This is a genomic window from Anoxybacillus sp. B2M1, from assembly GCF_001634265.1.
Classification (GTDB): Bacteria; Bacillota; Bacilli; order Bacillales; family Anoxybacillaceae; genus Anoxybacteroides; species Anoxybacteroides rupiense.
On the sequence record NZ_CP015435.1, the window covers coordinates 228,970 to 286,640 of the forward strand.

Below are 57,671 nucleotides of genomic sequence, written 5' to 3' on the forward strand. Positions count from 1 at the left end.
ACTTATCATTTAGAAAACTACTAAATATAATTGGTTTATGTAAACGCTATCAAAAGAAACAAGGGGAGGAATGATGGTGCGAAAGCGGTTGTGTAGCATGGTTTCGGGATTGATGATTTTTCTTTTAGCGGCTTGCGGTGGACATATGACGACAAAAGAAAGCGGTCAATCATCCAATTATCCAGAGAAGCCGCTTGTGTTTGTCGCTCCTTCGGGGGCCGGGGGAGGCTGGGATTTAACGGCACGTGCCATTACAAAAATATTGGCAGAAACAGGAATAGTCAACGAAACTATGACGGTCGAAAATAGACCGGGGGGTGGCGGCGTCGTATTTATGGCCGAATATGCGACACAAGACCGAAAGAATGATTATAGATTGTTTGTAAACTCTCCACCGATTATTATTAACCATTTAAAAGCAGAAGGAAACAGTCCATTTGGTTATAAAGACACGACACCGCTCGCACAACTTACGAAAGATTTCGGAGCGATTGTTGTGAAAGCGGATTCAAATATTCGATCGCTCTCACAGTTGATGAATATGGTGAAAAAAGACCCGAAATCGGTCACGGTAGCGGGCGGATCGGCACCAGGTTCGATGGATCATTTAATAGCCATTCTTCCAATCTATAAATCCGGCATCGATCCGAAAGTAGTCAAATATGTGTCGTATGACGGCGGAGGAGAGGCGATGGCCGCGCTCCTTGGCGGGAATGCGGATGTGATCGCAACTGATGTTTCCTCGGTCGGAGAATATGTGAAGGCAGGAAAAGTAAGAGTGCTCGCCGTGTCTGCACCAGCAAGGCTTGATGGGGAATTTCAGCATGTGCCAACGATGAAAGAGCTCGGCATTGATGCGGAGTTTACGATCTGGCGCGGCGTCTTTGGACCAAAAGATATGTCGCCAGCTGCCAAAGCATTTTGGGAAGAGGCGTTGAAAAAGCTATCTGAACACGAAAAATGGAAAGAAGAATTAACGAAGCAAGGCTGGATTTTCGACTATAAAAATTCGGAACAGTTTACAAAGTTCTTGGAGGAACAAGAACAGCTGGTTAGCGATATGTTGAAATCATTAGGAATGCATAAATAAGGAGTCTATCATATAGAAATCTCGCATTTGCCGTTTGGAATGTATTTTTGTTTAAAGAAACGGAGGGATGCGCGTGAGCAAAACGTTTGATCGTGTGGCAGCGATAGTGTTTTTAGCGATTGGGGTCCTATTTATGATGGAAAGCTTGCGAATTTCTAAAAGCGCCTACGGGAGTTCGGTCGGCCCTAACGTGTTTCCGTTTTTGCTAGGGATGGTGCTGACATTGTTGAGTATTAAGTTGTTGCTGGAAACGAGGCGATACGTTGCCTCTGGTAAAGAGAAGGAAAAAATACAGTATAAGCCGTTTTTAATCATCTTGCTTTCAGCGATTTTATACGTTGCTTTGCTTGAGAAAATCGGTTATGTCATTACGACTTTTCTGTTTCTTGTGGTCGGGTTTCAGACAATGGAGAAGGGAGCTTTATGGAAATCGATCATCATTGCTGTATGCTTTTCGATCGGCGTGTATGGGCTATATGTGAAATTATTGCAAGGAACATTGCCAAGTTGGCCCGTTTGGTTTCAGTAAGGGAGGGAGAGCATGGAGGCACTTTCGTTTCTCCTTAATGGATTTGAGACAGCTTTACAGCCATATAACCTCTTTTTCGCTTTTTTAGGTGTGCTGATTGGAACGGCGGTCGGCGTATTGCCGGGAATTGGACCGATGAGCGGGGTGGCGCTGTTAATTCCAGTCACAGCCTCAATGACATCGGGACTTGATCCAGCGCAAGCAGCGACAAGTTCAATTATTTTGTTGGCTGGGGTGTATTACGGGGCAATGTATGGCGGATCGACGACATCGATCTTATTAAATACACCGGGAGAATCCTCCTCAGTCGTAACGACATTGGATGGATATCAAATGGCGAAGCAAGGAAGAGCGGGGGCGGCGCTGGCGATTGCTGCGATTGGCTCGTTTGTAGCTGGAATTGTGTCTCTCATCGGGCTCGTACTCGTGGCGGAGCCGCTTTCTGATTTGGCTTTGAAATTTGGGCCGGCAGAATATTTTTCCTTAATGATTCTTGGTCTTGCTGCTGTGAGCGGGTTAGCAGGGAGATCGATTACAAAAGCATGGATAATGACTTTGTTGGGCTTATTGCTCTCAACGATCGGGATTGATAATGTATCCGGTGTTGCTCGTTTTACGTATAATATTTCATTTTTATACGGAGGTTTAGAATTTTTAACTGTTGCAGTGGGTTTATTTGCCCTTGGTGAAGTGTTTAAATCGATTCTCCACCGGGAACAAAATGGCGGGAAGATCGTTAAAATAGGACAGGTTATGTTGTCAAAAAATGAACTGAAAGAAAGTGCCGGCCCGATTGCTAGAGGTTCGTTGCTCGGTTTTTTGGTAGGAGTGCTACCAGGGGCCGGCGCGACGATCGCGTCATTTTTTTCTTATATTATGGAAAAGAAACTCAGCAAAATGCCAGAAAAATTCGGCAAAGGAACGATCGCCGGCGTGGCGGCGCCCGAATCAGCCAATAATGCAGCTTCTGGCGGGGCGATGATTCCGCTTTTAACGCTTGGCATTCCCGGCTCCGGAACAACGGCGATTTTAATGGGAGCGCTGATGATGTATAACGTGCAGCCTGGTCCACTTCTTTTTGATGAACATCCAGATGTGGCATGGGGCTTAATTGCCAGCATGTTCATTGGCAATGTCATGTTACTGATTTTAAATATGCCGCTTGTCAAAGTGTTTACGAAAATTATTGAAACACCGACGAAATATTTGTTGCCGCTCATTATTGCCATCTCCATTTTTGGTGTTTATGCGGTTCAAGTCACTACATTTGACGTGTTTCTACTCATTGCTTTTGGGGTGTTGGGCTATTTGCTGTCTTCGTACGATTTCCCGCTTGCCCCGCTTGTATTGGGGCTTGTGCTTGGGCCGATGATTGAAAACAACATGCGGCGGGCGCTCACGTCTTCCAACGGCGATTTTATGGTCTTTGTTGAAAAACCAATTTCGCTTGTTTTATTAATGATTGCGCTTTTATGGATTGTTGTTCCATTTGTGATGAAATTAAAAGGAAAATCAGTTATCGTTAACGAAGATATGTAGGAAAAGAAAGGCTTTCTGTCTTTGGGCAGTGAGTCTTTCTCTATGTTTCCAAACTTTTGGAGGAAAACGATGAAACTGCAAACCAAGCTGATTGCCGTTATTTGTTCGCTGCTTCTTGTTGTGATTGTGCTTTTGTCGTTTTTATTTCAACATATGCTAGCTCGGACGCTGAAGGAGCAAATAGGGATGCGCGCGCTAAACGTCGCAGAAACGGTAGCCGCTTCTCCAGCAGTTAAATCCGCTTTTCAAAAAGCAGAGCCAGAGAGGCATCTTCAACCGCTGGCAGAGATGATTCGCCGGAAGACGGGAGCCGAATATGTCGTCATTGGCAATAAAGCTGGCATTCGTTATTCGCACCCGATTCCGGAACGAATCGGGAAAAAGATGGTCGGGGGAGATAACAGAAAAGTACTGCAAGGAAAATCGATCATTTCAGAAGCGGTTGGCTCCCTCGGTCCCGCGATTCGCGGAAAAGCCCCCGTTTTCGCTGAAAATGGAGAGACAATCGGTGTGGTGTCAGTAGGATTTTTGATCAAAGATATTGAAGAGATCGTTTGGTCATACAACGTTAAAATTTTTTTCTTCTCTATTCTTGCTCTTTTGCTTGGTGTCATAGGAGCGATCGTGATTGCTCAAACGGTTAAACGTTCGATTCATGGATTAGAGCCAAAAGAAATTGGGCTGTTGTATCAGGAAAAGCAGGCGATTTTGGAAGCGATTCGAGAAGGAATCATTGCCGTCAATCAAGATGGAATAGTGACGATGGTCAATAAAGCAGCCATGGCCATTCTTGATTGCCAGACGGAACACAGTGTGTTAGGTCAACCGATTTTGCACATTATTCCTCATTCCCGCTTGTTAGAGGTGATCCAGACAGGCAAAGCGGAGTACGATGTGGAAATGGTGATAGGAGGGCAATCGGTGATTGTGAATCGAATTCCAATTATGGATAAAAAGGGAGTGGTTATTGGAGCGGTATCGACATTTCGTAATAAATCAGAGCTATACCGCCTCACCAAAGAGTTATCGCAAATTAAAAGCTATGCGGAGGCGCTTCGAGCACAGACGCACGAATTTTCAAATAAATTATATGTCATCTCCGGGCTTATTCAGCTTGAATCGTACGAAGAAGCACTGGAGTTAATCACAAAGGAAACGAATCTACAACAGGACCTCGTTCATTTTGTCATGAAAGAAATCCCCGACCCGATGCTCGGTGGCTTGTTAATTGGCAAGTTTAACCGTGCCAACGAGCTAAAAATTCAATTGGCCATTGACCGACAAAGCAGCTTCCGAGATATTCCACTACATATGGATCGCGATCATTTGATTACAATTATCGGAAACGTGATTGATAACGCCATGGAAGCGGTCATCGAAAATGAGCGCCCAGAAAAGCGGATAACGGTGTTTTTAACCGATCTTGGTGACGATTTAATTATTGAAATTGAAGATACGGGAGTAGGAATGACAGAAGACGTGCGAGAGAAAATGTTTGAAAGAGGTTTTTCGACGAAGGCGGCCGCCCATCGCGGCTACGGCCTTGATTTAGTACAGCGTTCTTTGAAGCTGTTGCACGGCTATATGACGATTCAAACAGAAGCAGGAAAAGGCACGTTGTGTACAATTGTGATTCCGAAAAGGGGAGAAGCGAGGGATGTTGATGAGGACTCCAATTCGCGTATTAATTGTCGAAGATGATGAACGAATTGCAGAAATTAACCGTCGGTTTACTGAAAAGGTGGAAGACTATGAAGTGATCGGCATGGCGACGAATGAACGGGAAGGAAAGGAACTTGTTGAGGTGATGCAGCCTGATTTGGTGCTGCTCGATATTTATTTCCCTGATATGAACGGGCTTCAATTTTTAAAATGGATTCGCAACAGTTTTACGAATATCGATGTTATTGCGATCACAGCGGCACGAGAGATTGATACTCTAAAGCAAGCGATGCACGGAGGGGTATTTGATTATATCATAAAACCCATTATGCTGAGCCGTTTTACAGACACGTTGGTCAGATATAAGGAATATTACAAAAACATGAGCCAATTCATGAATGAGAAAGAACTTATTGAACAAGAGGATGTGGATAAATTGATCCGGCGTGAACAAACCGTCTTTTCTAGAGAAAAGGAACTTCCAAAAGGAATCCACCAGCTCACATTAGAGAAAGTGCTGGCAGTCATAAAGCGGTATCCGCATGGAATTACAGCGGAAGAGATGGGGAGGCTGATCGGAGCGAGTCGAACGACGACACGGCGTTATTTAGAATATCTTGTGTCTATTTCACAAGTAGTAGCGGATATTGCATACGGTTCGGTCGGACGACCGGAGCGCACTTACCGCTTGAAAAAGTGAATAGCTATTATAGATAGTGATCACTCAGACCATTAGTTATTACGTCCTTTTGATGGGAAATTAAGGTGATTGAAAAATATTAGTTTGCACGCTTCTTTTCGCAATTAGCTTTTTTCTCTTCGGCAAAAATGTGCAAACCCACGCCATTATTGCTATTCACATTCCTTGATAAAAACCCCTGTTCAGCTCTATCACATAATGGAACAGGGGAGTTTATGAATCTTTGCTGAAAGGTCTGTATCCATTGTTTCTCTCCATTTCAGTTATTTAACATATGTTCTATTTGCTCTGGGTTAAGCTACGGATAAATCAATCAGGTCAATCGATTTAATTCCAAATTCTTCACATTTTTCTACGTATCGTTGGTAAGCTTGTGTGTACATTTATATTTACCCCTTGTTACGCCGTCTTTGTTGTTTGTTCGGTGCAAGCCTTTTGGAATGGACCTGTAAGATTGCGTTTATTATTCTTCATGACGCCCCATACATTTTTCGCACTCGTATAAATAGGATTCATGCTGTTCTACAATTTCTTCTCCACACTCCCGGCATTGCTTTGGCGGCAAGTTGCGATAAAACTCTAAAGATAACATGTTCGTGACCTCCTAATATAGTGAATGTTAAGTGTATTGTATTATAACAAAATATAAAAATCAATATCTGTTATATAATTATTTTTAGAATTTATTTGAAAAGGTACCTAGATTACCAATGTATAATGGTTGTGATATTACGTATCAAACGAAATAGATCAAAAATCTAGTATTTGCTCGAAATCGTGTTTTCACAAACTCCATTTTCAGGAAGGAAAATCGGAAAGCGATTAAATAGGATGGAAAAGCGATTGAAAAGTGTGGAAAGCGGGCGAGGGGAACTAGTAATAACTATTTACTAAGAAAATCGGCTTAAGGAGAGAAATTAATGTCGTCGACCTCCAATCGTGCAAAAATCCCGGGGGATCGACGACACTCTCCCATCACCAGCGACCATGTCCATCAAAGGATTGAAAACACATAGCCCTTGAGCCAAAATAACCTAGTAACCATTTTAAACCAAATACTTATGTAACAACGATTTTTTTGGGTTTTTATCTTAACTATGAGGGATTGAAACTCTTTTTGCCGTCTCAAATACCCTCGAACCTTTTCAGTTTTTATCTTAACTATGAGGGATTGAAACCTCGATGAATGGACAAACCATCTTTACCATATACACGGTTTTTATCTTAACTATGAGGGATTGAAACAGATGACAAAAGAGTGGATACAAGAACAGATTTTGAGTTTTTATCTTAACTATGAGGGATTGAAACAGATGACAAAAGAGTGGATACAAGAACAGATTTTGAGTTTTTATCTTAACTATGAGGGATTGAAACTCAGTATGCGAAATTTGCGCCACTTCCGTGATATCCGTTTTTATCTTAACTATGAGGGATTGAAACTGGTCACACGATACATCGAAAGTGCTAGGGAGCACGGTTTTTATCTTAACTATGAGGGATTGAAACGCAATGGCGGGATACGTACTCTCGGCAGTGTGAGTGCGGTTTTTATCTTAACTATGAGGGATTGAAACCCGTCTAATCCTGTGTCACTCACCTCAAGAACGATCTCGTTTTTATCTTAACTATACGGAATTAAAACAAAATAAGGAGGGGAGAATGTGGTTCCGGAGATCATCGTTGCGTTGTTTTGTACGCTATATATTGTGATTTTTTTAAACCTTTTGATTCGCTTTGTAGAAACCGAGCGAAAAAAAGAAAGGTTCTCTTGCCTACGATGGAAGATACCGCTTCAAGAAATCGGTATCGCATCAGAACTTTAAGTTTTGCTCAAAAAAATATGAAGGGCCTATTTTTTATGTTAGGAATCGTCCTTCCTTTGGTCATCATGACACTCATCTTTCATACGGGAAATGTTTCCTCCGTTTTCCCATTTTTATATTGGGCATTGATGCCTTTTATTTATTTGAACTTATTTGATTCTTTTGAGATTTGTGAGAATGGAATTTGTGGAGATAAGCTGTACCGTTGGGATGGAATTAAACAAGTTTCATTTGAACCTATCGATATTTTTCATCGTTATTACGGTTTGTTAGAGACGAATGAAACCACTTATGCGATGTGGCTGTACGATAGGGAAGGGAAAAAATTGATGCATCGTGTTACGATCGTGAATGGCCAAGAAAAGCAAGATGTCACTGAGTTATTGGAAGCTCGTTCTGTTGAAGTAACATGCTTGCAAAAATCATAATCATAAAGAGCTCTCTCGTCGCCTGTGCGCCCCTTTGCTCTCGAAAAACATCGTACATGTCTCAAAAATTTTTAATATGCTATCATTTTGTTTTTAAGGAAATATATGGAGATGAAAATACAGACAATGCGTGTTAGCCCCCCTATTTGCTCAAAACAATGGTTTTTGTGAACTCGGTAAAGTCTGCTAAATGATGATCGAGTACTCGTGATGCTAGTTAAGTGTTAAAACTCAACTAGCACCACGGGTGAAATATAATGCTATAAAAGGAGGTCCTTGATGAGCGACTTATTTGACAAGGATCGTTCTATCATAGCAATATGCGTTTCGCTTATTGCTGCATTTAAAGAACGTCATTTCCGCTTCCCAACAAGTGGCAGCGGAAGATGAATTAATGAAAGAAGTATATCGAGATTCAATCGTAAAAAATATGAAATTCTCGAAGATCAGCTTTGGAAGCTGTTGTCGAAGATTTTCAAGGCGTCCGGTTTGGAGTTACACAGCCCAAGAGCGTGCTATCGGCAAGCTTTCAAGGAAGGGCTGGATTGAAATATCGATATATGGAACGATATATTAAGTTCGCACAATGCAACGGCTCATGTATATAATGAAGAGGATGATGAACAGATCAAACAAAAAATTGTTGATGAGTACGTTCAGCAAATCGAAGCATTGTTGCAAAACATTAAAGAAGAAGTGATCGATCGTGACGCACGGAATTAACAAAAATGTTTTTGAGCGTCTGATCGCGTATTTTCAAAGCGAGAAAGAGATTCAAAAAGTCATTTTATTTGGCTCGCGCGCAAAAAATACGGCGCGGCATCATTCCGATATCGATCTGTGCATTGATTATACGGGAAAGCAAAAATAGTGGAAAGTGATCATTGATATTGACGACATTGTTGGCATATATTCGTGCGACGTGCTGTTTTGTGATTCATTGAACCAAGAAATCGAGCGGCAAATCGAACGCGATGGAATGGTGATTTATGAAAAATGAAAGGTGTGTTAAGCAGACGGATTGCCACCGGCTGCCCATTCTCTTTTTACCGCCAATGGCATCGGTGTCGGCAAGCCGCTTCCAACCGTTCACATGCCTGACGCACTGTTGAGCGAGCACAAGACAAACTTTTGTCCGCGATCGGCTTTCATAAAGGAGAGTGGCGACAACGAGTGCCCGCCGTATTTGGCGGATTCCGCTTTAAATCTCGATAGGTTTCACCATCTCCAGACCAATTCGCTAAAAGCGGGTTACAACTAATTTTACAGCCAGCGTACTTTCATAAAGGATGGCTGTTTTCTAAGAAATCTATAACATGTCTAATAGCTATGTGCTGATCACCTGCTAAGTATGATACCGAATTGAGTTCTTTCCAATAATAATTGAACTGTAACCCTTTGTCCTCTCCTGATGACTGGACAGTATGTGACCCTTTGTCTTTTTTAACATTCTTCAGTCGAGAAGTCTCCCACTTCTAAATCTTGCGAAGCTTGATGAAAGTGGGAGATGAATCGACTTCGGACAAGGACAGGCTTTTGCCTGTTCAATTGTCTGACCCTGTGGTAAAATAAACCTATGTCGTTCTTTCATAACTGGATATAGGAGGTTGCATGGAGAAAATAAAATGCGAAAACCAAGCTGATCCTTCCATGCGTAAAATATCCAAGGTACAAAAGAACTCCGAATTGTCGGACATCTAGGGTTGGAACGACCTGAAGTCACGCTCAGGGAGACGAAAGGCGGCTTTCGTCGTGGAACTGAGAAGCTCCCACTTCAAGCTTTAGCTAAGTGGTGAGTAGTTCACTCTTATGGTAATATATCTCGCATAAAATCTCTGTAATTCAGGTTGCTTTATCTAATATCCGCTTCCTCTTTCATTTCTCGTAATACAGCACTAGATCAATCACGGTCACAAGATTCAAATATTCCTCCAGGTATTTGAATCCCTGCCTCAGGAATATTTTGATGTTCAAATACTAAAAGCTCCCAAGTATGATGAACATTTCGGATGATATAAGCCAAAACCTCTTTTACATGGATATTGATGTATGATTCCCCTTTATTTAGGCAATCTAGCTTTGCTTGGATCTTTTTTACGATAAAGCAGCCAATGCAAAACCCAAGAATGGCCACAAAGGCCGCCAGAGCCACTAGGAGCGTAAATACGTAAGCGATCTTTGTCCATCCCGCTAAAAATGACACATAACCGATCGATAAGCAAATGACCGCAATGGTTTGATTAAATTGCTGCTGTGCATCATCCTCAGGAATGTATTCGCTTGGTTCCTTTCGTAAAAAGAACTTTGCGGCTCTCATCACGGGATGGAAATGAAAGAGTAATCCTAAAAGGCCGGAGATCAATGGAAATAGCAGCAGCCATTCTTGATGGGTCATCCAAGTGAACAGAACCGAAAGAACGATAAACCATTGATTTACACGTACGAATGGACGAGGAACGGAGGAAGGGGCTTTTGGTCTCCTAATGCCAGTATTTCTTATATGTTTAATTATATTTATGATATTTTACAGTAGACGTCATGATTTGTGAAGAAAATTTGCAGAGGAGGAGTTTTAGATTGCTTATGGGCTGACGTAAGCGATGATACGGATAATCATTTTGTGTTCTATCCCCAGCATTCAGTATAGGAATAAAAACGAGTCTCAGCCAGCCGCTAACAAATTGTGCATAAAAATCCTAAAAAGCTTTCATCCCGCGTCACGATCCTCACCCGCCCGTCTGTACATCACATCTTCACTTGTCTGTCCAGCGTTTTCGGTCTTTCGTGCTTCAGATGGTTGAGCATTAGCTTTACCTCCAACTTCGAAGCCCTTAAAAGGCTTTTTGGTTTCGCGTAGAACAAAAGACAAATAAAATATCATTAATTTTTAGAATATAATAAAAAATAAAATTTTATATAGTATTATTTTTTGATAAAAACCTATTATACAAAGGATTTTAGATAAGATACGAATGAGAAGTATTGAAAAAATAATAATAAAATAATTCGGAAAAATTATTTTGTGCTGTTTAGTATGATATAATCCTTGCAACTATATAATTATACATTTGTACTTCTGAGGGGGACAGGAGAAATGGAAAAGGAAATGAAATTAAAGCGCAACATCGGTTTTTTTGTTTCTACGTCTTTAGTGATTGGAACTGTAATAGGTTCCGGAATCTTTATGAAGCCGGGGGTCGTCCTGTCTGCGACCGGTAATTCCAATATGGCGCTTTTGGCGTGGATTATCGGCGGCATTATTACATTGGCAAGCGGCCTAACCATTGCTGAAGTCAGTGTGAAGATTCCTAAAACTGGCGGATTATACGCTTATATTGAAGAAGTTTATGGGAAAACATGGGGGTTTTTGTGCGGCTGGGTGCAAACAATTGTCTATGGACCGGCTGTTATTGGTGCTCTTGCTCTATATTTCGGTACATTAATGGCTGACTTTTTTCATTTTCCAAAAGGAAGCAGCCTGATCATCGGAATTGTAACGACGATTTTACTTGCAGGTTTGAATTTATTGGGAACAAAGTTTGGCGGATTTATTCAAACGGCTTCTACAATCGGAAAGCTGATTCCGATTATCTTGATTGCCGTATTTGGAATGTTTAAAGGCGATGCCGCTGTTTTTAATGTAGAAAGTGGAAATATTCAAAATTTAAGTATGGGGGCTGCTATTTTAGCCACGCTCTGGGCCTACGATGGCTGGATGAATGTCGGATTTATGGCGGGAGAAATGAAAAACCCTGCAAAAGATCTTCCAAGAGCCATCATTTCTGGACTTTTAGTTGTTATTATTGCTTATTTATCGGTTAATATTGCTATGCTGCACGTGCTTCCTGCTGATCAGATTGTTGAGTTAGGACCAAATGCGGCATCAACAGCAGCAACATTATTGTTTGGCGAAATCGGCGGAAAAATTTTAGCGATCGGTATTTTAATCTCGATTTTTGGATGCTTAAATGGAAAAATTCTTACATTCCCGCGAATTCCTTACGCTATGGCAGTAAGAGGGCTTCTTCCAGGATCGAAATTCCTTTCCGGCATTCACCCTAAATTTAATACGCCGGTAGGGGCCACTGTTGTACAAGCTGTGATTGCGATCGTGATGATGATCTTTTGGAATCCTGACAGGCTGACGGATATGGCGATTTTCGCTGTCTTGCTATTTTATGGATTGTCTTTTAATGCGGTTTTCTTGCTTCGCAAAAAAGATAAAAATGAATCGCATTTATATAAAGTTCCGTTCTATCCGATTACGCCGCTTGTGGCGATTGGGGGTACGGCATACATTATTATTAGTACATTGATGAATGCTCCTGCTGACACGCTTTTCTCGATTGGTATTACGTTAATTGGTTTGCCGGTCTATTGGAAACTGAAAGAAAAAAATAACAGCACTTCAAATTTAAAAGCAAGCTAATGTAAACAAACGCGAACAGTGATTATGCTGTTCGCGTTTTTAATTAAATCGGATTTTTTAATGGGGATGTCCTGCCATTCAGATTTTGAAAGCCGATGCTTCGATCATTGTCACCGATTTGCCGAGATGACGCATCTGACTGATTCAGGAGGAGAAATATGGAGTCATCTTGCTCTGTATTGTAAAATATAACATATAAAGATAAAAATGAAAGGAGGGTTAAGTTGGTCTTTTACTCGAAAAAAGGACCCATTAGTTCCATCGTGACATGGCTATTAATCGTTGGAAGTATTGTGTTGCCAACAGCTGTCCACTTAGAGTTAGGTACTATAGCGGAGGGTCTAACTGTTAATGACAAAATTTTATTAATCGTCATTTGCAGTTTGTTTACGCTATTTTTGTTTTCAGGATGGTTTCATACATTTTACATTTTAACTGACAAAGTCTTAAAAGTAAGAGGAGGAATTTTTAGTTGGACAATTCCTCTTGAAGAAATTGAAGCGATCACCGAGTCTAAAAATCCCCTGTCAGCATCGGCTTTATCACTTGACCGCTTGCAAATCACATATGGAAAGTCGAAGTTCATCTTAATTTCTCCTAAAGACAAATCGTTATTTTTAAAACAAATAAAGAAAATAAGACCGGACGTCCTTATTGAGGGGTAATTTTCCTATCTGCCGAAATGTGGTCGGGAGCGGTTCTTTTTCGTTCATTAAAAGCGCTAGACATCGCCAAAGGTGTCTAGCGCTTTTGAATGGATTACGCGTTTGTCGGACCATTTTCAACATGTGTCAGCTTCCTATCATTTTTTTGTAAAAAAACATATTATATGGATTTAAACAAACAAAAATTTTTTTGTGTTAAATCTATTGACTTCTGAATATTTCGACAAGTATAATAGCAACTAAGGAAAGCGTTTACCTTTAAAAATGATCAAGTTTGATTTCTTGAACATTTTTATTTTTTTATGCATCTAAAGGAAAGCGCTTAACTAAACCGTGTGATATTGAAAGGGCAGGGGTGAATGGAAACGGATGGAGAAAGTAAAAGTAGGGATTGTCGGACTTGGAAGGTTAGGCAGGCAGCATGCGGAAAATTTAGCCTTTCGCATTTCGGGCTGCGAGTTATTGGCTGTTTGCAGTGTAGCAGCAGAGGAAGTCGAGCAGGTTCAGAAGGATTGGGGCATCAAATACGGTTATACCCAATTTGACGAGATGTTACAGAATCAAGAGCTGGATGCTATTTTCATTTCGTCGCCTTCCAATTTCCATTGCGAACAAATCGTAAAAGCATTAAATGCAGGGTTTCATGTGTTTTGCGAAAAACCGCTTGGGCTATATTTAGAAGAAGCTTTGCGTGTTCAAGAGGCCGTGAATCAACAGAAGGATAAGATTTTTATGCTCGGTTTTATGAGAAGATATGACAAGTCTTACCAATATGCCAAAAAGAAAATCGAGGAAGGAAAAATAGGCGAGCCGATTTTCATCCGCTGCTATGGTCTTGATCCTGCGAAAGCAATGGATGAATTTATACAATTTGCCAAAAGCAATTACAGCGGAGGATTGTTCTTGGACATGGCGATCCATGATTTTGATTTGGCACGCTGGTATTTGGGTGTCGAGGCGAAACAAGTATGGGCGATCGGAGGAGCCTATGCTTATCCGGAATTTAGCGAAATGAATGATGCGGAAACAGGGGCGGCGTTAGTCAAGTTTGAGAATAACAAAATCGGAATTTTTGTTGCCGGACGAAATTGTGCACACGGATATCATATTGAAACAGAAATTATCGGGACGAAGGGGACATTAAGAATTGGCACCATTCCTGAAAAGAATAGGGTGACGGTCTTTGATGAAAAAGGGGCCATTAAAGAATGTTCAGATGGATTTTTAGAAAGGTTTGAACAAGCCTACTTAAGTGAAGCGGAAGAATTCATTGCGTGTATAAGAGAAAATAGACAGCCAGCCGTTACTGTCAAAGATGGAGTGATTTCAACGGCCCTTGGCTATGCATGCAGAGAATCGTTTGAAACAGGAAAGCTTGTTACGGTGCAGTCGCCTATTCAAACGCCGGCCTCACTGATATAAAAGCCAGTTTGAAAATGGAATCGCCCATCCATTATGAAAGCACGGCGGCTTGCGAATGGCCGAGGTCAGAATACGAACTGCCCAACTGGCCAACGAGCCTGTTCGATCATCTGAAGAATCCATAAAAAGGTAATGGCGGATGCTAAGGAGTCATCATCCTGCATGAATATCTGATTGATTAGGAATTCAATCACATAGTGCCCCTTTATCTATAGAAACTTGATTCCAATATTATCTCCACCATCATAAATGGTGATAAGGTCTATATAGATCTAATTTTAAAAAGTTAAAGTGCGGTGTGCTTAATAACCAATTAGAAAGGGGTCCTTAGATGGTAGGGCATGCTGAAAATCTCTTGGAAATGAAAGGTATTAAAAAAAGCTTTAATCAAAACCATGTGCTTAAAGGAATTGATCTTGATATTAAAGCTGGTGAGGTTCATGTGTTGCTTGGTGAAAATGGAGCGGGGAAGTCGACCCTTATCAAAATTTTAACAGGTGCTTATCAAAAGGATGCCGGTGAAATCTATTGGGAAGGGAGGGCTGTTCATCTCCAAACGCCAGCTGATGCTATGAGATTAGGGATTGCCACCATTTATCAAGAATTAAATGTAATTCCCCAGCTCAAGGTTTATGAAAATATTTTCTTGGGCAGGGAATTAAAGCGAGGTGGCAAGATGTCGATGCTTGACCATAAAACCATGCGCGAAGAGGCAAAGCGATGTTTAGAAATGCTTGGTCAAAGCCCAGATCTTGCTGATATGCAGCTTGGGAAGCTCGGCATAGGACAGCAGCAACTCGTCGAAATAGCGAAAGCGCTTACCCTTGATGCGAAGTTGATTATTATGGATGAACCTACCTCCAGCCTAAGTGTACAGGAAGTCCATCAGCTCTATAAGTGTGTCGAGCAATTAAAAGAGAAAGGAATAGCCATTTTATTTATTTCTCATAAGCTTGAAGAGATTAAGAGATTAGGAGATCGGATTACGATTCTACGGGATGGGTTCAAAATTGAAACCTTGCCTGTTAAAACGACAGACACCGATGATTGGATTGAATTAATGGTTGGACGATCTTTGGATGAGAAGTTTCCAAAGCAAACCTTTACACTTGGCCGAGAAGGTTTTAGAGTAGAAAATTTAGAAGTGGCAGGCGCCTCAGAGCCGGTTAGCTTTCGTGTGAGATATGGGGAGATCGTTGGTATTTCCGGGCTGGTTGGCGCTGGGCGCACCGAGCTTGCTAGGGCTATATTTGGAGCCGATCCGCGCCGAAATGGAAAAATTTTTATTGATGGCAAGGAAGTAAAGATCAAGTCTCCGCGAGATGCCATTGATGCTGGAATTGCTTTCATCACCGAGGACCGAAAAGGCGAGGGGCTTTTGCTTGATCAAAAGCTAGATTTTAATATTACGATGGCCAATATGAAAAAATTTACGAAGAAATCACGGCTTATTCATTTAAATGAGATCCGGGAAGAAGCCAAGCGATTTATTCGAGAATTAAAGATTCGTCCTGATCATATCGAGCTTAAAGCTCGCAATTTGAGCGGTGGGAATCAGCAGAAAGTAGTGATCGCCAAGTGGTTATGCACAAAGGCAAAGGTGTTTATTTTTGACGAACCGACAAGAGGAATTGATGTCGGAGCGAAAGTAGAGGTTTATCGCTTGATGAATCAATTAGTTGAAAATGGCGCCATTGTCATTATGATCTCTTCAGAGCTTCCGGAAATTCTCGGGATGTGTGACAGAGTTCTTGTGATGAGAGAAGGAAGAATAACAGCGGATTTGCCAATTAAGGAAGCGACACAAGAACGAATTATGAGAGCGGCTACAGGAGGGTGAAAATCAATATGAGTCAAGTAGCGGTGCAAACGAAAAACGAGGCAGTGGAAAAGAATCGCGCATTTAAACGGATTATCAGCAAGTTCGGGCCTCTAATCGGTCTTATTCTATTAACAGCAGTCCTGACGATTCTGTCGCCTAAGTTTTTAACGATCAATAATGTCATGAATATCGCTCGGCAATCTTCGATCAACGCCTTGCTGGCAATCGGGATGCTTTTGCCGATTCTAACGGCAGGAATCGATTTGTCTGTCGGTTCATTGTTGGCGCTTTCGATTATGATGATGGGAATTGTGACGGTCAATATGGGAATGCATCCGCTTTTGGGTATCCTCGTATGTCTCTCGGTAGGAGCGGCATTTGGTTGGTTAAACGGGATTTTATTAACGAAGCTGCGTTTGCCGCATCCATTTATCTCCACTCTCGGTACGATGAACATTGCCCGCGGCATCGCTTTAATCGTTACAGGTGCGGCTCCGATTGCCGGCTTTCCTTACATGATTCAATTTTTAGGACGTGAATTTGTGGGGCCGATCCCGGTAAGTTTTTTGCTTGTCATTGTGGTATATGTCTTTTTCCATATTTTCTTAACACGAACACAGACAGGGCGTTATATTTATGCGATTGGCGGCAATCCTGAAACTGCGCGCTTATCGGGAATTAATGTCGACCGAGTGCTGATTATTGTTTATACGATTAGCGGTTTCATGGCGGGGCTTGCTGGTCTTGTTATGGTCGGCCGCGTGAATTCAGCTTTTCCTCTTGCTGGACTTTCTTATGAGCTTGATGCGATTGCGGCGGTCATTATCGGTGGTGCCAGCTTTCTGGGGGGAGTTGGTACTGTATGGGGAACATTAATCGGGGCGCTGATTATCGCTGTTTTAAGAAATGGGCTGAATCTCTTGAATGTTTCCGCTGATTTCCAAATGACGGTGATTGGAGCGGTCATTATTGCCGCCGTATTTGTTGATGTGCTTCGCCAGCGCAAAAGCAAAAAAGCTTAATTGTTTGCTAATTGGAATGTTGATAAAGGATCATGCTTTCACAAGATTGCAAGTAAAGGGAAATGGGGGAATGTTGGATGAAAAAGAAAATTCGGTTATTCAGCGTAGCCGCTGCGTTCATGGGTATGGTTCTTTTAGCTGGATGCAATAGTGGTCAAGAAGCGAGTGGAGGTGAAAACACAGAGCGAGTCGCTGTTGTTTTGAAAACGTTATCAAGCCCTTACTGGAAGTACGTTGAGGCTGGAGCGAAAGCGGCTGGCAAAGAGCTTGGGATCGATGTGACCGTTGTTGGACCCAATTCAGAATCTGAAGTGATGCAGCAAGTGAATATGATTGAGGATCAGTTAAGCCAATCGCCTGGTGCCCTTGTCGTTTCGCCGACTCAGCCTGATACAGTCGTCCCGGTGTTAGAGGGAGCCAATGTTCCCGTTCTTCTTATTGACACAGATGCCGATCTTAAAAATAAAACAAGCTTTATAGGTACGGAAAATTATGAGGCTGGATATGAAGGAGGAAAATTGCTTGCCTCCATGCTGCAAAAAGGGGACAAAGCCGCGATCGTTTCAGGTGCGCTTGGAAATACGGCGACAGATGAACGCGTGAAAGGAGCCAAAGCCGCTCTTAAAGAAGCAGGGATCGAGGTTGTTGCTGAACAGCCTGCCGATAGCGATAAAACAAAAGCGATGTCCGTTATGGAAAATATCCTGCAGAAAAATAATGATATCAAAGGTGTATTTGCGGCCAATGATGATATGGCGCTTGGCGTGTTGCGCGCTGTTGAGGCAAAAGGGTTAGATGTTAAAGTGATTGGTACTGACGGAACGCTAGAAGCGGTCGAATCGATTTTAGCCGGAAAGCTTGCCGGTACGATTGCGCAAAGTCCATATGACATGGGCTACGAAGGAGTGAAAAACGCATTAGCCGCCATCAAAGGCAAAAAAGTTGAAAAACGCATGAAGAGCCCTGTTGAGGTGATTACAAAAGAAAATGCACAAGAAAAGCTAGAATTTCTTAAAAAGATAGTAGAGTAGTCCATACGAATGATTTAACCGGTGGTATTCCTTCATGGTAAAATGAAGAAAAAGGACTATCTAAGGAGTTTGAACTAAATGAAGCCGACGATTTATGATGTAGCGAAAAAAGCAGGTGTCTCGATAGCGACAGTATCGAAAGTCGTGAATAACACAGGAAATATTAGTGACCGAACGAGAAAAAAAGTCATGAAGGTCATGCAAGAGCTTGAATACCAGCCGAGCAGCTTAGCGGCGGCATTAACAGGCAAAAGGACATTTACTATTGGTGTCCTTGTCCCGGATATTGCCAACCCGTTCTTTGCTGAAGTAGCGAGAGCTTTAGAAAATTATGCTCGGGAAACGGGATATGCGATGATTTTATGCAGTACCGATTACCAAAGAAAACGAGAGCAAGATTATCTTGAATTGCTTATGAAAAAACAAGTAGACGGCATTATTATTGCGACAGAGCCAAAAGATCTGAGCGCTTTTCGAAAGCTTCAGTCCAGACATATCCCGTTTTTAATGTTTTCGATCGACCATCTTGCTTTATCTTCGCATGTTGTCACGACGGACGATATTAGAGGAGGATACCTTGCCGGGCGTTATCTGCTGGATAAAGGACATCGCCGTTTGGCGATCATTGCCGAATTAAGCCGTCCGAGCGGACGGTTGAGATTGGAAGGCTTTAAACAAGCTCTTTCCGATCAGGGAATTGAATTAGAAAGCCCATTCATTATTGATGCCATCTCTAAAGTGGAAGATGCCAAGCTGGCATCGCAAAAGCTGCTTCATTTACCAGAAAAGCCTACTGGTGTTTTTGCGACTACCGATTTAATCGCAGTGGTTTTTATGAACGAAGCTCGAAAGCTTCACGTGCAGGTTCCGGGAGACATTTCCGTTATTGGCTTTGATAATACGATACATGCCGAAATTGCTGATCCTGGTCTAACAACCATTGCACAGCCAATCGATGATCTGGCCCGCTATGCGGTCTATAAGCTGCTTGAGTCGATTGAAAAACCAGAAATGCCTGGACATCGGATTATGCTGGCTCCTGCTTTAGTAGAACGGCAATCGGTAAAAGACCTAAAGGATCAATATTCGTGACTTCTTGTGCTTCTCTAAGCATGAATGTTAGAAGAGCAAGGAATCAATAGTGAATAGGAAAGCTGCTTTTTGGTTCAGACCCATTTTGCAAAGCAAACATGTGGAGTTCGTTTGGTGCGATAGACATGGTCTTCTTGTTCGATAGACAAACAGAAAAGCTCCCATCCAAACGGACTCTCTTATCGATGCTTTCTACAATGGATTAGGGATGAAGAACCAGCTTGAAAGAAAGAAGAGATATTCTTAGGAAGGACGGTCCAAGCAAGGCGGTTTCTGATGTTTTTTAGGCGAGTGCCTAAATGGTAGGCGCACAACCTTGCTTTCAGACTGCTTCATAGTTTCGCGCAGAAAGTAAAGCGCTTAACTAAAAAAGTGAAAAAATCTAGAAAGTGAATGTTAAAAAAATTTAAAATTAACTTGAGATTAGGCGAAAAAGTCGTATAATAATGGTAAGTAAAGCGCTTAACTTTATTTCGGGTTAGATGTCCGTATCTTTACTAAGAGAAAGGAAGATTCAGGCGATGGGATTGACGGTAGGAATCATTGGCGCAGGGAGAATCGGCAGATTGCACGCAGATCATTTGCGCTTCATTTCACAAGTTCGAGTCAAGAGTGTTTCAGATGTTGCAATTCATCATCTGGAATCGTGGGCGAAAGAGAGACAAATCGAGGTGCTAACAGCGGATTATCGCCAAATATTAATGGATCCAGACATTGATGCGGTGTTGATTTGCTCTCCAACGAATACACATGCCACGATGATTAAAGAAGCGGCTTTAGCAGGAAAGCATATTTTTTGTGAAAAACCGATCAGTTTTACATTAAGAGAAACAGAAGAGGCACTGGAAGCTGTTGAAAAAGCTCAAGTGAAGTTTCAAGTTGGGTTTAACCGCCGATTTGATCCGAATTTTCGGAAAGTCAGGGATCTTGTGCAAAATGGAACGATTGGCGTTCCGCACATTTTACGTATTACATCAAGGGATCCTAAGCCGCCCAGCATGGACTACATCAAGTCGTCAGGTGGGCTTTTTATGGATATGATGATTCATGATTTTGATATGGCGCGCTACATTATGGAAAGTGAAGTGGTGGAGGTGTCTGCTTACGGGGCCGTGCTGGTTGATCCCGCCATCGAAGAAGCGGGAGATATTGATACAGCTGTCGTCACTTTAAAATTTGCCAACGGCGCTCTTGGTGTGATTGATAACAGCCGCCAAGCTGTCTATGGATACGATCAGCGACTTGAGATATTTGGAAGTAAAGGATCGGCATTGGCTGATAACCATCGCCCTACGACCGTTGAAGTCTCTACTTCTGAGCACGTGTCCAAGGATAAACCGCTGTATTTTTTCCTTGAGCGCTATACCCAAGCCTATATGAATGAAGTATCAGAATTTGTAAGAGCTATTCTTACCAACCAGCCTGTTATTTGCAGCGGCTTTGATGGCTTACAAGCCCAACGGATTGCCGAAGCGGCAAAAAAATCGTTGGAAGCTGGTATCCCTGTGAAGCTGGAAGCGGTAAATTCCGCTGCCTCTGTCTAATCGTTTTTAGGGACTATGCGAAGAAAGGAGGAAAATAGTATGAATCTACTAACCTTTCATCAAGATCGTCCACTTGATCTCATCGCGGTCGGCCGGTTGTGCATTGACCTCAATGCGAATGAAATCAATCGCCCAATGGAAGAAACACGAACATTTACGAAATACGTTGGCGGTTCTCCTGCCAATATTGCGATTGGCTTTGCACGGCTAGGCCAAAAAACCGGATTTATTGGAAAAATCGCGAACGATCAAATGGGACGCTTCATTTTGGATTATTTGCAGAAAAACGGCATCGACACAAAAGGGATCGCAATCGACCGTACGGGGGCTGTAACGGGTTTAGCGTTTACCGAGATTAAGAGCCCGGAGGATTGCAGCATTCTAATGTATCGCGATAATGTCGCAGATTTGAAGCTTCATCCATTGGATATTGATGAAGATTATATTAAACAATCAAAGGCGCTACTCATTTCCGGTACCGCCCTTGCGCAAAGTCCATCACGTGAAGCCGTGTTTCTTGCATTGGAATATGCCGTAAAGCATGGTGTGACGGTTTTCTTTGACCTTGATTATCGTCCATATACTTGGACGGATGAGGCAGAAACGGCGGTTTATTATAATTTGGCTGCTGAAAAATGTGATGTCGTGATCGGCACTCGCGAAGAGTTTAATATAATGGAAAAATTGTTGAATGGAAAAGAGGCTAATGATTATGATACAGCTTCTCGCTGGTTTTCGTTCCGCGCTAAAATGGTCGTCATTAAACATGGAGGAGCAGGCTCGATTGCGTATACTAAAGACGGAAAATCTTACCGCAGCGGTATTTTTCGCACCAATGTATTGAAAACATTTGGCGCTGGCGATTCCTATGCCTCTGCTTTTATCTATGGCTTAATGAATGGAAGGGATGTTGCCGAAGCGATGAAGCTGGGAAGCGCGTCGGCTTCAATTGTGATTTCGCGTCACAGCTGCTCTGATGCGATGCCCACTCTTCAAGAGCTTCAGCATCATATTGAGACGGCTATTTATGAGCCTGCTCTATCATAGGATTTTTGTTTTGAATATTCGGGAATTTTAAGGGATGAAAGGAAGATGGTATCGCATGAAAATAACTGTAAAAAGCTTAAAAAACTACATCGGTGGGGAATGGGTCGAATCTGTTTCCAATCGAACAGAGGTTGTATACAACCCAGCAACAGGTGAAGAGCTGGTGATTGTTCCACTTTCCACAAAAGAAGAAGTAGACAAGGCCGTTCAAGCAGCACACGAGGCGTTTCAAACATGGTCTCAAGTTCCCGTTCCAAAGCGCGCTCGTCTTCTTTTTAAATATCAGCAGCTTCTCGTGGAGCATTGGGAAGAGCTAGCGCGGCTTGTGACCATAGAAAACGGCAAAAATTACGATGAAGCCTATGGGGAGGTGCTTCGCGGGATTGAATGCGTGGAGTTTGCGGCAGGAATCCCAACTTTAATGATGGGCAAGCAGCTTCCTGATATCGCAACAGGGCTTGAATCTGGCATGTACCGTTATCCGCTTGGAGTAGTTGCCGGTATTACGCCGTTTAATTTTCCAATGATGGTGCCGTGCTGGATGTTCCCGTTAGCGATTGCTTGCGGCAACACTTTTGTATTAAAGCCATCGGAACGCACGCCGCTTTTAGCGCAACGTCTTGCCGAGCTGTTTGAAGAAGCGGGTTTTCCTAAAGGGGTATTAAACATTGTCAATGGTGCGCACGATGTCGTCAACGGATTGTTAGAGCACAAGCTGGTGAAGGCGATTTCGTTTGTCGGCTCTCAGCCGGTGGCTGAATATGTGTACAAAACAGCGGCAGCCAACTTGAAACGCGTGCAAGCTCTTTCCGGGGCGAAAAACCATTCGATCGTATTAGCCGATGCCAATTTGGAACATGCGGCCAAACAGATCATCAGCGCCGCTTTCGGTTCTGCTGGCGAACGCTGCATGGCGACTTCGGTTGTCGTGGTGGAAGAGTCTATTGCTGATAAATTCATAGCAAAATTGAAGGTGGAAGCCGATGCGATCCAAATCGGAAATGGTCTTGCCGAAGGAGTGTTTTTAGGTCCGGTGATTCGCCAAAGCCATAAAGAGCGCACCATTGGCTATATCGAAAAAGGAATTGAAGAAGGAGCCACACTGGTGCGTGATGGCCGCAAAGACGCCGCTGTAAACAAAGAAGGTTACTTTATTGGTCCGACGATTTTTGAAAACGTTACGCAAGAGATGAAAATTTGGCAAGATGAAATTTTTGCCCCTGTTCTATCCGTTGTACGTGTAAAAAATTTAACAGAAGCGATTGAGTATGCGAATGCATCACCGTTCGCCAATGGCGCTTGCATTTTCACGGATAGCGCAGCCGCGGTCCGTCAGTTTCGTGAAACTATTGATGCAGGAATGCTTGGCGTTAATATCGGGATTCCTGCGCCAATGGCCTTCTTCCCGTTTTCAGGCTATAAGGACTCTTTCTATGGAGATTTACATGCAAACGGTACGGATGGTGTTGAGTTCTACACGAGAAAGAAAATGGTGACAGCTCGCTATATGAAATAACGAAACTATTAAAGGAAGAGATGGGATGGAAATTCGTCTGTGCCATCTCCTCTTTCTTTTCGTTGTTTGTGATCAGTGTGGGATGGATTTTATAGAAGTGAGAGGAGGATTAGAACAGTGGGAACCGTTCGTTTAACAACGGCACAAGCGCTTGTTAAATTTTTGAATAACCAATATATCGAATTTGATGGAAAGCAGCAACGATTTGTAAAAGGCATTTTTACGATTTTTGGCCACGGGAATGTGCTTGGGCTTGGCCAAGCTCTTGAAGAGAATCCTGGCGAATTGAAGGTATACCAGGGACGGAATGAACAAGGGATGGCCAACGCGGCGATCGCATTTGCCAAGCAAAAGCATCGGAAGCAAATGATGGCGGTCACTTCGTCTGTGGGACCCGGAGCGGCGAATATGGTTACTTCTGCTGCTACAGCAACAGCCAACCATATCCCAGTTCTGTTGCTTCCTGGCGATGTATTTGCCACCCGCCAACCGGATCCTGTTTTGCAGCAAATTGAACAAACGCATGATTTATCGATATCTACAAATGACGCGTTCCGCGCAGTAAGCAAGTATTGGGATCGTGTCTGCCGCCCAGAGCAGCTGATGTCTGCGATGCTGAACGCCATGCGCGTATTAACCGATCCTGCAGACACGGGTGCTGTCACGATTGCGCTTCCTCAAGATGTTCAAGGAGAAGCATGGGATTTTCCTGAAAGCTTTTTCGCCAAACGTGTGCATCGGGTGGAGCGCCGCCAGCCGTCGATGGAAAGTGTTCACGACGCGGTCAAGCTGATTCGTTCCAAGAAACGGCCTTTGCTCATATTAGGCGGCGGTGTTCGCTACTCAGAGGCCTCGGATGCTTTTGTAGCGTTTGCAGAAAAATTCCATATTCCATTTGCAGAAACACAAGCTGGAAAAAGCGGCGTGGAGAGTAGCCATCCGCTTAATCTTGGCGGCATAGGCGTGACAGGGAATTTAGCAGCCAACACCATTGCTAAGCAGGCGGATTTAATTATTGGAGTCGGTACCCGTTTTACGGACTTTACAACCGCTTCTAAACATTTATTTAGCCACGCAGACATCATCACGATCAATGTTTCTGAATTTCATGCCGCAAAATTAGATGCAGTGAAAGTCATTGCCGATGCCAAGGCTGGACTTGAGGCCATCAGCGCGGCACTAGGAAACTATGTTTCTGCCTATGAAAATGAAATCGTTGAAGCGAAACAAAAATGGGCGAATGAGTTAAACCGCCTTTATTCGGTTGCTTATCGCGAGAATTTTAAACCGGAAATTGCGGGGCATATCGATGAAAAACTGCCTGAATATAAAGAAGCATTTGGCTCCGCCTTAACGCAAACGAGCGTGATTGGAAGGATTAACGAACAGATTGATGATGATGCCATCATTGTAGGCGCTTCAGGCAGTTTGCCTGGTGACCTGCAGCGAATGTGGGTATCGAAAGCTCGCAACACGTATCATATGGAATACGGTTATTCTTGTATGGGTTATGAAATTGCAGGCGCATTTGGCGTTAAGCTCGCTGAACCGGATAAAGAAGTGTATGCAATGGTGGGCGATGGCAGCTTCCTCATGCTTCATTCCGAGCTTGTGACGAGTTTGCAAGAAGGAAAAAAAATAAACATTGTCTTATTTGATAATTCTGGGTTCGGTTGTATTAACAATCTCCAAATGGAAAATGGCATGGGCAGTTTTGCTACTGAATTTCGCAAACGCAATGCCGAAACAGGACAACTTGATGGCCCGATCATCACGATCGACTATGCAAAGGTTGCAGAAGGATACGGATTGAAAACTTACACCGTTCGCACAATGGAGGAGCTGGAAGAAGCGATGGCGGACGCGAAAAAGCAAACGGTCAGCACGCTCATCGATATTAAAGTGTTGCCGAAGACGATGACGCACGGATATGACTCCTGGTGGCATGTCGGTGTGCCCGAAGTATCGGGCAAAGAAGGCATCGAAGCGGCTTACCAAAAGAAAGAAGCCCATCTTCAATTAGCTCGTAAGTATTAAACAACATATGTTCAGATAGAACAATCGACATCGTGGTTATATCGTTTGAACGATTCGAGGAAAACAGGAGGAGAACATGTTTACCGAAAACAGAGTGAAGCTTGCTATTGCGCCGATCGGCTGGACGAATGACGATATGCCCGAGCTTGGCGGTGATATTCCATTCGAACAGTGCATTAGTGAGATGGCGCTTGCCGGTTTTATCGGTTGTGAGGTTGGCCATAAGTACCCGCGTGAGATAGAAGTATTAAAAAAAGCGCTGGATTTAAGGGGACTAAGGATCGCAAGCGCTTGGTTTAGCGCGTTTTTAACCTCTAAACCATTTCAGGAAACCGCAGAAGCGTTTAAAGCCCATCGTGATTTTTTATATGCGCTGGGCGCAAAGGTCATCGTTGTTTCAGAACAAGGGAACAGTATCCAAGGCCAAATGGAAGCGCCGCTATTTGAAAACAAACCGGTGTTTACAGAAGAAGAATGGAGTTGTTTAGTGGACGGTTTACATCGTCTTGGCGACTTGGCAGCGGAGAAAAATATGAAAATCGTCTATCACCATCACATGGGAACAGGTGTCCAAACAACGGAAGAGATAGACCGTCTAATGGAGGAAACAGATCCCCAAAAGGTTTCGCTTCTTTATGATACGGGGCATCTTGTGTTTTCTGGAGAAGATCCTTTACATGTTTTAAATAAGTATATCCATCGTATCCACCATGTTCACTTAAAGGATGTGCGAATGGAGATAGTCCATAAAGTTCGCGAAGGGAAAATGAGTTTTTTGCAGGCGGTCAAAGCGGGAGTGTTTACGGTACCGGGAGATGGCGCGATCGACTTTCAGCCGGTGTTTGCGGCACTAGCTGCCGCCGGATATGAAGGATGGCTGGTGGTGGAGGCGGAGCAGGATCCATCTGTCGCCAACCCGTTGGAGTATGCGTTAAAAGCCCGGCAGTACATTCGAGAAACATGCGGTTTATAAAAGGAGAGGGATCATGACATTAGTCAGGATGAAAGAAATCTTAACTCATGCCGAAGAACATCATTACGGTGTTGGGGCTTTTAGTGTTGCCAATATGGAAATGGTCATTGGGGCCATTCGGGCAGCGGAAGAGCTTCGTTCTCCACTTATTTTGCAAATTGCCGAGGTGCGTCTGAAGCATTCTCCGTTGTCTATCATTGGTCCGATGATGGTAGCCGCGGCGAAAGCGGCCCAAATTCCGGTAGCGGTTCATTTTGATCATGGCTTAACGGAAGAGAAGATCCGCGAAGCACTGGAAATCGGTTTTACATCGATTATGTATGATGGCTCTCATGATGAACTCGAAAAAAATATCGCGGAGACAAAGAAAATGACGGCGCTTGCTCGAAGGTACGGGGCCACTGTAGAAGCGGAGCTCGGCCAAGTAGGCGGAAGTGAAGACGGTTCGGTTGATCTTGAAATATTGCTTACTTCTGTAGAAGAAGCGAAGCGTTTTGTTGCGGAAACCGGAATTGATGCACTTGCCATAGCGATTGGCAATGCGCATGGAATGTATAAAGGGGACCCGTGTTTACGCTTTGATCGTCTAGAGGAAATTGATCAAGCGGTCGAGATTCCGCTTGTGCTTCATGGAGGTTCGGGAATTTCTGAGGATGATTTTCGCAAAAGTATTAATCTTGGAATCCGAAAGATTAATGTGGCAACGGCAACCTTTCATAACGTTGTAAATGCTGTAAACACTGGTCGCCCTTTTAGCGATTATTTTTCTTATCATGAACGTGTGATTGAAGCAGCAGCTGAAAGTGTGAAGCGCCATATGCGAATGTTTCAAAGTGTTGGACGTGTATAGGAGGTCTGTTGGGCGTATGTATGAAAAACTTGGCGAGTTAAAAGAAGGATATACCATGATTACGGATATGAAAAGCAAGCATCCTGATATGCTACAGGATATCGGGATTTATGTGCTATCTGCTGGCAAAGTGGAGCGGCTTTTTGATGAGGAAAAAGAAGCGGCCATTCTTCTTTTAGAAGGGGATGTCCGTTTGGAATGGAATGGCTTTTCTCGCGAGGTCAAGCGCGACAGCGTATTTACTGAATCTCCTTGGTGCCTTCACGTTCCTAAGGGGATAGAGGTCAAGGTGACAGCGCGGACGAAGAGCGAAGTGCTTGTGCAAAAGACGGATAATCCCAATAGCTTTGAACCAAAGTTATATACCCCAGATGATTGCGAAAGTATAGTGGCGGGGGAGGGAGTATGGAACGGAACGGCCGAGCGTGTGATCCGCACCATTTTTGATTACAATCATGCCCCTTATTCTAATTTGGTCATCGGTGAAGTGATTTCGTATCCAGGCCGCTGGTCAAGCTATCCGCCCCATCATCATGATCAGCCGGAGGTGTATTACTATCGCTTCGACCGGCCGGCAGGCTTTGGGTGTGCGATGGTCGGTCCCCACGCCTATCGTGTCGAGCATAACAGCTATATAACGATTCCTGGGGGCATGGATCACCCGCAGGCAACCGCGCCAGGCTATGCCATGTATTTCTGCTGGATGATTCGCCACCTCGATCATCCTTGGACAGATCGGATCATAGAGGAAGAGCATAAATGGCTTCTTGATCCTCATGCCAAAATTTGGCCGAACAAATGATCAAACATAAAGCAAATAAGCCTACGAAGGTTTTGAACCGTTCGCAGGCTTTTTATCATAGAACAACTTTTACTGAAAAAACATCTAAACGTTCCCACTACAATTTTAAGCAGTCTTTAAATATGGAATTCTTAAAATTATAGGCAAGTTGATTTTTTGTTATATTCTATTATCTTCCTTTCTGTTCATGGAACTTCTTCGTTTACTTCCATATTATCCGAAAAGCTTCTATTGGCCGCAGGGAATAGCATATATAATGAATCGTTTTAGGAATCAGTAACAAAAGACTCTATCGCTATGCCTGCTTTTAAAGCTTACGGCTCTGATATTTCGGAAAGACCGAATGGAAAACGCCGCTGCGAGACAATCCATTTTTTACTAAATCTATGAAAAAAGATTTGTCGTCGACCTCCAATAGCGCACAAACCCCGGGGGATCGACGACAATTTTCTATTTACCAAAATTCCTCTCGTGATAAGAGAAATCAAATATTGATAGAATCTTTAGATAAGTTTATAATAACATTGTATCGATTTTCCAAATGTTGATTTTATCATAATGTTTGGGTTTTTATCTTAACTATGAGGGATTGAAACTCTAAATGCTCTAGAAACTCCGCTCTTAACGTAGACCTGGTTTTTATCTTAACTATGAGGGATTGAAACTTGATCACCGACCCTTCAGATCCATCCACAGTTGTAAGTTTTTATCTTAACTATGAGGGATTGAAACTTCGTTGTTGGTAAAACAACACGATCTTCATAAAAAAGTTTTTATCTTAACTATGAGGGATTGAAACTGGTGTGTTTGTTCATTCCGGGGTTGCATTCAACGCGTTTTTATCTTAACTATGAGGGATTGAAACATAATGTCGCCGTTTAGCACGTTCTGGTTCGGCAAGGGTTTTTATCTTAACTATGAGGGATTGAAACTTTTGAATTTAGCCAAGATGTATTTCATTCCTGCCGGTTTTTATCTTAACTATGAGGGATTGAAACAACCAGAAACCGTCATCCTCAACGACATACACATGTTGTTTTTATCTTAACTATGAGGGATTGAAACTCGGTATTCGTTTTCACTTCTTCTTTCGTTTATCCCGTTTTTATCTTAACTATGAGGGATTGAAACATACTTCGATTAATTCTGAATAATTTACAGCATTTTTGTTTTTATCTTAACTATGAGGGATTGAAACATTAAAAAATCATATGAAAAGCAAAAAGAATTAGAACTAATGATGTTAGACTAAAAAGTAGACACAGATTATTATAGTAATAATAGACTAAAAAATGAGGGGTCTACATGACAAAAAAACAAAGGCGGTACGAGGAAGACTTTAAGCGTCAAACGGTTCGTTATATTTTGGAGGAAGCGAAATCCGTTGCACAAGTGGCTCGTGAGCTTAAAATTAACGAAAATACTCTTCACGGCTGGGTGAAAAATATACAGTACAAATTGGCATTTTAGTGGAAGTTCCAGAACTAAATGAACAGTTAAACTATAAACTTCAAGGCGGTCGGTTCATAAATCAAGCTATACAAGAAGTAGAGGATATTATATTCATTCCAGATTGGATTAAAAACTTTCTACAAATTGAATGGTTCTAGGTAGATTTTTACATAACCTTTACCTTTAGAAAGCTAAATGAACTGTCAAAAGACGAACTCACTGAGTATGAAATAGTAAGGGATTTGTTAGAACCGTTTGAAGGCTGGATTAATAGTGTTGCAAATAAAAAAGAATTGTTCGATTATTATTTGTCGAAGATATCAAACAAGTGCTGGTAGTCCTGCGAAATCGCAAGAAAAGTTGACAGGACCGTTTCATTTAGTCAGAAGTAATCAAGTTGCAGCCAGTGGACAAGCTAAAATGAAATTCGTCCGTAAACATTTTGAAACCATTGGCACAAATTTCAAATTTGTTGGACTAGAGAAAGATGTTAGTGAGTTTATGTTTAGGGTTGTTGAGCCGATATACAGTATGTTGCTTGCAATAGAAAGCCGTTTGTGCTTCTGCTTTTTCGTTTTTATAACAGGATTCGACAAATTTTTTTGTCAAAACTAGTTAAAATATAAGGGTCAACAATAGGATGAAGAAACACGTTTTCGAAGAATGCAACATTTTAGCTTCAATTACTATATTTCTTGCCAAATATCCAGGATACGGAATTACGAATTGTTTCGTATGTCGTCGATCCTTACGTAACTGTCACTCCGCGTAAAGCTACGTATCGAATTTTGGTGAGCGATCATATTCTAAGTTGAGATAAAGCCAATGGAGTGATAATTTACAGCTTAGGAAGGAGATAACTATTGAAGAAAAAGGTTTATAAGAATAAAATTGTTGCCTATGTATTAGCTTTCTTTTTAGGTGGATTAGGTGCCCATTTATTTTATCTCAAAAAGCCGTTTAGAGCAATTCTTTATCTTTTGTTCAGTTGGACGGGTTATACTTTTATTCTTGGTTGGTTAGATATGTTTTTTATTTCATCCTGGGTGAACAAACTCAACGAAAAGAGGGTAGAATCTTCTTTGGATGTGGAGGGTGTTACCTATGAACATGTGTTAGAACTTTCTGAATCAGTGGCTTCTAATGAAAATACCGAAGTTCATACATTAAGAAAAGAGAAAGGTACTTCTGCAATAGCGATCCCGACACACTCGTATGAGAAAAAATCTACAGATAAAATACATGCGATACCTAATAAACCAGATAACAAAAAATGTACGGACGAACTAGGTGGTAGAATTTTTAAAAAAATCCCTTTTTCTACAGAACCAGTAAAACATTTAACCATCCTTGTTAACAAAGAGCTTGAACAAGAGCAACAAAGATCAAATAAACAGATTCCAACAGAGTCAGTGCTAAAAGAAAAAGAACAGCTTACTAATAGTGAAATGGAGAAACAACAACAAAATAACCTTAAAGAATTTTCATCAGTTGTTTCAACAATAAAGAATGAACATTTACGCTGTTTACAAGCAGCGTTATTAGAATTGATACGATTTAAACAGGAATTAGAAATAAAAGAAAAAATCGATCATTCACATCAACAAGAAGAAGTGATAAAAACGCCACAAAAAGAAAATCAGGAGCTCCAAAGTCAGATTGAATTGGATATATTGGTTGATAAAGAGGAAAAATCTTCTCCTGTAGCAAAATCACAACTTAAAGATGTTAAGAATACTTTCATCAAAGGGATTAAAAACATGTTATCAGGTACGTTTTACGATGAAGAGACCATTATAATGCCTGAATTTGCACATGTAAAAACTCCTTCATTTGTAAAAGAAATGATTCATAACATAAAAGGGAAGGAACAACGAAAGACATTAAAAAATTCATATATCTATATTAGCGTATACACTGGGGAATCAGATTTTTTAAATGACTCCCTTCATTACTCACAGAAAACAGGAGATCCCAAGGTGAAGTTTGTGCCCTTTATGCAATACTATCCCACTTTTAGGTCCTTAGATGATAACCAAAAGAATTGGTATTTTTACTGGAGAGAGGAAGTTTTAAAGGGGCGTTACATAGATACGGATTTGAGCTATATTTATTTATTTGCTTACGAGTTAATTAATTATACCTTTAACCAAAAAACATCTTTTAATGTAAGCATGTTAGTTCATCTTTACAACAATTATAAAGAACGGTTTCCGAGTTTATCGCGTTATTTACCTGAATGGATAGGTCATATGCTCCTAGAAGCAGGAGAGAAAGAATTAGCAAGTAATTGGATTAGGGAACGAACAAGTAATCGTTATTACGAGGAATTTAAGAAAACACTTATAGAAACAGAAGACTGGAGCAAAATTTCAATCTCCATTTGGAAAAAGTATCTGCGTAATCATCGAGAAACTGCATTTTTTACTCAGAACAAAAACCGAATTTACAATATCTTCAAATCAGGAATTCAATTACTACGAGAGTACTACGAAGAACATGGGATTTCAATAGTGGATGAATGGTTAGTTGAAAATATTAAGCAGCAGCCAATGTTCTTGTTTCAAGGGGCAGTAGTTCATAGAGAAGAGAGAAACACTGAAATTACAATGAATGTATTAGTGCCTTCTGAAAAATTATTTGACCAGGTAACTGCGTTATTCAAATACTCAGAAAACATTATGCGGCTGTTAAAAGAGAATAACAGAATGGTGAAAGTGGATGAAGAAGTGTTGCCTGAAGAATTTCGTGAAAATATGAAACAAATATTTTTAAATAAAGATGGTATTGGTTCACGATTTAAAGTTGTTCAAAAAGGTACCATGAATAGCGGTTCTAAGATACCAGATCCACCTAAAGATATCAGTCAAAAACAAGATATTGTATCATCAGGAGAACAAATACAAGACTTAGAGACGGTTATTGAATTTGACGATGATAAAATCAAACAACTTGAAGAGGAAAATCGCTTATTACTACAACATTTTGAACAATATGAAGACGGAGATGAACATTCAATCTCTACAACTGTTGAAAATAATGTATCTGCAGTATTAGCTGATGAAAATGTTAATGATAACATACCTAATTCTGAAAAGAGTGATAAAGAGCATGAGTCAGATGTATTTTTTGGGAGCAGTGACAGTTTTTCGTTGAATTTTTTATCTTCGTCTGATGGAGAAGCAAGTGAATTCATTCATTCTCTATCTGAATTGGAAAAGTTTTTATTAAAGCATTTTACGGGAGATAGTATTCAAGTGTCTGAAGCTAAGCAATTGATGAAGTCAAAAGGTGTCATGATTAATGTTGTGATAGATAACATCAACGAAAAGGCAATGGATATTTTAGGAGACAAATTCATTGAACTTGAAGGAGAACGATATGTCATTTATGAAGAGTACATTGAGGTATTAAATGAACTAAAGGAGAGTGTATAAATGAATATTAAAAAACGAGATTCCAGTGCTATTTTGAATGCATTATCAGGTGGAGTTGTTCCAAGCAGAGGTCTTCAATATATCATGGTAGGTCGTGCGGAAGAAGCAAAACAAATTTTATCCGACTTAAAGAATATTAAAGAAGGTGCTTCCATTATTAAATTATTTATTGGTCCTTTTGGCAGTGGAAAAAGCTTTATTCAATCGTTAATTAAACAAATCGCATTTAATGAAAAATTTGTTGTGGCTAATGCTGACTTTACCCCAGAAAGACGATTATATGGTAGTGAAGGAAAGGCAGTTGCTACCTATACGGAATTGATGAAAAACTTGTCTACTGCTACTTCTCCAGAAGGGAATGCATTACCTGCTATTTTAGATAAATGGATAAGCGATGTTCAATCAAAAATAGCAGAGGATAAATATAACGGACTCGTGGAGTTTGATAACAAGGAATTTGTGAAAGATGTTCAAACAGAGATCACTAAAATTGTTTCTAAGATGGATGAGTTAACTGGTGGTTACGATTTTTCCCGCGTCCTAAATCTTTATTTTAAAGGCTTTGTTGAAGATAACAATGAATTGCAACGAAAGGCCATCCGATGGTTGAGAGGGGAATATAGCACTAAAACAGAAGCAAGATCTGATTTAGGGGTAAGAACTATTATAGATGACAACAACTATTATGATTATTTGAAGGTTATGTCTCAGTTTGTAAAACAGATTGGTTATTCTGGTCTTGTTATCAACTTAGATGAAGCCATTAACTTATATAAGATTACTCACCCACAAACAAGAGAAAAGAACTATGAAACCATCTTAAAGATTTATAATGATACATTACAAGGAAACGTAGAAGGTCTGTATATTACTATTGGTGGAACACCAGAGTTTTTGGAAGATGAACGAAAAGGTTTGTTTTCATACGGAGCATTAAAAAGACGATTGCAAACCAATCCGTTTGAAACTAAAGAACATCGTGACTTAAGTCAACCAGTGATTAAATTAACACCGTTAACACATGATGAAACATATGTTCTTTTACAGAAACTAAGAGATATTCATGCTGTACATCATGGATATGAAACCACGGTAACAAACGAAGAAATTAAATCGTTCATTCGTAAGGAATACTCTAAGCCAGGTGCAGAAGGTAATCTCACAGTAGGGGAGGTTATTCGTACATTTTTAGGTGCATTAAACATTCTTCAACAACACACCGACTATAATCGTTCGGAATTGTTTGGAGTCGCTTTAATGAATCAAGAATCAACCAACAATAGCAGAGTTACAAATATCACTTCTCGATTCTCAAGAACAGGAGGATGAGAATGAGTTCGTTTGATTTGTTATCGCCAAATATGCAGAAAAAAATATGGGAGATGAGATGGGAAGAATTCACTCCGATTCAAGATAAAGCAATACCTGCAATTATCGAAACAGATGATGATATTATCATTTCATCGGGGACTGCTTCTGGAAAAACAGAAGCAGCCTTTTTACCTATTCTTACACTAATAGAGGATACAGCTAAACAATCATTGAAAGTGTTATATGTTTCTCCGTTAAAAGCACTGATAAATAACCAATTCGAACGGATTGAAAACCTTTGTAAGGATATTGGAATTCTCATACATAAATGGCATGGTGATGTTTTCCAAAGCAAAAAGAAAAAGTTCATTCAAAATCCAGCTGGTATATTACAAATCACACCGGAGTCGATTGAAAGTTTATTTATTAATAGAACATCTATGATTCCACATATTTTCAATGAGTTAGATTTTATTGTTATAGATGAAATACATTCGTTTTTAGACGTTGAGAGGGGGGGACAATTACGTTCATTATTAGCAAGAATAGAAAAAGTAATAAACAAACGTCCCCGATATATCGGCCTATCCGCAACTATTGATAATTTTGAGTTTGTAAAACAATGGGTTAACTTTAGAAATACAGATAGAGTTCGAATTATTCACGAAAAAGGATACGATAAAGAGTTACTCTACCATCTCATGCACTTTCAATGCATTGAACCTAATAAAAAACCAATCGAGTTATACGAAGATATAAGAGAATTGACAAGAGAAAGTAAAGCAATTATCTTTTGTAACTCAAGAGAAGAGGTTGAATATTCTACTGTTCTTCTTAACCGTTTAGCACAAAAAGATGGAGAAGGAGAGACATATTATCCACATCATTCATCTATTGATAAAAAAGAGCGCGAGTTTGTAGAAAAAACAATTGCCGAATCTACATTTCCTAAGAGTGTGATTGCAACTAGTTCTTTAGAGTTAGGCATAGATATCGGAAGTATTGATATTGTCATACAGGTAGACAGTACCTATACAGTATCATCATTACGTCAGAGGCTAGGACGATCGGGGCGAAAACAAGGTTCTAGCAGCATACTTCAATTATATAGCACAATGGAAGATAGTTTAGTCCAATCATTAGCAGTTATGGAATTGGTGTTAGAAAAATGGGTAGAGCCATCCAAAGGATACAAACAACCATTCGATATTTTATTCCATCAAATTATATCTATGTGCCAACAATATAATGGGATAAAACGTTCCCAGCTTATTCAAGAGATCAAGTTCAATGATGCATTCCATGATTTAGATATAGAAGACATTAATGAATTATTAAATCATATGATAGAAAGAGAAATTCTTGAACAGTTGCCTGTTGTTCAGGAATTAATTCTGGGTGTAGAAGGAGAGAGAATCTTAAGAAGTAAAGAATTTTATTCTGTTTTCATGACACGTGAACAGTACGATGTCTTTAGTGGAACAAAACAAATAGGTACATTAGATAAAAAACCATTTATTAACATTAAAGATAGAATTATTTTGGCGGGAAAGTTATGGGAAATTTATGATATTGATTCAAAGCGAAATAAAATATATGTCTCTAAGACTTCACAAGGAGATCCTCCTAAATATTCTGGTGATGGCGGTAAAATACACCAAAGAATCGGTGAAAAAATGATGGAAATTATTTGTTCAGACAATTCCTTTGAATATATTGACGAGAAGGCTGCAGATTGTCTAAAGGAGATAAGAATACCTTACCATTATTATGAAGTTACACCTCAACAACGGGTAATATGGAGGAAAAAAGATGAATTAGTATTTGAAACTTATACTGGCACAACCATTTTTCAAACATTAATGTGGATGCTTAGAACAAAAGGTGTTGATGTAAAAACAGTTGATGGAGTAGGGAGAATTAAAATTACAATGCCTCCTGAAGAAGATATTCTAAAGGTTCTTGATGATATTAAAAATTCGAATTGGTGTCCTGAAGATGTGATGAAAGGTGTATTAGAAAGGGAAAAATTTGTGTCTAAGTATTCCTTTTATTTACCAGAAAAACTAAGAGACAAAATGCATATTGCCAATGAAGTTGATATTGAAAATACGATTTCTTATCTTGATTCATATACATTTAGGTTAATTGTCTTGTGATTTTTTCATGAAACTCGTTCAATCCAACTGTACACAACGGTCAGAAAAGTTGACACGATCATTTTGATTAATCAAGAGGTACAATGAACCCATAAGCTGAGACACAAAGAGGCGATAAATAAGTTATACTGAGGACATGGAGAAACGGAATCGATATACAGCAGAATGTAAGACGAAGGTCGTACTGGAAGTGCTGAGGGAGGAGCAGACGGTAAATGAAATGGCCGGGAAGTATGAAATCAGTCCGGTGATGTTGAGCCGGTGGAAAGGGGAATTTTTGGAGCGAGCCTCCATGGTGTTCGGACGGCGCGCATCTGCACCGCCCGCTTCACTGTTCATAAAAAAGAATCGCTTTCGTGAACTCGGTAAAGTCGGTTAGATGGTGATCAAGTATTTTTTGCAAAATTGTCAAATTAATCTCCTGGTAGTCGTGAACAGCGATGTTTCTAAATCCGACCATCGCTTTCATTTTTTGTGAAAGAAAAGGAGTGATGATGCCGTGCTGTTCTAAAAGAGAAAAAGCGTCTCGACTGTTTTGGGGGAGGCCTAGCTTTTTCTGTGCGACCATGTGCATCGCCAGGTCGATGCTTGCTTCACATGCTCGTTGGAGATTTAAGATCATGGAGTCTTGCTTCGTGTAGTTTTCTAAATTTTTCGGGTTGTTCTCATATTCTTCGTGAATGCGCTTTATGCACCGCTCGATCACGCTAATTTTATTTAAAATGACATCATTTTTCATAAACCGACCCGCTTTCATTAATGTTTCGCAAGATTTCCGTGCGTTCTTCATTCAATTTTGCGTACATCTTCAAGGCTCTCCATTCATATTCGGCTTTTTTCTGTTCATTTGTACAATAGATGACTTTGCCATTACTGACCACTTGTGCTTGAAACACAGTGCTTGCTTGTTTGAGGTCCACAAGATCGACGTCCCGGTGCAGTTTGGATGCCAATTCTTGCGCAACCATAAATCGTTCATAATGATCCAATTGTTTTTGGTCGCTGAGAAAAGCGATATCAATGTCGCTGTCTTGATGAACATGTCCTGTAACCGTTGATCCAAACAAATAAATCAAGTATGGGGACACCGTTTCGGTCAACACTTCAATAATGATTGGCTCGATCTGTTCCGTCAACACCGTCTCTCCTTTTCTTCCTGGCAATCCGGCCATTTTCTTTCATTATATTACTTTTTATTTCCTGCCTCAAACTTTGCGTAAAACGATAGTTTAACGAAAAATTCTCCTCAAGTTTCTGGCTGAAAAGTGAAAGCCCCTTAGCCCGATGTTTTATCATCTTCCCTTGTTTTGCAATCCCCCTCAAGTTTGGAAACCATCATTCATGTACTCCTTCTCTTGTTTTCTTGTATAATAAAAAAAATCTAGTTTGTGGGAGTGGAGCGAGATTGGAACAGATTGAAAGATTGCTAGCCGCTTTTCCGAAGCGGACGATTTCATTAGGAGAACTGGAACAGCTTATCCAGCCTTTTGCGCGTACGTACGATGAATTTTGCGAAATCGTTTTGCGGCTTGAGGCGGAGCGGGTTCTTGAAATGGTGAAAGCGAAAGGGCGGACGACGAGAACGCCATCGCTCGCTTTTCAATATCGCATTCATAAAAGCCGATTTATGGAAGACTATCATCGTGAGCTGCAGCGCTATCAAAATCGGCTTCATCCGGCGATTCAGCTTGACGCCTATTACGGCAAAGACCCGTCTGTTTGGGAGCAAGATAAGCCGTTCATTTTAAAAATTGACGATTATTTAAAAACGCATTCGCTGCCGAACGAGGCGGTTGCTGCACCTGAGCGTAGCGTAGAGTTGGTCGGCGACGAGAAGTGGATCACGGAAAGAGGTGGGAAAGAGTTATTGGAGCGCATCGTCCTTTTTGATCGCCTGCGCATTATTCCCGTGTCCGAGCCGTTAATGTTAGCCGTCAATCCGGCAAAAATAGCGGAAGCCGTCCAGCATCACCTCATTGTTGAAAATAAAACGACGTATCAAGCGCTGTTGCCTGCGCTTCCAGACACCGCTTTTTCGACGCTGATTTATGGGGAAGGCAAAGCTGTGATTAGCAGCATCGAGCAATTTTCGCTGCAATATCCGGTAAAGGCGCACCATCGTTTTTACTATTTTGGCGACATTGACCGAGAAGGCATTTCCATTTGGCACTCGCTTGCGAAAAAGCAGCCCGTTTCGCCGTCGCTTCCGTTTTACCGGGCGTGTTTGCGGAAAGATCCAGTCAGCGGCAAGGGCTATCAGATGGAGCGGGCGGACGTGCTTGACGCGTTTCTCGCTTATTTTTCAGCGGATGAAAAAAAGCAGCTTCAAGAGCTGTTGGCTTCCGGCCAGTACTATCCGCAAGAAATGTTGAAAACGAGGGAACTGCAACAAATTTGGAGGGAATGGCAGTGGACAAGCTAGAATTGGCAGGGGTGACGGACGGCTATCGCGAGCGTATCAGAAGGCTTGCGCTGTTTGATCCGCTTTTTGATCTTGAGCGGAAGCGTTCAACTGACCTCAATGGGCAGCCGATTGATATGAAAGGGCTCGGGCTATTGGCGCTTTTGTTTTTCTTTGAACAAAAGCTGATGCGGCAGTATAAAACTGGGGTAAAACAGCTCGCGTCTTTTTTAAAAAAGCTAACGGAAAATGTGTACGTGTTAGATGACGAGATGTACGAAGACTTGGCGCGGACGATTATTCAAACGTTTCGCCCGACGACGGGGAGAAAACGGAGTTATTCGTTTTACGATTGGGAAAAACGGGAAGAGAGCGCGATTGATTATTCCCTTTTAAAAGCGAACGATTTCGATGTGAAAACAAATACGCAATATTACACGCTCGATGAAGATGGGCTTGAGCTCGTCTTTGCGACGAAGGAGTTTTATAGCGAATTCCAGTTATCGATTAACCAGTTGATGTTGCGGAAACAGTTGGAAAAAGGCGAATTTGCCGCAGCACTTAAGCAAATCAACGAAATGCGAATTGACGTCGAAACGTTGGAAGAACGCATGACTCGGCTGAAGCATGAAATTCAGCGTAGCATTATTTCCGAAGAGACGTTTGAACGGTATAAACAGCTGCTCGACGACATCTACAGTCGGCTTTCGCGAGAGGATGAGGAGTTCAAGGAACTGCGCGAATTCGTCAATGAAACAAGGGAACGCCTGTACGCGCGCGATGTTCATCAAAAAGAAGCGAGGACGTATGAACTTGTCTTAAAAATCGCCTGGGAATTAGAGTCGGTGCATTATGCGCATTCTGCTTTGCTCGACAAGGCTCTTTCGTTAAAAAATACAACGCTCGTCACGGCGCAGGAGTCGCTTTATTATACGGGTCTTCATTCGTTCAATTTCGACCAAGACATCGTGTCATACGTCGTTTCCACCCCGCTCCCCCTCGAAGCGATGAAAGGGTTGCTCCACCCGTTTTTAAAAGTCGAAGAAAATCAATTTTGGTCGCCGCTTGCGATTTTTGCGGAGCAAAACATTACGGAAGAGAGGGGAGAAAAAGTTGGGCTGCGCTTTATCGAAGCGGACGATGCGGTGTGCGACGATCCGTATCGCACATGGCTTATGGCAAAATATAAAGAATTGATGCAGCTGTTTTTAGAGGCGTACCAGCTTGGGCGCGCCCAAACGCTTTCAGAGTTTTTCAGTTACTTGGACGACATCGGACAGTCGCGTTTGTATGAGCAGCGTTATTTTTACGATTTTTGGCTCATTATGCATCAACACTCCCCGGTTCAACACGGCGATATGAAAGGGGAGGAAGGAAACACACTTTTAGGGGATGCGCTCGTTTTGCTTGGCGGAAATGTGCTGGATGTTCAAGAAGGGGATCGTATTATTCGAAAATGTGAACGTTTTTCCATTCAAGACATGATGATAACGGTGAGGGAACAATGAGAAATTATCCAGAGCAAAAAGTCATTCAAGCGTTTCAATTGTATACGGTGCTAGCGAGCCATGGCGTCGCAGGCGAGCAGGCGGTGCAGCTTTATAAAAGCGACGATGATATACGCGGGCTATTGGACATATTCAGTCGCGAAGTCGATTGCGTGATCATTTTGACGAGCGAGGAAATGTTTCTCGTGCCGCGCACGAAGCTGTCACCGTTCCATGTCAGCAACGACTGGATTAAGCGCCATTATCTTCGATCAGGTGCCACGAACGGCGATTTGTACTTGCTTTATTTTACGGTGCTCGTCTTGTTTGGCAGCTTTTACGATACGTATCAAAGTCAAGAACCAACGCGGCAATTTTTAGGCATGGATGAATGGGTGCACCTTGTCCAAGAGCGTATCGATCAATTGAAACAGCACGATCCGGATGAATTGAAACAATTAGAACAAGAATTTTCGTACAATTGGAGACTCATTATTGAAAAATGGGATGCGATGGACGATATTAAAGAAACAGCGAAAAAGCAAAGCGGCAATACGATCAGCCGTTTAAGTTTCATCGACACGGCAAGGCGCTTTTTAATCGATCAAGATCTTATTCTCGATATCGGCAACCATGAAGTCGCGTTGACGGAAAAAGCAAAAACAATTGTTCAACGCTTTTTCATGGAAGTCGAATACAACCGCGGGATTTTTGAATTTATTTACGGATTTGAAAGGGAGAAGGACGATGCCAGCGATCAGTAAAATTCGGCTCACGAATGTTGTATATGAAGAAGGGCGCAAACGGTACAACGATGAAATCTTCCGCTTTGACGGGCATAATGGGGCGATTTTGCTTGAAAATGGCGGAGGAAAAACGGTGTTTATTCAAACGGTGCTGCAAGCGATTTTGCCTCATGTCGATGTGGCCGACCGGAAAATTAAAAACACGCTGCAGTTTGAAAACGCCCCAGCCCATATTGCGATCGAATGGATGTTGAACGACGAACCGAGACGGTATGTCGTGACCACGGTCTCGCTGTTCATGACGAACAACGGACTCGATTCGCTCCGCTACGTCTATGAATACAACGCGAACGACCCGCATGGCATCGAAGGTCTTCCGTTCGTGCGTGAAGGGAAAGATGGAAAGCGCCCGGCGGAACGCGGCGAAATGCAAGACTACTATAGTCATATGAAAGAGAAAACGTTCTTGGCGCGAACGTTTTCGACGATTAAAGAATACAAGGCGTTTATCGAAGAGCAATATCATATTATTTCAAGCGAATGGGAAAGCGTGGTGAAGATTAATAGTTCGGAAGGCGGTGTTGAAGCGTTTTTCGACGAATGCAAAAGCACAAACCAGCTGTTTGATCGCCTGCTCATTCCGATTGTCGAGAGTGCCATCGTCGGCCATGACGCGAAGCTGTTCGCCGATATGTTTGAAAAACAGCACGCAAGCTTCAAGCATTACAAAAAGCTGAAAGAGACGATCGAAGAAAACAAGCTCATTCAGCGGGAGTTGGAGAGATACGTCGAAACGTACGAACAACTCCATCGTGAAGAGCTCGCGTATTTAAAAGCGAAGCAGCGCGCCAAAGGAGTATGGCTCGAAACGTTGAAGCAAAAGCAAGCGTGTCTTGACGAGCAGAAAGACATCGCGGACAAGCTTGAGTATTGGAAACTGAACTACGCAGCGCACAACAAAAAGCGCGCGACATATGACATTTTAGTCGAAGAAGCGCGCTGGCGTGAGCTTCAGCGCGAATACGAACTCGTCCTCGCGTGGCAGAAAGAAAAGGAAGAGGCACGCACCCGGCTCGAGCGCGACTATTATTCGCTGCAGCTGGCGGAGCGAAAAGAGGAGAGAAAACGGCACGAAGAAGCGCTTGCGTACATTGAGCAGGAGCTCGCCAAGTTGAAGGACGACGAGAAGCTGGCTAATTATGAAGAAGAATGGGAAACGGCGCGCCGTTCGCTGCTCGGCTATTTCATGAAGAAGCTTGAGGATATCGACAACGACGAGCGAAGCCTTCGCTATGAGCTGAACCCGATTCAAGCGCAGCTGGAGCAATGGACGAAGGAAAAAGAAGCGTGTGAGCGGCAAAAGCTGGATACCCGCGAAAAGCGCGCCGCCATTAAAAGTCTCATTGATGCAAGAGAGAACGACATGGAGCAAATTAAACAACGCATTTTGGCGAATCCGTCCCAGCAATCAGTAGAGGAAGAAATGGCGAAATGGATCGAGCGCGAACGATGGCTTGATGAAGAAATAGTCCGCTTGCGCCAAGATGTGAAGCAATTCAGCCAAGCGGAACAAGAAGCGGAAGCGAAAAAAGAAGCGCTCCAACAACAATGGGCGGCAAAGCATGCAGAACGCCAGGCACTGGTGCAACAGTTCAAGGCGCTCGAAAACGAGGAGCAAGCGCTTATCCGGAAGCTCGCGTCGCTCCGGCCGCAATGGGCTGCGCTTGATGGCGTTTACGCCCACGAAGCGACGATTGGGATGAGACTCCAAGAAGAAATCGAAAAGCGGGCGAAAGATCGGGAGGAGCTTTTAGTGCGCGAACGCATCGCTTCGCGGCTTGCGGATGCGTACGGCGGGCAAGACATCTTTTTCGCCGATCCGTTTTTAGCGCAGCAGCTCGCTTCGTGGAAAAACCAATTTGATTACGTAGCGACGGGCGTCGAATATTTACAGTCGCTCGAGGAAGAAGACTGCGCGAAGAAACGCGCGTTTCCGCTCTGGCCGATGGCGCTCATTACAACGGCAAAATCGAAGGAGCGGCTCTCGCAAAAAGTGCAGTACTTATATGACCGCTTGCAGCTGCCGATTGTCGTGCTTACGGCGGACGAAGCGGCGCGCATTGAAGACGAAGTGCTTTCATACGAATGGATCGCGCCGCGCTATTGGGAGGAAGCGAGCGATCCGGAGTTGTTCCGCGCATGGAAAGAGCGCATCAACGCAAGCGCCCGCGACATGACGCTGCGCCGCCAAGAGAAAGAAGCCGAACTGAAATTGTGGCAAGACGTGCAACAAGCATGGCGCGCGTTTTTAGAAGCGCACTCGTACAAAACAGTCGAAGCGGCTCGCACGCAATATGCCGCGCTCAACAGCGGCATCGAGCAGCTGAAAATAGCGGTTGACAAAGAAAAAGCGCGCATCGACGAATGGCGCGCCAAAATCGCGCATGCGCAGTCGCTCATCCACCAATACGAGCAAGAAATGAAAGGTTGGCGCGACAAAATCGAAGATGCAAATAAATATATCCAATATGAAAAAGAAGTGCAAGAAGCGCGAAAAACGGAAAAAACGCTCAACGAGAAGATCGCGGCGCTTGAAAAAGACATTGTGCGCCTCAACGAGCGGCTTGAAGACGCACTGGCACAAAAAGCGGATCTCGAAGAGAGCATCCGATCGCTGCAAGCAGATCGCCGTTACATCGAACGAAGTGACGACTATCAATCACTCCGCTCCTTTACACCGCTTTATTCAGGCGCAAGCGAGCGCGTCATTCGCGATAAAATTCGTAAGTTGGAAGACCGAATGAATGGAATTGAAACGACCTACAGGGAGTGGAAATTGAGGCAAGAGACTGAACAAAGAGAAATTGATCGGCTAACGAACGAAATAAACAAGCTGAAACGACAGTATCCCGATCTTGACGAAACGCGTTCGTTTCCAAGCGACGGACCGTATGTATTGCAGCGGTTAGAGGAACAAATCGTGTCGCTCCAATCGGAATTAAAGCGGTTAAACAAAGACGTGCAAGATGCCTTGATCAGAAAGGAGCAGCAAAGCGGCGTGTTAAAAACGAAAGAGCAGCAATTTCAACAACAATATCCGAATGAAGAATGTTGGCCGTTTACCGAACCGCTTTATGAGATCGCCGATCATTTGAAAACCGAAAAAGAAGAACTGGAGAAACGGAAGGCGTTTCTCGATCAAGAACATGAGCGCTTGGCGAAAAAGATGAAAAGCATTGAACAGGCAGAACGCCATTTAGAGTTATCTAAAGAAGTGCATCATTTCAATGCGCCGACTATCGACGCCCTTTCGTTGAGCGCGGAAGAAGCAACGGCATTTACGTACGGGCACCAACGTTTTATCGAAGGTATCACCGAGAGCTTAAAGGCGGGCAGACAAGCGGTCGAAGAGACGAAAAGCCGCGTCGAGCGCGCGAAACGTTCTTTTAGAGAGTTTTGCAACTCTTTGATTAAAGATATGAAAATGCGGCAAATGGCACTCAACGGCATTGAGCATAAAGAGACGTACGAAGACATTATCGACTTTAAGAAAAATATGATGCGAAGCGTTGAAAGCGCGACGAACTACGCGAATGAACATATCCGGCAAAAAGACGCGGAGCTTCAAGCGTTTATTAATCATATTCACACCCATTTGCGCACATTGGTGGAGGAGCTGAAGCAAATCCCGAACAAAACAAGAGTAAAAGTCGGAGACGAATGGAAGCGCATTTTCACGTTTACGATTCCAGAGTGGGAAGAAGAAGTCGGTAAGACGCGCATTCGCAACCATATTGAATGGATTTTGCAGCAGCTCGAGTCCGAACGGTTTATGAACGAGCACGGCCAGCAAGACGAAGCGAAGGTGAGAAAAGAAATCGAAATGTGGCTGCAATCGAAGCAGCTTCTCCAAGTCGTCATGAACAACGAAGGCATGAAAGTGAACTGCCGAAAGGTGATGAACGACAACCAAGTGACGATGCGCTCGTATTCGTGGGAGCAAAGCAACGTCTGGTCTGGCGGCGAAAAATGGAGCAAAAACATGACGCTCTTTTTAGGCATTCTCAACTATGTCGCGGAGAAAAAGCAGCACATCCAGCCGACGATGAAACGCCATCGCACCGTCATTTTAGACAATCCGTTCGGAAAAGCATCGAGTGACCACGTGCTCAACCCGGTCTTCTTTATCGCTGAACAGCTTGGCTTCCAAATCATTGCTTTGACCGCACATGCGGAAGGCAAGTTTCTCAGGGACTACTTCCCGATCATTTACAGCTGCCGTTTGCGCCCATCGTCCGACCCGAACAAGCAGGTGATGACGAAGGAAAAATGGCTTCACTACGCCTATTTCCAAGATCACGAGCCAAAATCGCTCGAACGCCTCGGCGAAACCGAGCAGTTGGAGTTGTTTTAGGAGATTGGAAGAGTCAATGAGAGCTGTGGGATAAATTTCATCATACAACACATCATAACGCAAATGATTAATGATGATAGGGGCATTTAATAGCAACTGGCCACAGGGGTGAAAGAGTCGCTTCCTTGGTCAGTTTTTTCTGTAAAAGGAATAAGCCGTTCAGCGGGAACTTCAGCTTGTATGATGTACTCTTAGAACTTACAATGATTCGTAATAGTTATCGATAATGTAAAGGGGAATCAACAAACTGCGGGAAAAAGTAAAATGAACAGGGCGGCAAACTGGACTATATACGTTCTTCTAGCTTTGGCTGTTATAAGGTTCATCAATAAATTCATATAAGTGTAAGACTTTATTAACATAAATTTATTGCATTGTTTAGCTTTTTTCACGGTAGCACAGCCAATGCACACCATCGAATTGAAAAGAGGTTATTTGTTAGTAAAATATTAAGGGTAGAAAGAAAGTATTAAAAATTGGCCATTCGCTGGGAATGACGTTTCCAGCAGAGTTTCTTGCAGACTCGATCTTTATCAAAGCGATGAAATACAAATCGAACTGGCAAACGATCAAATGGTGATGAAAAAAGCAACAAAGCTGATTTGCCAAAGGGGATTTCGATATATGTAATGAAACGATGAGGCAACTTATTTTGAACGATGAGGAGTACTCTAGTAATTGGGAAAATGGGCTTAAGGAACGATGATTCATGTCGTCGACCTCCAATAGCGCACAAACCCCGGGGGATCGACGACACATGGCCAATCGCCAAAAATCCCACAGCCATAAACAAAAGAAACGATTGATCGAATTTTAAGATAAGTTTATAATAACATTGTATCCATTTTCCAAATGTTGATTTTATCATAATGTTTGGGGTTTTTATCTTAACTATGAGGGATTGAAACTCAGCAGAAGAAGCGTTTGACTTGATGACGGCCGGTTGTTTTTATCTTAACTATGAGGGATTGAAACCAACATGTAGGAGGTGAACATAAATGCCAACAGTAATAGTTTTTATCTTAACTATGAGGGATTGAAACGGGTTTTGCAGTGCCACGACACGTATAATGTCGTGTGCGTTTTTATCTTAACTATGAGGGATTGAAACGCGTTTTTGTTCCTTCCTTTTTCTTGGAAGCACTGAGTTTTTATCTTAACTATGAGGGATTGAAACCGATTTGATTCCATCCAACGGCGCGAAGTCTTTTTCCGTTTTTATCTTAACTATGAGGGATTGAAACTCATTTCAAAACTATGACAAGGGGATGGACAAACATGTTTTTATCTTAACTATGAGGGATTGAAACAACAATTCTTTTGTTTCCCTATCAAAATCAAAGTTCATGTTTTTATCTTAACTATGAGGGATTGAAACTGCATAGCGTGTTACAAGCTATTTTAGATCACAGCGCGTTTTTATCTTAACTATGAGGGATTGAAACACCCTTCATACCAAGGGGGAATGATCACCCATCGACGTTTTTATCTTAACCATGAGGGATTGAAACGGTACTTTGATGACAACATGCGAGAGGTGGGACACACCGTTTTTATCTTAACTATGAGGGATTGAAACCGAGTTGGGGTCGGGAACGAATTGAGGATGCCTTGTCTGTACTGACGCAGCGAGAACGAGAAGTTTATTTGATGTCGCGAGGATATTGCCTCACATATAGCGAAATTGCCAATTATCTTTGTATATCATCCAGTAGCGTTCAAACCATGATTGAACGCGCCGAAAGAAAAATAAAAAAACGCATAAAAGAAAGCCTCTTCTGCCTTTGTGGGTGAAGAGGCTTTTGGTGTTTATGACTTATCGGTCAGTAGCTCCCAGATGCTTTTTTAACGCTTCTTGGAGAATCTGCGAATAGTTCACATTATATTGTTTCGCAAGGTCATCCAGCCATTTAGGAATAGTTAATGTCTTTTTGACGGCTTTGTTCTCCATCTCATGGCGAAAAGGCGGCATCCATACTTCGATGAACACAACAACTTGATGTGTTTCTGTTTGAATTTCCGATACTTTTGAAGGCTGAGGGATTTCTTCATTTTCTTGCTCTAAGCCATATAGATGCAATGCCAACGCTTCTTTTGCCATTTGAAATGCTTCTTCTTCTGTGTCTCCGCAGGTAAAGCAGCCAGGAAGATCCGGAAACTCAACCGATATTCCGTCGTTGGCATAATCAAAAACTGCGGGGTAAATGTAACGATCTTTTTTATTCATATATATCAACCTCCTTTAGGAGGGGCTTAGAGTAGCCCCGCCTGTTTGAGTATGCTTTTTATAGTTTTAGTTGGTAAGTCTTTCTTAGGATGAGGGATGGTGACTAATCCGGGTTTGCTAGGATGTTTAAACTGATGATGACTGCCAGTCGTTCTTACTATGTACCATCCATCTTGCTGTATCATTTTGATTAATTCTTTTGAAGAGTAACTCTTCATTTCCCTCCCTCCTTGATTTTATTATAACACGTATTATAATACGTATCAATATTTTTTCGTTATTTTTTGCTTTTTTGTCGTGTAAATGCCACTAATAAATGAATAAGGTTGAGTAAACTTTCTGTATTGCGTCACCCGTTTGGGTGGCGTTTTTCTTTGGACACAAAAAGCCCTTTGGTGGAGGGGACATCCATACCAAAGGGGAAGAAGGTACTATTAGCTATATAAATAGCACATTCTTTTCCAAATGTAAAGGACTTTCAGAATCAGTCTTTTGTTGGATTTTGACGAATGAGTGTGGTAGGAAGACGCCTCTTTTTGTCGAATGGAGTAGGTGGAAGGAGATGAAAATTAACATGAAATATAAACACCTCTTCGAAAATCGCAAGGAGTTTTTATCTTACCTATGAGGGATTAAAACATAAGAAGAATACTGAAGTCATTAATGAAATCTGATGTTAGTCTAAACATCCATGAGTAATTTTACTCCTCACCTATGCATGAAAATCCATTTTTCTTTCCCATAATGGAGGATGATGTGACCGCTAAATAAAACTGAACAGAATTCGATTGATTAAATTGAACAGTTTTTAACCAGTTAGAAGCGTGCACTTTACATGGAGTGGCGTACATGATAGCCTCGTTTCATGCGGCTGATTCTTGTTGTTGCTCGCTTTTTAGGAAATATCTTGTACGCAGAGGCTCCATGTCAAGTGATAGGGATTACGCTGGAATTTCCAGAAAAGTGTTCACTCTTATTTAGCGAAAACTGTTCAATTTTTCTCGTCGGTTACACCGTGTACTTGCGATGATTAAAATTACATCTTTCTTCTAGGTTGAAAATAGCTATTTTAAATCGCTTTCATTATGTTCATTGCTCATAATTTACTATGTCGATATGATAGTAACAGAAAATTAAACTCTTATATATAACAAATTTTAAAGTATGATAAACCAATTTTGGAAAAATGGGGGATCGTTATTCTGACGTACGAAGGAACATAATTGGTATGGTGAAAAGCAAAATCGCAAATAGCTGACTGTCCAACATTTGTTGTCTATACTCAAATGTCGGTTTTTGTCTTTATGTTAAAAAATTCAAAAAACAAAAAATTTAAAAATAAAAAAGTGAAATTTTAAAACAATTAAAAGATGTTATTATCTATCATATAACCAAGGGGGGAATAATGGCTGAAATATTGATTGTTGATGATGACAAACATGCAAGAACGGAAATTAGAACGTTTATTGAAGAAAGTAAATTTCGTTTTCTTACTATTTACGAGGCAAATACAGCTCAAAGAGGCATGATCCTTCTGAAACAAAATCGACCGAGCGTGCTAATTTTGGATATCTCATTACCAGATATGGACGGAATTAGATTCGGAAGATCTGCGTTACAATTGTATTCAGACTTGCCAGTTATTGTTGTGACGCAGTTGAAAATGTTTGAGTTTGTACAGGAAGCGATTAATTCAGGTTTTTCAGCATATTTGTTGAAACCGCTTTCCAGAAATGAATTGTATGAAACGCTGGAGAGGATTTTACCTATGGGGCTTAACCGAGAGATCACTCAAACTATCAATGGGAATAGAAATTTTTCTTCAGACTTAAAAAACCCTATTGAAAGTGCTATTCAGTTTATTCAGATGAACTATGGATACCCTCTTACGTTAAAAGAGGTAGCGGATCATGTATATTTAAGTCCATCCTATTTTAGTCGATTATTTAAAGAAGAAGTGGGCATGACGTTTGTGGAATATTTGTCGTTTGTTAGAGTGCAGAAAGCGAAAAGTTTACTTAGATTTTCCAGTCTGCCGATTGAAGCCATAGCTCATAATACGGGATTTTCTAATCCTGGTTACTTTGCGACTACTTTCAAAAAAATTGTGGGAAAAACCCCAAGTGAATATCGGGAGCAATTCTATTTTCAGGAAAAGGGGGTGAAGTCGTGATTGCTATAAAAAAAGAATTGGAGCGTTGTAAAAAGGAAGGGCTTTCAGGTGTACTTGGAACAATTATTTCGACAGAAGGATCTACTTATCAAAAAGCAGGAGCAAAATGTTTTATTTCAGAAGACCGGAAGCTCACTGGGCTTTTAAGTGGCGGATGCGTGGAATCAGATATTATTGAACACGCCATGAAGGTTCTTGAGACTGGAAAACCGACTGTCATCCATTACGATTTTTACGGAGACGATGACATCGTTTGGGGTCTTGGGGTTGGTTGCAACGGAAAAATGAATATTTTTTTACAGCCGTATCTTCCTATCAAGCAACCTGAAAAGGCAGCAATTATTGATCGATACTTTTCAGACTCTCTTCAAAAAACGTTACACACTGTCACGATTGTGAAAGCGAAAGACGAATCGCTGCAAGGGAAAATGTGGATCATTGATAGTGCTTTCGATAATAGCGACATACCTATCTCTGTTTGGGAGATTGCCGTCGATTATATGATGAGAAAAAAGGATTTGAAAAATGAAATGGTTTATTTAGGTGGCGAGCAAGATTTGTACGTGTATTATGAATCAACAAGTCCACCGCCTCATCTTATCGTTTTCGGTGCAGGTCCTGATGCCATTCCACTTGTCAAAATGGCGAAAAATTTGAAGTGGCTAGTTACTGTGCTTGATTATCGCTCATCTTATTGTAATGAAGAAAATTTCCCAGAAGCCGATTTCATTCATGTCTATCCTGCTGGTAGCGTACCAAACGTTTCCCTTCATGAAAACTCATATGTTGTTATTATGACACACAACTTCTTGCATGATAGGGAAATTTTAGAATCTATTTTAAATTCAAATGCGGCCTACATCGGACTATTAGGACCGAGAAAAAGAACGGATAGATTGATTGCGACAAGCAACACCCTCCTATCCAATGAAAATGTCTATCGCATCCATAGTCCGATTGGACTTGATATCGGAGCGAAAACGCCAGAAGAAATCGCACTCAGTATTTTGTCTGAAATCATGATGGTATATAGAGGGGGAACCGGAAGGAAACTGTCGCAACTGGCATCTATGGCGCATTCTGTATGAAGGAGGTGCCAGTCTATTAAGATGAGAAAGAACCTATGGGGAATTATCTTAGCTTCAGGTTTTTCAAAGCGCATGGGAAAACCAAAGCTGCTTCTTCCGTACAAAGGTAAACCTATTATCCGGCATGTGATTGATGAAAGTATGGAGTCGCGTTTAAGCGGTGTGGTTGTCGTAGTCAATCCCGAGGTTGCCGAGCTTAGAAATGAAGTTTCTAGGTCGTGCGTGAGCAAACTCGTTTTGAATGAACAGGCAGGACAAGGAATGTCAACATCGTTAAAAGCAGGGCTGATGAATCTACCTTTAACGGCTGATGCTGCTGTTGTGTTGCTCGGTGATCAGCCGCTTGTCTCATCAGAAGATATAGATGCGGTAATTAAATGTTATGAATCGAATGGCGGCCCACTCATTGTCCAAGCAAGCTATCAATCAAAAAGAGGGCATCCTGTTCTGTTTGATTGCTCGATGTTTCCACATCTTTTCAATTTAACAGGCGATGAAGGCGCGAGATCTGTTTTAAAAATGTTCTCGAATAAGATCTGTTTTGCTAGAATCGATAAACCATTCCCAAGTGATATTGATACACCAGAAGACTATGAGCAGCTTCTTAGGAAGGAGGTAAAGTTAAATGGGCAAAGTGATTGGTAAAAGAGTAACACGTGTAGAAGATAAAAGATTACTGACAGGGAAGGGAAAATACATCGATGATATCGGAACGCCGCCTAATACAGCTCATGTGGCTATTTTAAGAAGTCCTCATCCTCACGCAAAAATCATTTCTATCGATTATTCTGAAGCATTAGAAATTCCAGGAGTAAAAAGCGTAGTCACAGGTAAGGATGTTCAACCTTTGTTAAATCCTTTCAGTGTTGGAGTAAGTGCGCCTGTCAAATACTATCCAATTGCTATTGATAAAGTGCGTTACGTTGGTGAGCCGGTAGCGGTTGTAGTGGCAAAAAATCGTTATATTGCGGAAGATGCTTTAGAAAAAATTAAGGTGAAATACGAAACGCTCGAACCTGTTGTAGACATTGAGCGTGCACTCGAAGATGGAGTGCCTATTTTGCATGAAAATGTCGGCTCGAACATCGCCAATCATCGAACGTTTCACTACGGAGATGTTGATAAGGCATTTCAGCAAGCGGACAAAATCATAAAACACCGCTTTCATTTTCCGAAATATTCCGCGACACCGGTTGAAACATACGGTATTATTGCACAATATGACGAAAGCACGGATAGTTACACGGTTCATGCGAACTTCCACGGTCCGTTTGTTCTTCATTCGATTATGGCTGGTGCGTTAAAAGTACCAAGCAACCGGTTACGGATCATTATTCCGAAAGATATCGGTGGCAGCTATGGAATTAAAGCAGGTATATACCCTTACATCGTGCTTTGTTCTGTGGTCAGCCGTCTTGTGGGATGTCCGGTGAAATGGATAGAAGACCGTCAGGAACATTTGGCAGCTAGTTCAAGCTGTACAGATCGTGTGACATACATTGAAGCGGCAGTGAAAAATGACGGAAAAGTGCTCGGTTTAAAAATGAAAATCAAGGACAACGTTGGTGCGTATATCCGGGCGCCAGAACCTGCTTGTCTGTATCGGAACCACGCAAACACAACAGGTGCCTATGACATTCCCAACTTGATGATTGATGCCTATGCAGTAATGACAAATAAATTGCCGACGGGTCTCATCCGAGGATACGGCGGACAGGAGACGTATTTTCCTCTTGAACGGACCATGCAAATGATTGCTGATGAATTAGGAATGGATCCAGCTGATGTAATTAGACGAAATTTAATTAAAAAAGAGCAGTTCCCTTATAAAACTGCATCTGGTGGAGTGTATGATAGCGGCGATTATGAAAAAGCGTTTGATCTTTTATTAAAAACTGGTAAATACGAAGAATTTCGCAAGAAACAAATGGAAGCGCGAAAGAAAGGAAAACTGCTTGGCGTTGGATTAGCGGTTATCGTCGAACCATCAGGCTCCAATATGGGGTACATTACGATTGCACTGACTCCAGAAGAAAGGAAAGCAGGATTACCAAAATCAGGTTGTACCGAAGCAGCGACGATTTCAATCGATCCGATGGGAAATGTAAATGTCCGCATCAGTACAACACCTACCGGTCAAGGACATGAAACTGTCGCAGCCCAAATCGTTTCAGAGATACTAGGCATTCCGCATGACAAAATTAACGTTGTAGCTGAACTTGATACGGCCACAAGTGCATGGTCCATTGCATCTGGCAGTTATTCAAGCCGTTTTGCATCAATGGGATCGAGTGCTGTTTACTACGCAGTGCAAAAAGTAAAGCGCAAGCTCATTAAAATTGCGGCTCACTTATTACAGATTGACGAAGAAGGTTTAACGATCAAAAATAGTCAGATTATTTCGAAAACTGATCCATCCAAATCAATATCTCTTAAGCGAGTGGCTGGATCAGCACATTGGAATCCACTTTCTTTGCCGAAAGGAATGGAGCCTGGTATTTATGAAACAGCCTATTATACAGCTCAGGCAGAGCCGCCGGATGATAATGACCTTATTAACTCGTCGATTACGTATGGTTTTGTAGCTGATTTGGTCACAGTGGAAATCGATACAGAAACTGGTGAAATCCATATTCTTGATTATTACACTGTCCATGATGCCGGCAAATTGCTAAATCCGCTTATTGTCGATGGACAAATTTTAGGTGGTCTTGTGCATGGGCTTGGTGGTGCTATGTATGAAGAGCTCGTATACGATGATAAGGGTCAGTTTTTAACTGGATCATTTATGGATTACTTATGCCCTACAGCAACAGAAATACCAAGAGTGACTATCAAACATATTGAAACACCTTCACCGATTACACCACTTGGTGCGAAAGGACTTGGAGAAGGCAACACAATGAGTGCACCTGTTGTCATTGCTAATGCTGTAAACGATGCATTGAAACCTTACGGCGTGATCATTGATTCACTACCTATAACACCTAATAAGGTATGGAATCTTATTAATCAGTCAACAAAACAGGAGGAATTAACATGAACGGAAGCGGAAAAGTAGCATTGAATGCAGGAATCGAAAAGGCATGGGATGTATTGCTTGATCCACAGGCATTAAAAAACTGTATTATGGGTTGTACGAAGCTGGAGCCTGTTGGAGAGAACAAATATGAAGCGGTATTGTCTATCGGAATCGCTGCTGTTAAAGGAAAATATGAATCAACCATTGAAATTGCCGATATTCAAAAGCCGAACCATTACAAGCTCATTGTAAAAGGGGAAGGAGGTCCTGGTAGTGTCGAAGCCACTGGGGTGGTGGATCTCGTTCCAATTGACGAAAATACAACAGAGTTGCGGTATACGTACGATGCGGAAGTTGGCGGCAAAGTGGCGATGGTTGGTCAAAGAATGTTAAACGGCGTTGCTAAATTGATCATTCAGGATTTCTTTAAAAAATTTAATAAAGAACTAGCTAAAAGTGAACAATCCGTCTAAATAGATTGAGACAGAAAGGAGGGAGGTTCGTGAAGCCGGCAAAATTTGATTATTATTGCCCGAAAACAGTAGCCGAAGCACTTTCGCTTTTAGAAGAAATAGGGTTTGATAGCAAAATAATTGCCGGAGGTCAAAGCCTTGTGCCGATTATGAATATGAGACTGTCAACACCTGAATATTTAATTGATATTAACCAGTTGAAAGATTTGCAATTCATTGAATTTGACGGCAGCAAAATGAAAATCGGCGCGTTAACGAGACAGGCTGAAATGGAAATGTCAGGTGCAGTTCGTAAACATCTGGGGCTTCTGAGTGAAGCTGTTCCCTATATCGGCCACGTTCAGACGAGAAATCGTGGAACGTTTGGCGGAAGTCTTGTTCATGCTGATCCATCAGCTGAAATCCCACTATCATTAATGGCGCTCGGTGGCACACTTCGCATTGCTTCTAAAGATGAAGTGCGGGAAGTGAACGTGGAGAATTTTTTCGTCACTTATTTAACAACCGATATTATGCCGAATGAGTTGCTGACGGAAATTCACGTTCCAGTGCCAGAAGGAAGAATAGGATATTCATTTCATGAAATTTCACGACGCCACGGTGACTTCGCGCTCGTTGCCGCTGCCTGTCAATTGTCCATCGATAGTCAGGACCGCATTTCAAAAGTGAGATTGGTTTTGGGAGGAGTTGATGCGGTTCCGTTGTTGATTACAGAGGCAAGCGAGTTGATGGAAGGGGAGCTTTTGTCTGACCCGCTTCTAAATAAAATTGTCGATATTGTTGAGGAAGCCGTAAATCCAGAATCAGATCTGCACGCAACCGCTGATTACAGAAAGACACTTGCGAAAAAATTGGCAGTGCGTACAGTCAAAACAGCCTATGAACGAGCAAGGGGTGAAAACAAATGAGCGTTCATGAAATTGAAGTTACAATAAACGGAAAAAAATATCAAGAACAAGTTGAATCCAGAATGTTGCTCAGCGATTTTTTGCGAGAAATGTGCGGTCTCACTGGCACACATGTAGGCTGTGAGCATGGCGTGTGCGGTGCTTGCACTATCCATTTAAACGGTTCGGCTGTCAGGAGCTGTCTTATCTTTGCGGTACAGGTGGATGGACAGGAAATAACAACGGTAGAAGACTTGGCAAAAGATGGTGAATTGACGCTGCTGCAAAGAAATTTCATTGAGTGTCATGGTCTTCAGTGTGGTTTCTGTACACCAGGTATCTTAATGTCAACAACCGACTATCTGCAAAAAAACCCGAATCCAACACTTCAGGAAATTAAAGAAATGCTATCCGGACATTTATGCCGTTGCACAGGATATGAAGGGATTATAAAAGCTATTCAAAAAACAATTGATGAGAACAATCACAATTATGATGTTGAAAGGGGATGATGAAATGAATCTTGTCACGATATTCGATTTCGCTGTTGAACGTTTTCCGAATCGAGTCGCCGTTGTAGAAGGAGACAGAAGGTATACGTACAGACAGTTTCATAAGGAAGTGACGAAAGTAGCATCCTCTCTTCAAAAAATTGGTATCAAGCAGCATGACCGCGTAATGATTCTGTTGAAAAACCGCTTCGAAAATCCGATCATTTACTGGGCGCTTCAAAAAATTGGAGCCGTGTACACGCCGATCAATTTCCGCCTGGCCGTGAAAGAAGTAGAGTACTGTGTAAACGATGCGGAGGCGACGGCTGTTGTATATGAAAGTGCCAGCCAGGAATCCGTTTTGAAAGCGAACTTTCAGCAAAGACCGATCCTGATTGGTGTTGGAGAAGTCGAAGGGGCTGACATTTATTATAACGAGCTCGTCGATAGAAGCCCTGAAAGTTTTGAAAAACCGCTGATCAATGATGATGATGTGGCTATAATGCTTTATACATCTGGCACAACAGGAAAACCAAAGGGAGTTCCGCGGACCCATAAAAACGAATACAGTGCAGCTCTTGCCCATATTATTCAAAACCAATATCAAGATGGCGAAAGTACATTGGGTACGATGCCACTCTATCATACGATGGGAATGCGCTCTCTTTTATCCATCATGTTTTTAAATGGTAAATACGTTATTTTGCCTGATTTCGACGCTAAAGAAGCGCTTGAATTATTGGAACGCGAAGAAATCACATCGCTTTATTTAGTGCCTACATTATATCATGACATTTTAAATCATGAGGAATTTCATAACTATGATTTGTCCAAGTTGAAGAAAATCGGATATGCTGGTGCACCAATGACAACCGCTTTAACGGAGAAGTGCGTTAAGATGCTGAAGCCGGAAGTTTTTGTTAACCATTATGGGAGCACAGAAATTTACACGTTTACGATCAATCCTAATGTTGCGGAAAAACCAGGATGTGCAGGCAAACCGGGATTACATCAAAACATCCGCATCGTTAAAGCCGACCCTAATGGTAATTCAACACCGGAAGATATTGTTGAAAAAGGGGAAATAGGTGAAATCATTGTCAATATTGAATCTCCTGAAAGCTTCAAAGGTTATTGGAATAGACCAGATGCTACAAAAAAAGCGATTAGGGATAGCTGGTATTTTACAGGAGACCTCGGCATGTTAGATGAGGATGGAGATTTATATGTTGTTGGACGTGTAGATGATATGATCATTTCCGGTGGAGAAAATATTCATCCGATTGAAGTGGAAGATGTTTTGTCAAAACATCCGAAAGTACATGAAGTGGCTGTCATTGGCGAAGAAGATGAGCGCTGGGGGCAAATTGTAGCCGCATATGTCGTTCCAAAAGATCCATCGCTCACAAGCCAGGAACTAGACCATTATTGCAAGAACAATACAACACTTTCCAATTTTAAACGTCCGAGAAAATATGTATTTATTAAAGAAATACCAAAAAGCCCCGTTGGGAAAATTCTTCGTCGCAATATAAGAAATGGAGAATTTGAACTTTATATAAATGAAAAAGTAGTTTATTAAAAAATACTAATATTAAGAAAGGGGAACCAATGATGGAAGCAGTAAAACAATATGATCACATTCGCGTGGAAAAAAATCAGGAGAAAAAGACGGCTACTATTGTTTTCGACCGTCCAGAAAAAATGAACTATATCAGTATGCTTGCGCGCTCTCAATTTTCCGAAATTTTTGATAAGTTAAACAAAGACGATGATGTTCGTGTCATCATCATTAAAGGAGAAGGGACTCAGGCATTTAGTGCAGGAGGAAATATTCCAGAGTTTATGGAAGTACACCCAGAAGAACTTTCACATCT

At 41.7% G+C, this 57,671-nt stretch carries 45 protein-coding genes, 2 pseudogenes and 3 CRISPR repeat arrays (1 of these 50 running past the window's edge); of the genes and pseudogenes, 41 read left to right on the forward strand and 6 right to left on the reverse strand.

Annotated features, from left to right (window positions below; translation table 11 throughout):
- The first annotated feature begins 73 nt into the window (after nt 1-73).
- From GFC28_RS01285 to GFC28_RS01305, 5 genes are all read left to right on the forward strand, one after another.
- The gene (locus GFC28_RS01285; RefSeq protein WP_044746308.1) at nt 74-1,090 is read left to right on the forward strand and encodes a tripartite tricarboxylate transporter substrate binding protein; all 1,017 of its coding nucleotides are present in this window, start codon (nt 74-76) and stop codon (nt 1,088-1,090) included.
- 73 nt (nt 1,091-1,163) lie between these two features.
- Complete coding sequence (locus GFC28_RS01290) at nt 1,164-1,619, forward strand: tripartite tricarboxylate transporter TctB family protein (RefSeq protein ID WP_044746307.1); 456 nt, start codon at nt 1,164-1,166, stop codon at nt 1,617-1,619.
- Between the two features lie 12 nt (nt 1,620-1,631).
- A complete protein-coding gene (locus tag GFC28_RS01295; RefSeq protein ID WP_044746306.1) occupies nt 1,632-3,158 on the forward strand; it encodes a tripartite tricarboxylate transporter permease in 1,527 nt (508 codons plus the stop codon).
- A gap of 69 nt (nt 3,159-3,227) precedes the next feature.
- Nucleotides 3,228-4,859 carry an ATP-binding protein gene (locus GFC28_RS01300; RefSeq protein WP_044746305.1) on the forward strand — a complete coding sequence of 544 codons (1,632 nt, stop codon included), beginning with the start codon at nt 3,228-3,230 and terminating at the stop codon, nt 4,857-4,859.
- Complete coding sequence (locus GFC28_RS01305) at nt 4,822-5,520, forward strand: response regulator (protein ID WP_044746318.1); 699 nt, start codon at nt 4,822-4,824, stop codon at nt 5,518-5,520. Before GFC28_RS01300 ends, GFC28_RS01305 begins: the two co-directional genes overlap by 38 nt.
- A 463-nt stretch (nt 5,521-5,983) precedes the next feature.
- Here GFC28_RS01305 and yhfH read toward each other — a convergent pair whose 3' ends face one another.
- Nucleotides 5,984-6,112, reverse strand: a complete 129-nt coding sequence (gene yhfH, locus GFC28_RS18575) for a protein YhfH (protein ID WP_082063839.1) — start codon at nt 6,110-6,112, stop codon at nt 5,984-5,986.
- A gap of 490 nt (nt 6,113-6,602) precedes the next feature.
- A CRISPR array of direct repeats spans nt 6,603-7,165; the repeat unit is 30 nt; unit sequence GTTTTTATCTTAACTATGAGGGATTGAAAC.
- A 216-nt stretch (nt 7,166-7,381) separates the two neighbouring features.
- Here yhfH and GFC28_RS01310 point away from each other — a divergent pair.
- The 3 genes and pseudogenes from GFC28_RS01310 (at nt 7,382) to GFC28_RS01315 (ending at nt 8,774) form a co-directional block, all read left to right on the forward strand.
- Complete coding sequence (locus GFC28_RS01310) at nt 7,382-7,774, forward strand: hypothetical protein (RefSeq protein ID WP_044742067.1); 393 nt, start codon at nt 7,382-7,384, stop codon at nt 7,772-7,774.
- 570 nt (nt 7,775-8,344) lie between these two features.
- On the forward strand, nt 8,345-8,497 hold the full coding sequence (locus GFC28_RS19635) for a nucleotidyltransferase substrate binding protein (RefSeq protein ID WP_231883474.1): 153 nt from the start codon (nt 8,345-8,347) through the stop codon (nt 8,495-8,497).
- A pseudogene (locus GFC28_RS01315) lies at nt 8,478-8,774 on the forward strand (nucleotidyltransferase domain-containing protein). The gene GFC28_RS19635 and the pseudogene GFC28_RS01315 overlap by 20 nt, the downstream one beginning before the upstream one ends.
- 900 nt (nt 8,775-9,674) lie before the next feature.
- Here the strand turns inward: GFC28_RS01315 and GFC28_RS20065 are convergent.
- Entirely contained in the window at nt 9,675-10,295 is a 621-nt protein-coding gene (locus GFC28_RS20065) for a DUF4395 family protein (protein WP_335340437.1), read from the reverse strand.
- A gap of 573 nt (nt 10,296-10,868) precedes the next feature.
- Between GFC28_RS20065 and GFC28_RS01325 the strand changes: the two genes are divergently transcribed.
- From GFC28_RS01325 to GFC28_RS18585, 19 genes are all read left to right on the forward strand, one after another.
- Complete coding sequence (locus GFC28_RS01325) at nt 10,869-12,203, forward strand: APC family permease (RefSeq protein ID WP_044741964.1); 1,335 nt, start codon at nt 10,869-10,871, stop codon at nt 12,201-12,203.
- Nucleotides 12,204-12,427: 224 nt separating this feature from the next.
- On the forward strand, nt 12,428-12,868 hold the full coding sequence (locus tag GFC28_RS01330; RefSeq protein WP_044741965.1) for a PH domain-containing protein: 441 nt from the start codon (nt 12,428-12,430) through the stop codon (nt 12,866-12,868).
- Nucleotides 12,869-13,237: 369 nt separating this feature from the next.
- Nucleotides 13,238-14,290, forward strand: a complete 1,053-nt coding sequence (iolG, locus tag GFC28_RS01335) for an inositol 2-dehydrogenase (RefSeq protein WP_044741966.1) — start codon at nt 13,238-13,240, stop codon at nt 14,288-14,290.
- Between the two features lie 331 nt (nt 14,291-14,621).
- Nucleotides 14,622-16,130, forward strand: coding sequence for a sugar ABC transporter ATP-binding protein (locus GFC28_RS01340; protein ID WP_044741967.1), 1,509 nt, complete (start codon nt 14,622-14,624; stop codon nt 16,128-16,130).
- An 8-nt stretch (nt 16,131-16,138) separates the two neighbouring features.
- Nucleotides 16,139-17,134, forward strand: coding sequence for an ABC transporter permease (locus GFC28_RS01345; protein WP_044741968.1), 996 nt, complete (start codon nt 16,139-16,141; stop codon nt 17,132-17,134).
- 77 nt (nt 17,135-17,211) lie between these two features.
- Nucleotides 17,212-18,165 carry a sugar ABC transporter substrate-binding protein gene (locus GFC28_RS01350; protein ID WP_044741969.1) on the forward strand — a complete coding sequence of 318 codons (954 nt, stop codon included), beginning with the start codon at nt 17,212-17,214 and terminating at the stop codon, nt 18,163-18,165.
- A gap of 78 nt (nt 18,166-18,243) precedes the next feature.
- Entirely contained in the window at nt 18,244-19,257 is a 1,014-nt protein-coding gene (locus tag GFC28_RS01355) for a LacI family DNA-binding transcriptional regulator (protein ID WP_044741970.1), read from the forward strand.
- A gap of 521 nt (nt 19,258-19,778) precedes the next feature.
- The gene (gene iolG / locus GFC28_RS01360) at nt 19,779-20,801 is read left to right on the forward strand and encodes an inositol 2-dehydrogenase (protein ID WP_044741971.1); all 1,023 of its coding nucleotides are present in this window, start codon (nt 19,779-19,781) and stop codon (nt 20,799-20,801) included.
- A gap of 39 nt (nt 20,802-20,840) precedes the next feature.
- Entirely contained in the window at nt 20,841-21,848 is a 1,008-nt protein-coding gene (gene iolC, locus GFC28_RS01365; protein ID WP_044741972.1) for a 5-dehydro-2-deoxygluconokinase, read from the forward strand.
- A gap of 55 nt (nt 21,849-21,903) precedes the next feature.
- Nucleotides 21,904-23,364, forward strand: a complete 1,461-nt coding sequence (locus tag GFC28_RS01370; RefSeq protein ID WP_044741973.1) for a CoA-acylating methylmalonate-semialdehyde dehydrogenase — start codon at nt 21,904-21,906, stop codon at nt 23,362-23,364.
- Nucleotides 23,365-23,481: 117 nt separating this feature from the next.
- Nucleotides 23,482-25,401 (forward strand): 3D-(3,5/4)-trihydroxycyclohexane-1,2-dione acylhydrolase (decyclizing), encoded by a 1,920-nt coding sequence (iolD, locus tag GFC28_RS01375; protein ID WP_044741974.1) that lies wholly within the window; start codon nt 23,482-23,484, stop codon nt 25,399-25,401.
- A gap of 76 nt (nt 25,402-25,477) precedes the next feature.
- Entirely contained in the window at nt 25,478-26,374 is an 897-nt protein-coding gene (iolE, locus tag GFC28_RS01380; protein ID WP_044741975.1) for a myo-inosose-2 dehydratase, read from the forward strand.
- Between the two features lie 13 nt (nt 26,375-26,387).
- Nucleotides 26,388-27,224, forward strand: coding sequence for a class II fructose-bisphosphate aldolase (locus GFC28_RS01385; RefSeq protein ID WP_044741976.1), 837 nt, complete (start codon nt 26,388-26,390; stop codon nt 27,222-27,224).
- A gap of 16 nt (nt 27,225-27,240) precedes the next feature.
- A complete protein-coding gene (locus tag GFC28_RS01390) occupies nt 27,241-28,026 on the forward strand; it encodes a 5-deoxy-glucuronate isomerase (protein ID WP_044741977.1) in 786 nt (261 codons plus the stop codon).
- Nucleotides 28,027-28,592: 566 nt separating this feature from the next.
- Nucleotides 28,593-29,224: a CRISPR direct-repeat array (repeat unit 30 nt; unit sequence GTTTTTATCTTAACTATGAGGGATTGAAAC).
- A gap of 107 nt (nt 29,225-29,331) precedes the next feature.
- Complete coding sequence (locus GFC28_RS01395) at nt 29,332-29,496, forward strand: transposase (RefSeq protein WP_082063499.1); 165 nt, start codon at nt 29,332-29,334, stop codon at nt 29,494-29,496.
- 845 nt (nt 29,497-30,341) lie between these two features.
- The gene (locus GFC28_RS01405; protein WP_044741979.1) at nt 30,342-32,915 is read left to right on the forward strand and encodes a TerB N-terminal domain-containing protein; all 2,574 of its coding nucleotides are present in this window, start codon (nt 30,342-30,344) and stop codon (nt 32,913-32,915) included.
- On the forward strand, nt 32,916-34,244 hold the full coding sequence (locus GFC28_RS01410; protein WP_044741980.1) for an ATP-binding protein: 1,329 nt from the start codon (nt 32,916-32,918) through the stop codon (nt 34,242-34,244).
- Between the two features lie 2 nt (nt 34,245-34,246).
- Nucleotides 34,247-36,385, forward strand: coding sequence for a DEAD/DEAH box helicase (locus GFC28_RS01415; RefSeq protein WP_044741981.1), 2,139 nt, complete (start codon nt 34,247-34,249; stop codon nt 36,383-36,385).
- Nucleotides 36,386-36,521: 136 nt separating this feature from the next.
- Nucleotides 36,522-36,764, forward strand: coding sequence for a transposase (locus tag GFC28_RS18585; RefSeq protein ID WP_082828124.1), 243 nt, complete (start codon nt 36,522-36,524; stop codon nt 36,762-36,764).
- Here GFC28_RS18585 and hepT read toward each other — a convergent pair.
- On the reverse strand, nt 36,714-37,124 hold the full coding sequence (gene hepT, locus GFC28_RS01420; protein ID WP_044741982.1) for a type VII toxin-antitoxin system HepT family RNase toxin: 411 nt from the start codon (nt 37,122-37,124) through the stop codon (nt 36,714-36,716). The genes GFC28_RS18585 and hepT overlap by 51 nt on opposite strands.
- On the reverse strand, nt 37,114-37,521 hold the full coding sequence (mntA, locus tag GFC28_RS01425; protein WP_156487495.1) for a type VII toxin-antitoxin system MntA family adenylyltransferase antitoxin: 408 nt from the start codon (nt 37,519-37,521) through the stop codon (nt 37,114-37,116). The genes hepT and mntA overlap by 11 nt, the downstream gene beginning before the upstream one ends.
- Before the next feature lie 269 nt (nt 37,522-37,790).
- Between mntA and GFC28_RS01430 the strand changes: the two genes are divergently transcribed.
- From GFC28_RS01430 to GFC28_RS18595, 5 genes and pseudogenes are all read left to right on the forward strand, one after another.
- Nucleotides 37,791-38,807: a Wadjet anti-phage system protein JetD domain-containing protein gene (locus GFC28_RS01430; RefSeq protein WP_044741984.1), complete on the forward strand. Its 1,017-nt coding sequence runs from the start codon at nt 37,791-37,793 to the stop codon at nt 38,805-38,807.
- On the forward strand, nt 38,789-40,294 hold the full coding sequence (locus tag GFC28_RS01435) for a hypothetical protein (protein WP_044741985.1): 1,506 nt from the start codon (nt 38,789-38,791) through the stop codon (nt 40,292-40,294). Before GFC28_RS01430 ends, GFC28_RS01435 begins: the two co-directional genes overlap by 19 nt.
- Complete coding sequence (locus GFC28_RS01440) at nt 40,291-41,037, forward strand: DUF6063 family protein (protein WP_044741986.1); 747 nt, start codon at nt 40,291-40,293, stop codon at nt 41,035-41,037. The genes GFC28_RS01435 and GFC28_RS01440 overlap by 4 nt, the downstream gene beginning before the upstream one ends.
- Nucleotides 41,021-45,433 (forward strand): coiled-coil domain-containing protein, encoded by a 4,413-nt coding sequence (locus GFC28_RS18590; protein WP_052660920.1) that lies wholly within the window; start codon nt 41,021-41,023, stop codon nt 45,431-45,433. The genes GFC28_RS01440 and GFC28_RS18590 overlap by 17 nt, the downstream gene beginning before the upstream one ends.
- An 878-nt stretch (nt 45,434-46,311) precedes the next feature.
- Nucleotides 46,312-47,012: a CRISPR direct-repeat array (repeat unit 30 nt; unit sequence GTTTTTATCTTAACTATGAGGGATTGAAAC).
- 5 nt (nt 47,013-47,017) lie between these two features.
- Nucleotides 47,018-47,227 (forward strand): annotated as a pseudogene (locus GFC28_RS18595) (sigma-70 family RNA polymerase sigma factor); the annotation flags it as partial.
- A 22-nt stretch (nt 47,228-47,249) separates the two neighbouring features.
- Here GFC28_RS18595 and GFC28_RS01450 read toward each other — a convergent pair.
- On the reverse strand, nt 47,250-47,660 hold the full coding sequence (locus GFC28_RS01450) for a type II toxin-antitoxin system HicB family antitoxin (RefSeq protein ID WP_044741987.1): 411 nt from the start codon (nt 47,658-47,660) through the stop codon (nt 47,250-47,252).
- 26 nt (nt 47,661-47,686) lie between these two features.
- Nucleotides 47,687-47,878 (reverse strand): type II toxin-antitoxin system HicA family toxin, encoded by a 192-nt coding sequence (locus tag GFC28_RS01455; protein ID WP_044741988.1) that lies wholly within the window; start codon nt 47,876-47,878, stop codon nt 47,687-47,689.
- A gap of 1,187 nt (nt 47,879-49,065) precedes the next feature.
- On the opposite strand from GFC28_RS01455, the gene GFC28_RS01465 reads away from it, so the two are divergent.
- The 9 genes in view from GFC28_RS01465 to GFC28_RS01505 are tightly spaced (at most 32 nt apart) and all read left to right on the forward strand, a layout consistent with a single transcriptional unit that may run on beyond the window.
- Complete coding sequence (locus tag GFC28_RS01465; RefSeq protein ID WP_044741882.1) at nt 49,066-49,833, forward strand: helix-turn-helix transcriptional regulator; 768 nt, start codon at nt 49,066-49,068, stop codon at nt 49,831-49,833.
- Complete coding sequence (locus GFC28_RS01470; protein ID WP_044741883.1) at nt 49,830-50,921, forward strand: XdhC family protein; 1,092 nt, start codon at nt 49,830-49,832, stop codon at nt 50,919-50,921. Before GFC28_RS01465 ends, GFC28_RS01470 begins: the two co-directional genes overlap by 4 nt.
- Nucleotides 50,922-50,942: 21 nt before the next feature.
- Nucleotides 50,943-51,566, forward strand: coding sequence for a nucleotidyltransferase family protein (locus tag GFC28_RS01475; protein ID WP_044741884.1), 624 nt, complete (start codon nt 50,943-50,945; stop codon nt 51,564-51,566).
- Complete coding sequence (locus GFC28_RS01480) at nt 51,547-53,964, forward strand: xanthine dehydrogenase family protein molybdopterin-binding subunit (protein WP_044741885.1); 2,418 nt, start codon at nt 51,547-51,549, stop codon at nt 53,962-53,964. The genes GFC28_RS01475 and GFC28_RS01480 overlap by 20 nt, the downstream gene beginning before the upstream one ends.
- Complete coding sequence (locus GFC28_RS01485) at nt 53,961-54,416, forward strand: SRPBCC family protein (protein WP_052660917.1); 456 nt, start codon at nt 53,961-53,963, stop codon at nt 54,414-54,416. Before GFC28_RS01480 ends, GFC28_RS01485 begins: the two co-directional genes overlap by 4 nt.
- A gap of 29 nt (nt 54,417-54,445) precedes the next feature.
- Nucleotides 54,446-55,324 carry an FAD binding domain-containing protein gene (locus GFC28_RS01490; RefSeq protein WP_044741887.1) on the forward strand — a complete coding sequence of 293 codons (879 nt, stop codon included), beginning with the start codon at nt 54,446-54,448 and terminating at the stop codon, nt 55,322-55,324.
- Nucleotides 55,321-55,815 carry a (2Fe-2S)-binding protein gene (locus tag GFC28_RS01495; protein WP_044741888.1) on the forward strand — a complete coding sequence of 165 codons (495 nt, stop codon included), beginning with the start codon at nt 55,321-55,323 and terminating at the stop codon, nt 55,813-55,815. Before GFC28_RS01490 ends, GFC28_RS01495 begins: the two co-directional genes overlap by 4 nt.
- A 4-nt stretch (nt 55,816-55,819) precedes the next feature.
- Complete coding sequence (locus tag GFC28_RS01500; protein WP_044741904.1) at nt 55,820-57,376, forward strand: class I adenylate-forming enzyme family protein; 1,557 nt, start codon at nt 55,820-55,822, stop codon at nt 57,374-57,376.
- A 32-nt stretch (nt 57,377-57,408) separates the two neighbouring features.
- Nucleotides 57,409-57,671: the start of an enoyl-CoA hydratase/isomerase family protein gene (locus GFC28_RS01505; protein WP_044741889.1), read on the forward strand. The gene runs 526 nt beyond the window's last position; 263 of the gene's 789 nt are visible here — the first part of the coding sequence; the start codon lies at nt 57,409-57,411; the stop codon falls past the right edge of the window.

What these genes read in the sequence shown, in the direction of transcription:
- GFC28_RS01350 (WP_044741969.1), top strand. Translation starts at nt 17,212, where the DNA reads ATGAAAAAGAAAATTCGGTTATTCAGCGTAGCCGCTGCGTTCATGGGT.
- GFC28_RS01410 (WP_044741980.1), top strand. Translation starts at nt 32,916, where the DNA reads ATGAATATTAAAAAACGAGATTCCAGTGCTATTTTGAATGCATTATCA.
- GFC28_RS01300 (WP_044746305.1), top strand. Translation starts at nt 3,228, where the DNA reads ATGAAACTGCAAACCAAGCTGATTGCCGTTATTTGTTCGCTGCTTCTT.
- iolC (WP_044741972.1), top strand. Translation starts at nt 20,841, where the DNA reads ATGAATCTACTAACCTTTCATCAAGATCGTCCACTTGATCTCATCGCG.
- GFC28_RS18585 (WP_082828124.1), top strand. Translation starts at nt 36,522, where the DNA reads ATGGAGAAACGGAATCGATATACAGCAGAATGTAAGACGAAGGTCGTA.
- GFC28_RS01355 (WP_044741970.1), top strand. Translation starts at nt 18,244, where the DNA reads ATGAAGCCGACGATTTATGATGTAGCGAAAAAAGCAGGTGTCTCGATA.
- iolG (WP_044741971.1), top strand. Translation starts at nt 19,779, where the DNA reads ATGGGATTGACGGTAGGAATCATTGGCGCAGGGAGAATCGGCAGATTG.
- iolG (WP_044741966.1), top strand. Translation starts at nt 13,238, where the DNA reads ATGGAGAAAGTAAAAGTAGGGATTGTCGGACTTGGAAGGTTAGGCAGG.
- GFC28_RS01485 (WP_052660917.1), top strand. Translation starts at nt 53,961, where the DNA reads ATGAACGGAAGCGGAAAAGTAGCATTGAATGCAGGAATCGAAAAGGCA.
- GFC28_RS01295 (WP_044746306.1), top strand. Translation starts at nt 1,632, where the DNA reads ATGGAGGCACTTTCGTTTCTCCTTAATGGATTTGAGACAGCTTTACAG.
- yhfH (WP_082063839.1), bottom strand. Translation starts at nt 6,112, where the DNA reads ATGTTATCTTTAGAGTTTTATCGCAACTTGCCGCCAAAGCAATGCCGG.
- GFC28_RS01305 (WP_044746318.1), top strand. Translation starts at nt 4,822, where the DNA reads ATGAGGACTCCAATTCGCGTATTAATTGTCGAAGATGATGAACGAATT.
- GFC28_RS01440 (WP_044741986.1), top strand. Translation starts at nt 40,291, where the DNA reads ATGAGAAATTATCCAGAGCAAAAAGTCATTCAAGCGTTTCAATTGTAT.
- GFC28_RS01455 (WP_044741988.1), bottom strand. Translation starts at nt 47,878, where the DNA reads ATGAAGAGTTACTCTTCAAAAGAATTAATCAAAATGATACAGCAAGAT.
- GFC28_RS01345 (WP_044741968.1), top strand. Translation starts at nt 16,139, where the DNA reads ATGAGTCAAGTAGCGGTGCAAACGAAAAACGAGGCAGTGGAAAAGAAT.
- iolE (WP_044741975.1), top strand. Translation starts at nt 25,478, where the DNA reads ATGTTTACCGAAAACAGAGTGAAGCTTGCTATTGCGCCGATCGGCTGG.
- GFC28_RS01450 (WP_044741987.1), bottom strand. Translation starts at nt 47,660, where the DNA reads ATGAATAAAAAAGATCGTTACATTTACCCCGCAGTTTTTGATTATGCC.
- GFC28_RS01475 (WP_044741884.1), top strand. Translation starts at nt 50,943, where the DNA reads ATGAGAAAGAACCTATGGGGAATTATCTTAGCTTCAGGTTTTTCAAAG.
- GFC28_RS18590 (WP_052660920.1), top strand. Translation starts at nt 41,021, where the DNA reads ATGCCAGCGATCAGTAAAATTCGGCTCACGAATGTTGTATATGAAGAA.
- GFC28_RS01465 (WP_044741882.1), top strand. Translation starts at nt 49,066, where the DNA reads ATGGCTGAAATATTGATTGTTGATGATGACAAACATGCAAGAACGGAA.
- GFC28_RS01500 (WP_044741904.1), top strand. Translation starts at nt 55,820, where the DNA reads ATGAATCTTGTCACGATATTCGATTTCGCTGTTGAACGTTTTCCGAAT.
- GFC28_RS01415 (WP_044741981.1), top strand. Translation starts at nt 34,247, where the DNA reads ATGAGTTCGTTTGATTTGTTATCGCCAAATATGCAGAAAAAAATATGG.
- GFC28_RS01285 (WP_044746308.1), top strand. Translation starts at nt 74, where the DNA reads ATGGTGCGAAAGCGGTTGTGTAGCATGGTTTCGGGATTGATGATTTTT.
- GFC28_RS01385 (WP_044741976.1), top strand. Translation starts at nt 26,388, where the DNA reads ATGACATTAGTCAGGATGAAAGAAATCTTAACTCATGCCGAAGAACAT.
- GFC28_RS01340 (WP_044741967.1), top strand. Translation starts at nt 14,622, where the DNA reads ATGGTAGGGCATGCTGAAAATCTCTTGGAAATGAAAGGTATTAAAAAA.
- GFC28_RS01480 (WP_044741885.1), top strand. Translation starts at nt 51,547, where the DNA reads ATGGGCAAAGTGATTGGTAAAAGAGTAACACGTGTAGAAGATAAAAGA.
- GFC28_RS01370 (WP_044741973.1), top strand. Translation starts at nt 21,904, where the DNA reads ATGAAAATAACTGTAAAAAGCTTAAAAAACTACATCGGTGGGGAATGG.
- GFC28_RS01325 (WP_044741964.1), top strand. Translation starts at nt 10,869, where the DNA reads ATGGAAAAGGAAATGAAATTAAAGCGCAACATCGGTTTTTTTGTTTCT.
- GFC28_RS01495 (WP_044741888.1), top strand. Translation starts at nt 55,321, where the DNA reads ATGAGCGTTCATGAAATTGAAGTTACAATAAACGGAAAAAAATATCAA.
- hepT (WP_044741982.1), bottom strand. Translation starts at nt 37,124, where the DNA reads ATGAAAAATGATGTCATTTTAAATAAAATTAGCGTGATCGAGCGGTGC.
- GFC28_RS01390 (WP_044741977.1), top strand. Translation starts at nt 27,241, where the DNA reads ATGTATGAAAAACTTGGCGAGTTAAAAGAAGGATATACCATGATTACG.
- GFC28_RS01395 (WP_082063499.1), top strand. Translation starts at nt 29,332, where the DNA reads ATGACAAAAAAACAAAGGCGGTACGAGGAAGACTTTAAGCGTCAAACG.
- GFC28_RS01310 (WP_044742067.1), top strand. Translation starts at nt 7,382, where the DNA reads ATGTTAGGAATCGTCCTTCCTTTGGTCATCATGACACTCATCTTTCAT.
- GFC28_RS01435 (WP_044741985.1), top strand. Translation starts at nt 38,789, where the DNA reads ATGGCAGTGGACAAGCTAGAATTGGCAGGGGTGACGGACGGCTATCGC.